The sequence below is a fragment of the Streptomyces sp. NPDC107654 genome (genome assembly GCF_055639035.1).
In genome coordinates this window covers 1-56,330 of sequence record NZ_JBVKBI010000030.1, presented here as the reverse complement: position 1 = coordinate 56,330, position 56,330 = coordinate 1, and the positions used below count along the sequence as shown (strand labels likewise).

The 56,330-nt window shown below is 72.3% G+C and carries 55 protein-coding genes and 1 pseudogene (1 of these 56 running past the window's edge); 44 read left to right on the top strand and 12 right to left on the bottom strand.

The genetic code is table 11. From position 1 onward, the window contains the following. A protein-coding gene (locus tag ACZ7N4_RS34540; RefSeq protein WP_471366827.1) for a recombinase family protein crosses the window boundary here: on the top strand, positions 1-418 show its 3' portion. Its footprint begins 551 nt before the window's first position; 418 of the gene's 969 nt are visible here — the last part of the coding sequence; its start codon lies beyond the left edge, outside the window; the stop codon is at positions 416-418. 63 nt (positions 419-481) lie between these two features. Here ACZ7N4_RS34540 and ACZ7N4_RS34535 read toward each other — a convergent pair whose 3' ends face one another. Continuing rightward, positions 482-15,934, bottom strand: a complete 15,453-nt coding sequence (locus ACZ7N4_RS34535; RefSeq protein WP_471366825.1) for a hypothetical protein — start codon at positions 15,932-15,934, stop codon at positions 482-484. A gap of 424 nt (positions 15,935-16,358) precedes the next feature. Between ACZ7N4_RS34535 and ACZ7N4_RS34530 the strand changes: the two genes are divergently transcribed. The 9 genes from ACZ7N4_RS34530 (at position 16,359) to ACZ7N4_RS34490 (ending at position 23,994) form a co-directional block, all read left to right on the top strand. Next, the gene (locus ACZ7N4_RS34530; protein WP_471366822.1) at positions 16,359-17,399 is read left to right on the top strand and encodes a hypothetical protein; all 1,041 of its coding nucleotides are present in this window, start codon (positions 16,359-16,361) and stop codon (positions 17,397-17,399) included. Then, positions 17,399-17,602 carry a hypothetical protein gene (locus ACZ7N4_RS34525; protein WP_471366820.1) on the top strand — a complete coding sequence of 68 codons (204 nt, stop codon included), beginning with the start codon at positions 17,399-17,401 and terminating at the stop codon, positions 17,600-17,602. Before ACZ7N4_RS34530 ends, ACZ7N4_RS34525 begins: the two co-directional genes overlap by 1 nt. 199 nt (positions 17,603-17,801) lie before the next feature. Further along, entirely contained in the window at positions 17,802-18,350 is a 549-nt protein-coding gene (locus ACZ7N4_RS34520) for a hypothetical protein (protein WP_471366817.1), read from the top strand. Continuing rightward, positions 18,347-19,876: a 3'-5' exonuclease gene (locus ACZ7N4_RS34515; protein WP_471366814.1), complete on the top strand. Its 1,530-nt coding sequence runs from the start codon at positions 18,347-18,349 to the stop codon at positions 19,874-19,876. The genes ACZ7N4_RS34520 and ACZ7N4_RS34515 overlap by 4 nt, the downstream gene beginning before the upstream one ends. Before the next feature lie 238 nt (positions 19,877-20,114). Then, positions 20,115-20,927, top strand: coding sequence for a ParA family protein (locus ACZ7N4_RS34510; RefSeq protein ID WP_471366809.1), 813 nt, complete (start codon positions 20,115-20,117; stop codon positions 20,925-20,927). After that, positions 20,924-21,421, top strand: coding sequence for a hypothetical protein (locus ACZ7N4_RS34505; protein WP_471366805.1), 498 nt, complete (start codon positions 20,924-20,926; stop codon positions 21,419-21,421). The genes ACZ7N4_RS34510 and ACZ7N4_RS34505 overlap by 4 nt, the downstream gene beginning before the upstream one ends. A gap of 136 nt (positions 21,422-21,557) precedes the next feature. Continuing rightward, on the top strand, positions 21,558-21,941 hold the full coding sequence (locus ACZ7N4_RS34500) for a hypothetical protein (RefSeq protein WP_471366803.1): 384 nt from the start codon (positions 21,558-21,560) through the stop codon (positions 21,939-21,941). Further along, positions 21,941-23,173: a hypothetical protein gene (locus ACZ7N4_RS34495; protein ID WP_471366799.1), complete on the top strand. Its 1,233-nt coding sequence runs from the start codon at positions 21,941-21,943 to the stop codon at positions 23,171-23,173. Before ACZ7N4_RS34500 ends, ACZ7N4_RS34495 begins: the two co-directional genes overlap by 1 nt. A gap of 416 nt (positions 23,174-23,589) precedes the next feature. Beyond that, positions 23,590-23,994: a hypothetical protein gene (locus ACZ7N4_RS34490; RefSeq protein ID WP_471366796.1), complete on the top strand. Its 405-nt coding sequence runs from the start codon at positions 23,590-23,592 to the stop codon at positions 23,992-23,994. 115 nt (positions 23,995-24,109) lie between these two features. On the opposite strand, the gene ACZ7N4_RS34485 is transcribed toward ACZ7N4_RS34490, so the two are convergent. Beyond that, complete coding sequence (locus ACZ7N4_RS34485; RefSeq protein ID WP_471366793.1) at positions 24,110-24,514, bottom strand: restriction endonuclease; 405 nt, start codon at positions 24,512-24,514, stop codon at positions 24,110-24,112. Then, the gene (locus ACZ7N4_RS34480) at positions 24,511-24,975 is read right to left on the bottom strand and encodes a hypothetical protein (protein ID WP_471366791.1); all 465 of its coding nucleotides are present in this window, start codon (positions 24,973-24,975) and stop codon (positions 24,511-24,513) included. Before ACZ7N4_RS34480 ends, ACZ7N4_RS34485 begins: the two co-directional genes overlap by 4 nt. A 78-nt stretch (positions 24,976-25,053) precedes the next feature. Here ACZ7N4_RS34480 and ACZ7N4_RS34475 point away from each other — a divergent pair, with 78 nt between their 5' ends. Together ACZ7N4_RS34475 and ACZ7N4_RS34470 are read left to right on the top strand one after the other, a co-directional pair. Continuing rightward, entirely contained in the window at positions 25,054-26,292 is a 1,239-nt protein-coding gene (locus tag ACZ7N4_RS34475; RefSeq protein WP_471366788.1) for a helix-turn-helix domain-containing protein, read from the top strand. 2 nt (positions 26,293-26,294) lie between these two features. Beyond that, positions 26,295-26,831: a flavoprotein gene (locus ACZ7N4_RS34470; protein ID WP_471366905.1), complete on the top strand. Its 537-nt coding sequence runs from the start codon at positions 26,295-26,297 to the stop codon at positions 26,829-26,831. Between the two features lie 111 nt (positions 26,832-26,942). Here the strand turns inward: ACZ7N4_RS34470 and ACZ7N4_RS34465 are convergent, their stop codons facing one another. The 5 genes from ACZ7N4_RS34465 to ACZ7N4_RS34445 form a co-directional block, all read right to left on the bottom strand. Further along, positions 26,943-27,260, bottom strand: a complete 318-nt coding sequence (locus tag ACZ7N4_RS34465; RefSeq protein ID WP_471366785.1) for a hypothetical protein — start codon at positions 27,258-27,260, stop codon at positions 26,943-26,945. A 71-nt stretch (positions 27,261-27,331) separates the two neighbouring features. Then, positions 27,332-27,814 (bottom strand): transcriptional regulator, encoded by a 483-nt coding sequence (locus tag ACZ7N4_RS34460; RefSeq protein ID WP_471366782.1) that lies wholly within the window; start codon positions 27,812-27,814, stop codon positions 27,332-27,334. Positions 27,815-27,914: 100 nt separating this feature from the next. After that, positions 27,915-28,379 carry a hypothetical protein gene (locus ACZ7N4_RS34455; protein ID WP_471366779.1) on the bottom strand — a complete coding sequence of 155 codons (465 nt, stop codon included), beginning with the start codon at positions 28,377-28,379 and terminating at the stop codon, positions 27,915-27,917. Positions 28,380-28,436: 57 nt separating this feature from the next. Continuing rightward, positions 28,437-28,931, bottom strand: a complete 495-nt coding sequence (locus ACZ7N4_RS34450) for a hypothetical protein (protein WP_471366776.1) — start codon at positions 28,929-28,931, stop codon at positions 28,437-28,439. Positions 28,932-28,959: 28 nt separating this feature from the next. After that, positions 28,960-29,436, bottom strand: a complete 477-nt coding sequence (locus ACZ7N4_RS34445) for a hypothetical protein (protein ID WP_471366773.1) — start codon at positions 29,434-29,436, stop codon at positions 28,960-28,962. Positions 29,437-30,895: 1,459 nt separating this feature from the next. Between ACZ7N4_RS34445 and ACZ7N4_RS34440 the strand changes: the two genes are divergently transcribed. The 3 genes from ACZ7N4_RS34440 to ACZ7N4_RS34430 are packed head-to-tail and all read left to right on the top strand — an operon-like array spanning position 30,896 to position 31,844. Continuing rightward, a complete protein-coding gene (locus ACZ7N4_RS34440; protein WP_471366770.1) occupies positions 30,896-31,270 on the top strand; it encodes a hypothetical protein in 375 nt (124 codons plus the stop codon). Positions 31,271-31,322: 52 nt separating this feature from the next. Continuing rightward, on the top strand, positions 31,323-31,619 hold the full coding sequence (locus ACZ7N4_RS34435; protein WP_471366767.1) for a DUF6372 family protein: 297 nt from the start codon (positions 31,323-31,325) through the stop codon (positions 31,617-31,619). 36 nt (positions 31,620-31,655) lie between these two features. Beyond that, on the top strand, positions 31,656-31,844 hold the full coding sequence (locus ACZ7N4_RS34430; protein ID WP_471366764.1) for a hypothetical protein: 189 nt from the start codon (positions 31,656-31,658) through the stop codon (positions 31,842-31,844). A 317-nt stretch (positions 31,845-32,161) separates the two neighbouring features. Here ACZ7N4_RS34430 and ACZ7N4_RS34425 read toward each other — a convergent pair whose 3' ends face one another. From ACZ7N4_RS34425 to ACZ7N4_RS34410, 4 genes are all read right to left on the bottom strand, one after another. Continuing rightward, positions 32,162-33,574: a hypothetical protein gene (locus ACZ7N4_RS34425; protein ID WP_471366760.1), complete on the bottom strand. Its 1,413-nt coding sequence runs from the start codon at positions 33,572-33,574 to the stop codon at positions 32,162-32,164. A gap of 443 nt (positions 33,575-34,017) precedes the next feature. Next, entirely contained in the window at positions 34,018-34,338 is a 321-nt protein-coding gene (locus ACZ7N4_RS34420; RefSeq protein WP_471366756.1) for a hypothetical protein, read from the bottom strand. Between the two features lie 55 nt (positions 34,339-34,393). Further along, complete coding sequence (locus ACZ7N4_RS34415) at positions 34,394-34,954, bottom strand: UTRA domain-containing protein (RefSeq protein ID WP_471366753.1); 561 nt, start codon at positions 34,952-34,954, stop codon at positions 34,394-34,396. Positions 34,955-35,018: 64 nt separating this feature from the next. Beyond that, positions 35,019-35,813 (bottom strand): GntR family transcriptional regulator, encoded by a 795-nt coding sequence (locus ACZ7N4_RS34410; protein WP_471366750.1) that lies wholly within the window; start codon positions 35,811-35,813, stop codon positions 35,019-35,021. Between the two features lie 350 nt (positions 35,814-36,163). On the opposite strand from ACZ7N4_RS34410, the gene ACZ7N4_RS34405 reads away from it, so the two are divergent. From ACZ7N4_RS34405 to ACZ7N4_RS34265, 29 genes and pseudogenes are all read left to right on the top strand, one after another. Then, positions 36,164-36,451, top strand: coding sequence for a hypothetical protein (locus tag ACZ7N4_RS34405; RefSeq protein ID WP_471366747.1), 288 nt, complete (start codon positions 36,164-36,166; stop codon positions 36,449-36,451). After that, complete coding sequence (locus tag ACZ7N4_RS34400; RefSeq protein WP_189766178.1) at positions 36,448-36,711, top strand: hypothetical protein; 264 nt, start codon at positions 36,448-36,450, stop codon at positions 36,709-36,711. The genes ACZ7N4_RS34405 and ACZ7N4_RS34400 overlap by 4 nt, the downstream gene beginning before the upstream one ends. Beyond that, complete coding sequence (locus tag ACZ7N4_RS34395; RefSeq protein ID WP_471366745.1) at positions 36,708-36,893, top strand: hypothetical protein; 186 nt, start codon at positions 36,708-36,710, stop codon at positions 36,891-36,893. The genes ACZ7N4_RS34400 and ACZ7N4_RS34395 overlap by 4 nt, the downstream gene beginning before the upstream one ends. Next, positions 36,893-38,338, top strand: a complete 1,446-nt coding sequence (locus tag ACZ7N4_RS34390) for a DUF2637 domain-containing protein (protein ID WP_471366742.1) — start codon at positions 36,893-36,895, stop codon at positions 38,336-38,338. Before ACZ7N4_RS34395 ends, ACZ7N4_RS34390 begins: the two co-directional genes overlap by 1 nt. 168 nt (positions 38,339-38,506) lie before the next feature. Further along, complete coding sequence (locus tag ACZ7N4_RS34385; protein WP_471366739.1) at positions 38,507-40,894, top strand: hypothetical protein; 2,388 nt, start codon at positions 38,507-38,509, stop codon at positions 40,892-40,894. 205 nt (positions 40,895-41,099) lie between these two features. Next, entirely contained in the window at positions 41,100-41,921 is an 822-nt protein-coding gene (locus tag ACZ7N4_RS34380; protein ID WP_471366736.1) for a hypothetical protein, read from the top strand. 120 nt (positions 41,922-42,041) lie between these two features. Continuing rightward, the gene (locus tag ACZ7N4_RS34375) at positions 42,042-42,431 is read left to right on the top strand and encodes a hypothetical protein (RefSeq protein WP_471366733.1); all 390 of its coding nucleotides are present in this window, start codon (positions 42,042-42,044) and stop codon (positions 42,429-42,431) included. Positions 42,432-42,554: 123 nt separating this feature from the next. Next, a complete protein-coding gene (locus ACZ7N4_RS34370; RefSeq protein WP_471366730.1) occupies positions 42,555-43,106 on the top strand; it encodes a hypothetical protein in 552 nt (183 codons plus the stop codon). A gap of 120 nt (positions 43,107-43,226) precedes the next feature. After that, positions 43,227-43,499, top strand: coding sequence for a hypothetical protein (locus ACZ7N4_RS34365; RefSeq protein WP_471366728.1), 273 nt, complete (start codon positions 43,227-43,229; stop codon positions 43,497-43,499). Between the two features lie 20 nt (positions 43,500-43,519). Beyond that, positions 43,520-44,167 carry a hypothetical protein gene (locus ACZ7N4_RS34360; protein WP_471366726.1) on the top strand — a complete coding sequence of 216 codons (648 nt, stop codon included), beginning with the start codon at positions 43,520-43,522 and terminating at the stop codon, positions 44,165-44,167. 29 nt (positions 44,168-44,196) lie between these two features. Then, the gene (locus ACZ7N4_RS34355; RefSeq protein WP_471366723.1) at positions 44,197-44,499 is read left to right on the top strand and encodes a hypothetical protein; all 303 of its coding nucleotides are present in this window, start codon (positions 44,197-44,199) and stop codon (positions 44,497-44,499) included. A gap of 117 nt (positions 44,500-44,616) precedes the next feature. After that, on the top strand, positions 44,617-45,231 hold the full coding sequence (locus tag ACZ7N4_RS34350) for a DUF6919 domain-containing protein (protein ID WP_471366719.1): 615 nt from the start codon (positions 44,617-44,619) through the stop codon (positions 45,229-45,231). Between the two features lie 5 nt (positions 45,232-45,236). Next, entirely contained in the window at positions 45,237-45,758 is a 522-nt protein-coding gene (locus ACZ7N4_RS34345) for a hypothetical protein (protein ID WP_471366716.1), read from the top strand. A 95-nt stretch (positions 45,759-45,853) separates the two neighbouring features. Continuing rightward, positions 45,854-46,075 (top strand): hypothetical protein, encoded by a 222-nt coding sequence (locus ACZ7N4_RS34340; RefSeq protein WP_471366713.1) that lies wholly within the window; start codon positions 45,854-45,856, stop codon positions 46,073-46,075. Between the two features lie 91 nt (positions 46,076-46,166). Further along, a complete protein-coding gene (locus ACZ7N4_RS34335) occupies positions 46,167-46,469 on the top strand; it encodes a WhiB family transcriptional regulator (RefSeq protein WP_471366710.1) in 303 nt (100 codons plus the stop codon). Beyond that, positions 46,466-47,092, top strand: coding sequence for a GGDEF domain-containing protein (locus tag ACZ7N4_RS34330; protein WP_471366706.1), 627 nt, complete (start codon positions 46,466-46,468; stop codon positions 47,090-47,092). The genes ACZ7N4_RS34335 and ACZ7N4_RS34330 overlap by 4 nt, the downstream gene beginning before the upstream one ends. After that, positions 47,089-47,760 (top strand): Lsr2 family DNA-binding protein, encoded by a 672-nt coding sequence (locus tag ACZ7N4_RS34325; RefSeq protein ID WP_471366703.1) that lies wholly within the window; start codon positions 47,089-47,091, stop codon positions 47,758-47,760. The genes ACZ7N4_RS34330 and ACZ7N4_RS34325 overlap by 4 nt, the downstream gene beginning before the upstream one ends. 109 nt (positions 47,761-47,869) lie before the next feature. After that, positions 47,870-48,748 carry an AAA family ATPase gene (locus ACZ7N4_RS34320; RefSeq protein WP_471366700.1) on the top strand — a complete coding sequence of 293 codons (879 nt, stop codon included), beginning with the start codon at positions 47,870-47,872 and terminating at the stop codon, positions 48,746-48,748. Then, the gene (locus tag ACZ7N4_RS34315; RefSeq protein WP_471366697.1) at positions 48,745-49,170 is read left to right on the top strand and encodes a hypothetical protein; all 426 of its coding nucleotides are present in this window, start codon (positions 48,745-48,747) and stop codon (positions 49,168-49,170) included. Before ACZ7N4_RS34320 ends, ACZ7N4_RS34315 begins: the two co-directional genes overlap by 4 nt. 22 nt (positions 49,171-49,192) lie before the next feature. After that, positions 49,193-49,381, top strand: a complete 189-nt coding sequence (locus tag ACZ7N4_RS34310) for a hypothetical protein (RefSeq protein ID WP_471366694.1) — start codon at positions 49,193-49,195, stop codon at positions 49,379-49,381. Positions 49,382-49,507: 126 nt separating this feature from the next. Continuing rightward, the gene (locus ACZ7N4_RS34305) at positions 49,508-50,266 is read left to right on the top strand and encodes a hypothetical protein (RefSeq protein ID WP_471366690.1); all 759 of its coding nucleotides are present in this window, start codon (positions 49,508-49,510) and stop codon (positions 50,264-50,266) included. Between the two features lie 22 nt (positions 50,267-50,288). Continuing rightward, the gene (locus tag ACZ7N4_RS34300; protein ID WP_471366687.1) at positions 50,289-50,864 is read left to right on the top strand and encodes a hypothetical protein; all 576 of its coding nucleotides are present in this window, start codon (positions 50,289-50,291) and stop codon (positions 50,862-50,864) included. A gap of 69 nt (positions 50,865-50,933) precedes the next feature. Further along, a complete protein-coding gene (locus ACZ7N4_RS34295) occupies positions 50,934-51,206 on the top strand; it encodes a hypothetical protein (RefSeq protein ID WP_471366684.1) in 273 nt (90 codons plus the stop codon). Positions 51,207-51,275: 69 nt separating this feature from the next. Beyond that, positions 51,276-51,449, top strand: a pseudogene (locus ACZ7N4_RS34290) (DUF6247 family protein); the annotation flags it as partial. A 166-nt stretch (positions 51,450-51,615) separates the two neighbouring features. After that, positions 51,616-51,828: a hypothetical protein gene (locus ACZ7N4_RS34285; protein ID WP_471366909.1), complete on the top strand. Its 213-nt coding sequence runs from the start codon at positions 51,616-51,618 to the stop codon at positions 51,826-51,828. A gap of 229 nt (positions 51,829-52,057) precedes the next feature. Beyond that, complete coding sequence (locus ACZ7N4_RS34280; RefSeq protein WP_471366681.1) at positions 52,058-52,696, top strand: sigma-70 family RNA polymerase sigma factor; 639 nt, start codon at positions 52,058-52,060, stop codon at positions 52,694-52,696. 197 nt (positions 52,697-52,893) lie between these two features. Continuing rightward, positions 52,894-53,085 (top strand): hypothetical protein, encoded by a 192-nt coding sequence (locus tag ACZ7N4_RS34275; protein WP_471366678.1) that lies wholly within the window; start codon positions 52,894-52,896, stop codon positions 53,083-53,085. 624 nt (positions 53,086-53,709) lie between these two features. Further along, on the top strand, positions 53,710-55,320 hold the full coding sequence (locus ACZ7N4_RS34270) for a DUF2637 domain-containing protein (RefSeq protein WP_471366674.1): 1,611 nt from the start codon (positions 53,710-53,712) through the stop codon (positions 55,318-55,320). 609 nt (positions 55,321-55,929) lie between these two features. Continuing rightward, positions 55,930-56,330, top strand: a 401-nt coding sequence (locus tag ACZ7N4_RS34265) for a hypothetical protein (RefSeq protein WP_471366671.1), incomplete at its 3' end; no start/stop codon positions are given.

Below are 56,330 nucleotides of genomic sequence, written 5' to 3'. Positions count from 1 at the left end.
CAAGACGATCCGCCGTGCGCTGGACGCGGCAGGGGCGCGTGGCGTGCCCGAGGACCTCGGGGAGCTGCTGGGGGAGCTGGACGGCGAGGAGAGCCCGGAGCTGGAGGCCCCCGCGGCCGCGGACCCGGTCGTGAGCATCGACGTGCCCGGCCTGCTCGCCGAGCACCTGCAAGACGCGGACGACGTCGCGCTCCGGGACGCGCTGAGCGGCGGCCGGACCATCCGCCGGGGTCAGGGCTACTCGCTGCGGGTGGCCGCACCGCTCGGTGTCCACCGGGCGGCCCTGGAGGCGTGCGCCGCACTCGCCGCCGACGGGGCGTCCCCGGCTGGGCGCAAGGCCTACCGGGTGTACGCCGAACGCGTCGAAGCCGCCCCAGCAGCACGGGGGATGACCGCTGGGACGGCCCTGTCAGCGTAGGCGCTGACCGGCAGTACCAGGGCCCGGACCGCCGACTCGGCAGTCCGGGCCCTCGTTCGTGTCCTACCGCTGGGACGGCTTGGGGTTCTGCTGCTGCGGGTCGGTACCGCCACGGCGCAGGTGCCCCGCCTGCTCCGCAGAGCCGCCCGCCTTCTGCTTCCCGGAGCCGCCCGGCTTCTTCACCGTGCCGCGCGTAGTCGACTTGCCCCGCGCGGCCGCCGTGGAGACGCGCGCACCGCGCCCGTCTCTGGCGCCGGGGAGAGGCCGGGACAACGCAGCCCCGAGCTTCCGCATCTCCGGGATGCCCACCGTGGTGGCCGCGGAGCCCCGCGTCGCCGGCGGTGTCCCGCCGCGACCGCCACCGGGGGAGCTGTAGGCGGAGGCGGCATCGGCGACGTCCCGCAGCGCATCGGCGGCCGCAGCGTCCGTCCCCTTCTCCTCGCCCCGGCGCCGGAGCCGGTCGGCCCCCGCCTGCGCCCACCCGGCGATCTTCTCGCAGGCGTTGATCGAGACCTTGCGGAAGAACTCGCCGACGCGGTTGTCCCCCAGCAGGCGCTCGAAGTGCTCCCCGGCCCGCTCCCGCATGACGCGGAACAGGTGACCGACCGCACCGCGCACAGTCTGGATCTTCTGCCACTCCGGGAGGTCCTGGAGCGCGGTGCTGTGCGTATCGGCCTGCTGGAGTGCGGAGTTGACGTCCGAGGCCTGCTGCGGGACGGGCGCGGCCGCCGCCCCTTCCGTGGTGCTCTCCGCCGGGGCCGCAGGGGTGGACGGTTCCGCCGGCGCGGGCGGGGCGACCGCTTCAGCGAACGCCCGCTGCAACGTGGCGAGGTCGGCGTCGAGGTCGGCGACCAGGTCCTGGGCCGTGCCGTTCACCGCAGGCACGTGCTCGTCCCAGGCGTCCAGCACCGCCTGGAACTCGGTACGGACGTCCATCGGCCCGGCCGGAGGCGTCGTCGCCGCGGTGTCCCCGGGCGAGGCCTCCGGGCCGGTCCACAGCGGCAGCTCACCGGGCTCCGGCGCGGCAGGCTCCGGCTGATCGGCGGCCCGCAGAGCGTCTTCCAGTGCTTGGCGAACGGCGTCGACGGCGTCCTCGGGAGCCGGGCCGCCGTCCTCGGAAGCGGCACCCTTCTCCGCGTTCTCCGAAGCCTGTGCATCCGCTGTCGTCCCTGCTGGGGCCGCTGGTACTTCCTCACGGGCCGTGTCCGTGCTCTGTGAGTCCGGGACTTCGGAACTCTGGGACTCTGTGCCTTCCTGCCGGGGCCTGGTGTCCGTCGCCGCGGCGGTCCCCTCGTCGACGTCGGTCGACCGGTGCTCGTCCTCCTCGCCCCGCGCGTCGAGGGCCGCTTGCTGGTTCTCCGCGTCCAGCTGCTGCCACTCGCGGTAGGCCGCGGCGGCCGCCTCGTCGCGAGGCGGGCGCCCGGCCCGGTAGTCGGCGAGATAGCTCTCGTTGAGCGCGACGGCGGCCGCGGCCTCTTCGGCCCGGGCGGCCTCCCGCTCTGCCTGCATCGCGGTGAGCGTGGCCTGCACCTGGTCCTGCATGCGCCGGGCGTCGTACAGCAGATGGGCCAGCGGGAAGGCCAGCTGACGGCGCTCGGGGTTCCCGGGGTCGTTCGGCAGCACACCGCCCCAGGCGTTGACGGCCCCCTGGACGGCGTCGAGGTGCTGCGTCATCTGCTGCGATCCGTGGGCGTCGGAGACCGCGGCCGCCAGGCCGTCGAGGCGGCCGACCAGCGCCTGGAAGTGCTCGTTCTGCCCGAGGTCGGGGTGGGCCCGGGCGGCCGCGCTGGCCACCGCGTCGCGGTGCCGTACGGCCGCGTCGCGCAGGTCGGCCCGCAGCACGTCCACCCGCTGCCGGGTCTCGTCGCCGACGGCCGCCCCGGGCGCCGGACCGTACGGGGCGCCGGTGAACGCGGAGTGCATGACCGCCGCTTGGGCCGCGGCGTCCTGCGGTGCGTCGACCAGGTACGTGACGTCATTGGGCAGCCGTTCGGCGGCCAGTCGCGCGAACCACCCGCCCTCGGGGCCCGGGTGGAGCGTGGCGATGACGAGGTCGCCCCGCAGCACGTCTCCGGAGTCGACCGGCTGACCGTCCAGCCCGGACAGGCGCAGCCGATAGCCCGGGTCCCCGGCGAGGGCGACGGTGTCGACGTAGCGCTGGGGTGCGGGCGGCTCCTCGGTGATCTGCTCGTCCGGCGCCGGCGCGTCGGTGTGCGGGGTCGGCGGGGTGGTCATGGTCGGTTCCTCCGAAGCGTCTCGCGCCGTCTCGTCACCGGGGGCGGCCTCGCTGGCCGGGATCGGCTCCGGGGCCGGGTCCGGCTGCGGCGGTGCGGCCGCCGTGCCGGGCTCCGGTGTCTGCTGATCGCCATCCGTCGGCTGGGGGCGGTCCTGCTCGAGGAACGACGCTTCGCGCCGTGCCTCGTGCATCCCCTCATCCGGGACCGCGGCTGCGGGTTCCTGGGGGTCCGGCGCGCGATCCGGCTCCGGATCGCTGTCCGCCGCGGTGTTCTCCGGGGTGTCGGTGGCGGCCGGCGGCTCCGGGGCTTCCTCCGGCTCCGGCTCCGGCTCGTCGTCGGTGACGCCGTCCGGCGGGGCCGCCGTGGTCTGCGCGGCCGCAGGCGGCTCCGCAGGACCGGTGTCGGCGGCCGGTTCGCCGGGGCCCGGTGCGGTGGTGTCCTCCGGGGTCCCCGGCTCGTCGTCGACGGCCACGGGGGCCTGTTCGGCAGGCGCCGTATCGGCGGCCGCCTCCTCTGCGGGGTCCGTGGAGAGGGCGGCCAGCTCCGCCTCGAAGGCCTCCACCGTCGCCTGCGAACGGGAGGCCAGCAGGGTGGCGGCCGCCCGCACCTCCCTCAGCGGACCGCGCAGGTCCTCGTCGACCACGGGCTCCAGGGCGCCGCTCCAGACCGCGACCGTGTGGACCTGACGCACCAGGTCGTCCGGCGAGCCCGCCGGGCCGTCGCGCAGGGACTGCTCGGCGTCCCGGTACGCCGCCGCCAGCTGCGCGACGGGGTTGGTCGGGTTCCCCATGCCGTCGGGGCGCTGCTGCCGGTCGGCCTCGTAGTAGCGCTGGACCGTGGGCAGGGCGTCCCACCGTGCGAACGCCTCGCCCAGGCGGCCGATGTCCGCCTGCGCCTCCTCGTCGGTGTCGTACGGCCCGGCGGGGTTGAGTGGCGGCACGTCCACGTCCAGGAGCACCACGTCCAGCTCCGGCAGTTCAGCGCCGGCCGGTGCCTCAGCCGCCGCCGACGTCTCCTGGCGGTGCGCCAGGGCCATTGCCTCGCCGGTGGGGAGGCGGTCGGCGTACCCGGCGACGTCGGCGCGCTCGGTCCAGCTGCACACACACCACGCCTCAACCCACTCCTGGGTCGGGCCGCCGAGGGTGACGGCCGTCGCGTGCTGCACCCCGTCAGCGACTGCCGTGGCGTGGAGGCGGAGGCGATCGAGCATCGGCGCCCATGCGGACATGTAGCTGTCGACGGCGGTGCAGGACGCGATCAGGGTCCCCGCCTGGTCCTCGATCAGGAGCGGCGCCAGGTCACCGGAGGCGGTGCGGCCTTGCCACTCCCGGCGGACCGTGTACGGGGCGCCGGTCTCGGCGGTGATCGTCCACGAGCCATCAGGGTGGTACTGGATCGCCTCCGACTCCCCGACTTCCGGCAGCAGCCACAGTCCGGCGTCGTAGTGCATGCGGCGGGCGACGCTGAACCCGGCGGCGACGTCCCCGCCAGCGCTGGCCGCATGTTCGGCGACGGCCGCCAGGGCCGCGCTCTCGCCCTCGCCGGAACCGATGCTGATCACGTCCCACCGGCCCGACGGCTCGACACCGTGCCACCAGGCTTGCCACATGATTCCCCGGGCGCCCCTGCCCTGGGCGTCGTGGGAGATGTGGTACTCGCCGACGGTCAGCCCGGGGCCGGTGACGGTGAACTGGTACGAGGACGGTTCCCCGTTTAGGACCCGCGGGCTGACGGTCAGCGCATCGACGTCGGCGGCCTGGGGCGCCGCCCCCTCAGCAGGCTCCGGCGCTGCGTCGCTACCCGCCGTCCCCCAGCCGGCGAGCCCGAGGATTGCGGCGGCCGTGCGGTCGGTCTCGTCCGCCGCTTCCGTCGGGGTCGCGCCGCGCCGGGCGACCAGCGCGGTCCGGTCCTGGCGGCCGGCGAACGCCTCATCCGCCGCGCGCTTCTGTGCCGTCGCGTTCCCGCCCGCAGCCTTCACCGCCGCTCGCGCTTCACGCATGGCCCGGTCGTCACCGGCTTCGCACGCCTCGGTGAGAATCTGGCTCGTCAGAGCCTGAGCGGGCCACGGGGCGGCCTCTCCGGCATCCAGAGCGGTCGACAGCATCTGCCCGGCAAGCTCCGCGGCCCGGTCGGGCCACTGCTTCCAGTGCAGGTCGACCACCTTCGGATCACCCTTGGCCAGGGCGCCCACCAGGCTCTCCACGTCGCGGTAGCCGAAGAGTCCGTCCTCGTCGCTCAGGAGCCGGTGAGACAGGCACCGCGCGCACACGGTGTAGCAGCCAAGCTCACTGCCCTGGTCATCGTCGACGGCGACCGTGTACCGGGCCCCCGACCTCTTGGCGCTGCACTTGCCGACGTACGGCGCCGACGCGTCGCAGTACGCGTCCGGCGTGTCGGCCATGTCGTCCGTGAGCTGGGCCACGACGCGTAGCCGCGCGGTCGGAATGGCGTCCTGGGCCGAGTTCCAGACCTTCCACTCGGCGACGTACTGCCGATTGTCCGGGCCCTTACGGGACCAGTCCTCACCGGTGTGACCCTGCGCGCCGTCCGGGTCGGTCAGGTGCTCCCAACCCCACCGGCACGACGCGATAAGGCCGACGCGGCCGAACCGCCGGATCAGGAACACACCCTCTTCAAGCTCAACGCGGTCCGTGGTCGTCTCGAACTGCGGGGGCTGCTCCGTCAGGTGCCCGTACCGGGCCCACAGGGACGCGAACCGGGTACGGGTCGCGGTGTCCTCACGGACGCGCGCCAGCACGGCCTCAAGGGGCCGATCCTCCAGATTCGCATTCCACCAGTACGAGCCGTCAGCGTCGTGTCCGGCCTCCCACTGGTCCTCATCAGGACGGGCGTACGTCACCGGGCGGAGCCGGAACTCATGCCCGGCCGCCGTTGTCAGAATCCAGCCCGCCGCCGGTTCGCGCCGGTCGGTGAACGACACGGGGGCGATCGTCTCGCCCTCAATGAGCGCCGCCTGAAGCTGTGCCCCTCGCCCGTCCTCGGTCATCGTCGACTGGGCAGGCAGTTCCTCAGCGGGAACGGCCTCGCTGCCCGTGGCCGTCTCCGGCTCCGCCGGGCCCTCTGCCGGATCGCCGAACAACCCGAGCTGTTCCACCTCGCCTCTGCCCTGGGATGCCACGCCCTCCCCTTCCTGGGTGCGGTCGGTCGGCTGATCCGGTGCGCGCTGTACCTCGGGCGGGGTGGGCTCGTCGACGGTGCTCGTGTTCTCCGCCGGCGGCGCGGCGGCCGCCCGCTCGATCAGGTGGGCGACATCCGCGTGCAGCCGCTGGGCTTGGAAGTCGAGGTGCTGACGCAGCCGGTGCAGGGGCAGGCCGACGTACCGGTTGAGCATGTCGTCGTCGGTGGCGGCGAACAGCGCGGCCGCGGCGGTGCCCGCGGCCTCCATCGCCGCGGCCTTGGCCCGGTAGGCGTCCACGCCCCTCGCGGTCGCGTCGATCGCCCCGATCGCCCTGCTGAGTGCCTGGATCTCGTCCTGGGGGCCAGCGCCGTCCGGCCAGACGCGCGAGGTGACCTCCGCGACGGCGGCGTGCAGGTCGTAGGTCCGCTGAGTCTCCAACGCGAGCTGGTCGTGGCTGCCGTGGCGGCCGAACACCGCGGCGACGTCCTGCGGTGCCCGACGCTCGCGCGGCACGACCTGGACCTCATCCGTGAGGTTCAGGGCGAAGCCGTTGGCGGTGCCCGTGGCCACGTCGCGGGTGGAGAACCCCATGACGCTGCCCCGGCGGTTGTTGTCCGCGAACCGCAGTTCGGTGACGGACTCGCCCCGCGTGCCGCCGTCGGCGATGAGATCGCCCAGGCGGACCTGCGCCACGGTGCGGGTCTCCGGGCGCAGGTCGTCACGGTGTTCGGCCGGGATGAGCTGCGCTCGCGCAGGCAGTTGCCGGATGAAGACGCTCTCTGGTGCGGTCACCTCCCTCCCGGTCTGGTCGAGGATCACGGCATCGAGCAGCGTGGTGTTCTGGCGGTAGTCGCGGTACCCGGGGTAGACGGTGCCGGTGACGGTGGCCGTTTCCGGCACGGGCAGCCCCCAGGCCTCCCCGTCCCATTCGATGTTCCTGCCGTTCACGACAACCGTGATCCGGTTGCCGCCCTGGAGCGCCTCGCGGGTGACCTCGTGCGGGTCCTGCGACGCCGCGGCGGCCGCCGTCTCCTGCGCGGCGGGTTCTTCCGGCTGCTCGGTGTGCTGCTCGACATCGGCCGCGGGTTCGGTGACCACGCGGGTCCCCCAGATCTGGTGGGCGCGGGCGAGTCTGCCGACTTCGGACCTCTCCACGTCGAAGGTGGACACGACGTGCTCGAAGCACAGAGGGTCGCTGTCGCCGACGCGGTAGAGCGGCTGAGGCTCAGCGTCGGCCGCGTGCAGGTTGGACCCCCCGCACCTTCCGTCGGCCGCCAGGGCGAAGTTGTAGTCACGGCCGTGCGCGCGGAGAGGCTTGGCGGCGTCCTCGCGGGCCTCCCGGACCACGCGCTCGCAGATCTCGACCGCCCCGCCCCGGCTTTCCGCACCGCCGAACGTCCGGACCGCTTCGCCGTCGATCTCGATGCGAGGAGTGAAGATCTGGACGCCGCTGAAGTTGTGGCGGGTCACCCCGACCACGAACGGCACGCCGTCCGCGAGGACGTCGAAGACCAGCTCCGGCCCGCGCGGCGTGATCTCGCCGACCGTGACCGGGATGGGCTCACGCACCACGGCCAGGCCCTCGCGCGGCACATAGTCGGCGTACGACGTGAGGGGCTGGGAGGGGACGGAGTCCACGGGGGGCAGGTTCTCGAACGGCACCTGTTCCGCGGGCCCGTCGACGGGCCGCAGGTCCGCAGCGGCGCCGTTGAGGGCGTAGGTGTAGCCGGTGGCCTTCTTCCCGCTCCGGCTGAGGACGTGGTACTCGCCGGTGACGCCGGTCCGGTCGGTGCTGACGTACCAGGTGTCCTTGCCCGGGCCGGGCGACATCACCTGTCCGGTCACCTGCGGGCCGTTGGGCCCGTCCCGCCAGGTCACCCACGAGCCGATGTCGTACTCCGCGGGGATCAGGCCCGGGGCGTCCTCCTGCCGGGTCAGACGCAGGGAGGGCAGCGGCCGCAACGGTTCCATGCCGCTGGCCGTCTTGTAGGTCTGGCGCCACCGGTTCAGCTGGTCCGCCTGCTCCGCGGGCGTCTGGGTTGACTGTTCGTTCTTGGTTTCGACGACGGCAGCGAACTCGCTGCGACGCCGCTGGTAGCCGTCCACGGCCTCCTGATGGAACCCGGCGTCGGCAGGGACCACGTGCAGGGTGAACGTCAGCCGCCCGTCGGTACTGGTCAGGCGCTCTCGCCCGTCGTCCGTCGCGGCCGTGCCTGCACCGGTCGTGTCCGGCCCGCCGGCGACCGCTTCGGGCTGGACCTCTTCCACGGTCATCTGTCCGTCCGCCAGTTCCTCGGTGCCGTCGCCGCCCGGCTCCGGCTCCTGGGCCTGACTCTCGGTGTGCTCGTCGGAGGCGTCGGCGGGCTCGGCAGCCGCGGCATCGTCAGCGCCGTCCTCGGGGGCAGGGGCGGGCTCGTCCGCAGGGATCGGGGCGCCCAGCCCGGCCTCCCGGTTCTGCTGGACGATGATCTGTTGCCGCTCCCGCCACTGCTCGAACGCTTCGTCGGTGTCGTTGTCCTCCGTCCAGGTGTTGACGAGCACCACGGGCTCGGGGGCGGGATTCTCCGCGTCGAATGCGGACAGCCTCGCGGCCGCCGCGTCCACGTTGGCCTGGTGGGGTGCCCGCTTCTCCGCGTTCTCTTGGAGGGCCTTCTTGCGGCTGTTCTCGGTGGGGTGCTTCTTCGGGTCGAGCATGGACTCGGTCAGCTCGGGGATCTTGTCCCGCTCGGTGATCGCGCCGACGATCCCGTCGAGCAGCTCGACCCGGCGCCGTGCGTGCTCGATGGCGGGCCCGTAGTTCACCGCTTCCTGCTGGGCCGTCAGCACCGCCACCTCCTTCTCCAGGCCGGGAAGGCGCTCACGGTCCATCAGCTGGTGGTCCTCCGCCTTTTCGAGGGCGGTGGCCAGACGGCCCAGCATGGTGGCACCGATGTTGCCCTTGACCAGGTCCTCCACGGAGCACCGCGATTCGCTGTGCCGCAGCTCGGGGAAGCCGACGTACGCGCGGACCTCGCCGCTGCCGTGGGCGATCTCCGGCTGGACGGCGAAGTCGAGGCCGCCGAAGGTGCCCAGCTTCTTCCACGGGCCGATGCCCTCGCGCTGGTGGGCGCGCACGGCTTCGGTGACGACCTGGCGCAGGACCGGGGCGGCCTCGCTGAACTTCTCGAACTCGCGGCCGCCGATACGGATGCGGAAGGCGTCGCCACGGATCGTCTCGGTGATCTTCGGCAGGGCCTTCTCGCGGGCCGCGATGGCCGCCCGGGTACCGGCGAGTTCGCCTTCCTTGGTGCCCAGCAGTTCCATCTGGCGGACGCGGTCGGCGGCCGCGTTGCGGCGGTCGGCCTCCAGGCCCTGGAGATGGATCTTGGCTTCCATGAACTGCCGCATGTAGGGGTTGCCGCCGATCTCGGCGGCCATCGTGGCGTAGTCCCAGTCGCTCGCGCCGATCTCTTCGACGGTGTCGCCGTCGTCGTCGCCGACGCCAGGCGGACGCTGGATGTCGCGCAGCCCTTCGGCCTTCGAGGTGAGCAGACCGACCTGCCAGGCGTCCATGCTGCCCTTGGTGGCCAGGAAGTAGATGTCCACTTCCTCGTGCTGGTTGCCCGGCCGCAGGGCGCGGGCGTTGCGCTGCATCATCATGGCCGGGGTCCAGTCCTGATCCAGGTGCATCAGGGCGTAGGCCCGGTTCTGCCCGTTGAAGCCCGTACCGAGGACTTCGCTGGAGCCCATCAGGACCGCGATGCCGCCGTTGTTGGCAGCCCGGGTCATCTCGGCTTTCCGCTCCGGGGTCCGGTGCTCCTGCGCGAACTGGACCATGTCCGGGGGGACACCGCGGGCGGCGAGCAGGTCACGCAGTTCGGCGTAGAGGTCGAAGCCGCCCTTGTTGTTGCCGCCGGGGGTGCCGGAGTTGGCGAAGACGAAGAACAGGCCGCCGGGGACCGGGTGCGGGGTGTCGTCGCGGCTGGAGACGGCGTAGGTGTGGTCCTTGTGGGCGTGGTAGCCGGCGGCGATGATGTCGGCCGCCTCCACGAGCTTGTTACCCGCGGGTGCGTTGGTGTCCACCAGCCGGGGGTCGAGGGCGACGGCTCGGCCCTCGCCGGAGACGGCCAGCATGTTGTCCTCGTCGCGGGTGACGTCTCCGGCATGGATCGCCTGCCCCCGCACGACCAGGGACTGGAGCCGGGTCCGCTGGTCGGCGGTCGGCTCCACCAGCACCAGCTTGGGGGCGCCGCCGGCGACCTTCGGCCGCTCGATGCCGACCTCGTCACCGGTCTTGGTGTCGGTGGCCAGCCCCCACATGGTCTTCATCGTGGACTTCGACACGAACCGGCTGAACCGCTCCACGATCGTCAGGCCGCTGCCATCGGGCGCCTGCTCGATGCGCTGGACCCTCTGCCCGAAGGTCTCCGACCACAGGTCTGGGCCGTGGACTCCGAACTGGTCCAGCAGCCACGGCGTCGCCAGCTCAAGGCACGCATACTGCTCGAAGATGGAGTTCTCCACCGGCGTGCCGGTGCCGAGGGTCACGGTGGGGCGGCCGCCGTCGTACTCCGCCATCCGGTGGTGCCAGCTGAGCTTCTGGTGCAGGTCCACCGCGCGGACGCTCGCGCTCTCGCCACCGGCCTCCTTCGAGCGGAAGCCGACGGCGGTGAACCGGTGTGCCTCGTCGATGCAGGCGTAGTCGAACCCGAGGTCGTCCCAGTACACCTCTCCCGGGGTGCGCATCGGGGCATCGTTGCGCCGGATGCGGGACTCCACCGTGGCCAGGCGCTGTTCCAGCTTCATCAGCGCGAAGGCGTTGTGCGGGACACCGCGCTCGCGCTCCAGCTGCTCCTTGAGCGACTCGATCTCGCGGAAGAGGTACAGCTCCTGCTGTTCGGGGCTCATCCGGATCGACTGGAACGCGCCCTCGGTGAAGATCACCAGGTCCGGGCTGTTGGCGCGCAGCCACTCCAGGACCGGGCGCCGGTTGCCGTCTGCGAGGTCGTCGGAGGTGATCAGGTGGATGTCCGCGTTGGGGTAGAGCAGCTTGGCCTCATCGAGCCACTGCCTACCCAGGCCCGGCTGGACGACCGCGAACGGCTTGGCGATCTGCCCGGAGGCCTTGAGGGCCTGCGAGCCCATGACCATCGTGGTGGTCTTCCCCAGGCCCATCTCGTGCGCGAGGATCACGCCCCGCTCGAACTGCATCCGCGCGGCGCCGGCCAGCTGCCACGGGTGCGGAGTCCGCTCGGTGGTGAACCCCTCCAGGGTGGGGGCGAGGCCGTCGTAGCTGCGGACGACATGCCCGTTCATCTGCCGGTTGTAGGCGTCTGTCAGCAGGGTGACCCGCTGGGTGCTCGCGGTGCAGAACTCCTCGAACGCAGAGCGCATCGCGTCGGCCTTGTACCGCATGGCGCGGGTGGCGTCCTCGTCGACGCCGTCGCCGTCGAGCCGGTGGACGACCATCGACGCCCGGCCGAGGAGGGCCTTGGCGATGTGCACCGCCGAGCGCCGCTCGGTGCCCTTCAACGCGTTGATCGCGTCGGGCACCTTCCCTGAGGCCAGCGACCAGCCGTAGCGCTCGTTGTGGCTGACCTGGATGGTCGGGTCGCCGAGGTACTCGCGCAGGAAGCCCTGCACCAGCGGCGCAGGAATCCAGTGGGCGCCGAGCTGGGCGGTGAACTGCCCCAGCCGCTTCGGCGGCGGCTGCACCACTTCCAGGGCGGCAACGTTCACCGCGTACTTCGGATCGGTGGTGGCCGCCTCGCGGGCCCGCTCCAGCTTCTCCCGCACTGCCCCCGACAGGTACGCCCCGGCGTGCTCCAGCTTCTTGGTGACCGGGTTGTCGAAGACCTCGGTGCCCAGCCGCGCGCGGGCCTCGTCTTCGGTGGTGTCCAGCAGTGAGGCGATCAGCGGCAGGTCCACGCGGCCGGTGGCGCCCATCACGGCTGTCAGCGCCGTCTTCGGGTCGTCGGTGGGCTCCAGGTCGCCGCGCCGGGCGCCCGGCCGCCGGGTGAGGACCTCGGAGTTGACCGCCCGGTCATTCGCCTTGTCCCAGTGCTCCAGGCCCAGGACGACGGCGGCGTGCGGATCCTGGCGGAACCAGCCCCAGCCCGTGGGGAGCCGGTCCTCGCCGTCGAGTTCGACGCCGGCCGCGCGGGCGGCGGCCGCCGCTTCCTCGCCCGGCAGCGCCAGCCGGGTCTGCCGGGGGCGCGACAGCGGCCCGTGCTTGGCGGTGTAGGAGGCGTGCAGCCGGGCGAGCTGGTCGCGGACTTCGCGCGCGCGGTCCGGGTCCTGGCCGGTGCGGTCCAGCTCCTGCAGTTCGCCGGCGACGTCGCGCAGCGCCAGCAGCGTCCGCAGCTGTTCGGTGCCCGAGACGCCGTCCGCCGTGATGACCCGGACCGGGTCCGCGCCGTTGACGTGCTGCCAGATCGCTCCGTTGTCGTCGGTGTAGAGGCGGCCGGTGAAGTCGGTGGCGTGCTTGAGCCGGGCGGTCTGGAGGAGCAGGGGCTCGCGGTGGGGCCAGTCCTCGTGATGGACGTAGCCCAGGCCGTCGGCGACCGCCGCGGCGGCGGCGGCCTGCATCCGCTCGCGCAGCAGCCGGGGCGCCTCCCCGGGGTCGCCCTGCACGGTCACCCGGGGCCCGTACGGTCCCGTCTCGGTCGTCAGGCGCCCCAGCACGTGCTCGGGGTGCTCGGTGAAGTAGGCGTTCACGGTCACGGCGTTGCCGCCCAGCTCCCGCTCCGGCGCCTCGATCCAGGCCAGGTCGCGCGGTTCCTCGCCCTCCGCGCGGCGCCGGAACACGAGCACGTCGGCGACGACGTCGGTGTCGGCGGTCTCGCCGAAGGTGCCCTTGGGTAGCCGGTAGGCGGCCGCCAGGTCGCCCCAGCGGGACATGTCGCGGCGGGCGGCGGTGTCCTCACCGTCCAGTGTCCACCGCGAGGTGATCACGGCCATGTAGGCGCCCGGCCGCAGCAGCGCGAGCTGCTTGATGATGAACCCGTTGTGCAGGGAGTGGCCGCCCGCCCGGTAGCGCCGCTCGCCGAACGGGGCCTGCGCGAAGGGGACGTTGCCGATCACCGCGTCGAAGGTGCCGAGGGGGACGTCGGTGTCGGTGAACGACTCCGCCAGCACGTTGGCGTGCGGGTAGATCCGTCCGGCAATCGCCGCGGTGGTCGGGTCCAGCTCGACACCGGTCAGCCGCGCGGCCGGCGGGGCGACTCCGAAGAACGCGCCGGAGCCGCATCCGGCCTCCAGCACCTCCCCGCCGTCGAAGCCGTACGCGGCCAGGCCCTGCCACATCGACTCGGCAACAGCCTGCGGGGTGTAGTGGGCCGACAGCACGGCCCGGGACGCCGCCCGCCACTCGAAGGGGTCCAGCAGGTCCCGCAGCTCCCCGCGCACCCGGGAGTACGACTCCCAGGCGGCGTGGTCCGTCTCGAAGCCGCCCTCCCGGTCCCCACCGGGTCCGTAGATCGGCTCGTCCGGGTCCGGCTCGTCGAGGAAGACGGTCGGCACCGAACCCCACCCCGACCAGCGGGCCAGGGTGCGCGCCTCGCCGATGGTGGTGCCGCGGTTCTCGCGCTCCAGTGTCCGCAGCACCTTGATGGCTGCAAGGTTTGCCTCAGCCCGGGCCAGCGGTCCGCGCGGCAGATCCGCCGGATCGGGGCGGAACCGCCGGGTCGCTACAGGTTCTCCAGCTCCCTGCGGATCGACGCCAGCTCCACCGCTTCCGGACTCAGCGGCGCCGCCTGGTCCTCCGCGTCCTCCGGCGGCGGCAGCATCTCGCGCAGGACCTGCTCCCGCGCCGTCGCCGAGATCTGCGCCATCTGCCCGACCCGGGCCTGGTACTCCGTCTCCGGCTCCAGCGCTTCCTCCAGGTCCTCCTCCGCCGCGGCGATTGCCTCGCTCATCTGCGTCCCCAGCGTCCGGAAGTACCGCTCCGGGTCCTCCATCGCCGCCAGCTCCCGGGGCCGGAACTCCTCCCAGTGCCGCCGCAGCAGCGTCGCGTACTGGCTGTTCGCCGCCATCGCTCTCGCCTCCCTCTCGTTCGTCGACGGTACCGGCCAGCGCAGCCATCTGCGCCGCCAGCCGTCCCTGATCCACACCGCGCCGCTCCACGTCGCCGCCGGCGGCGCGTACCTGCTCGATCACCGCGTTGATGCCGATGAGCGCGGCGCCCATCGCCGGGATGCGCCGCTTGGCCGCCTCCCGCTCCCGCTTGGGCAGCTGCTCGTTGAGGGACTGCTCGCGCAGGTCCTCCGTGGTCCGCTCCGCGATCCGCGCCAGCTCCCCGAGGAGGCCCTCCTCGAAGTAGAACGGGTAAGCCCTCATGACCTGGTTCGTGAGGGGGTTGAGCACCTTCGTCTGCGTCGGCAGCTGGTAGGGGGTGAGCAGGTCGAGCACCCGGTCGTATTCGCGGGACAGCTCCGAAGGCCTGCGACGCAGCCACGACACCAGCGGATCGTAGGAACTGCTCGGCAGGTCCACCTCCCGCGTGTTGCCCCAGGTGCGCCGGGGCAGCGTCTCCGGGTCCTGGTCGTAGCGCCGCACCAGCGCGGCCATCGCCGCAGGCCCGGAGTCGAAGTCCCCAAGGCTGCTGCGCTCGTCCCAGCCAGCCAGGGCCCGGAACTTCTTCCCGTGGCGCTCCACGTAGCCGTAGGCGCAGGAACGCTCCGAGCCGTCGATCAGTACCTGCCGCTTGCCGCCGATGCTGTCGCCCATGACCGCGCGGGCGGCGTCCGGGTTCTGCTCCAGGCCCCGCTGGTGCCACTCGTCGTCCACGGCCCGCAGGCGCTTCGCCCGGGCGTCCTTGACCGCCTCGCTGTAGGAGTAGGCGGACTGCTCGTTGCGGGCCGCCAGGTGCGAGCCCAGGTCGGCGCTCTCGGCGATCAGTTCCTCCAGCGTCATCTCGCCGACCGGCGTGCGCTCGCTGTAGGACCGCGCCCGTCGGGCGACCCGTTCGTCCTGGAGGCTCTTGCGGTAGGCGGTGACCTGGTCGTTCAACTCGTTGCCGCCGGGCAGGCGGGTCCACACCGGCCCGATCCGCTCGTAGGCGCTCTCCAGCGCCTCATCGTCCAAGTCGGCCGCCGCCGGGCCCGCCATGAGGGCCCGGGCGGTGCGGCCGTTCTGCTCGGCGGTCACCGCATCGCGCCGCCGCTCCAGCGCCCGGTACTTCTCGTCGGAGGAGTGGAACGACGTCTTGTGGATCGTCTTCTTCCACCACTCACTCTCGGCGGCCAGGTCCTCGTTGCTCAGCTCCGTGACCGGCGCCGCCGCCGCCTCCCGCTCCACCAGCCGCCTGCCGATCTCCTGGCGCAGGCGCTGGTACTCGGCCTCCGTCACGGGGGATTCGGCACTGCTGTAGCGGTACGTGCGGCGGGCCGTTGCGGCCGCGTCCTCCGCCGCCAGCAGTTCCTCGTCGGAGAGAACGGTCAGGTCCTCCGGCTCGGGCTCGGGCTCCGACTCCGGGACGGGCTCCGGGACGGGCGGCGCGGCCGCCGGCGGGGCCTGCTGCGCCGGGACAGCGGCAGCGGCCGCCGCAGCGACTGGTGTCGGCGAGGTGGGCAGATCCTCCAGCGTCTGGCCGGGGCCCAGCACGACGATGTTGCGGTCCTGCCGGGCGAAGGCCTTCAGCACCGCGGCGAGGTTGCGGTCACGGGTGCCCGGGTTCCACTTCCGGCCCGTCGCCCGCGCCTGCCGCTGCCCCGACCAGTACAGGTTTCCGGCCTTCACCGCCCGCACGTCGTCATCGTCGTACTTGTCGGTGCCGTACACCGCGGCGACGCCGTCTTCCTCCCATCGCACCCACACCCGGTCACGGGCGCCCGGGTCGGCCACCGCCCGGTGATGACGCGCGGCCAGCTCCGCGAACGTCGTCAGCCGTCCGTCTCCGATCCCGTCGGCGACCAGCCGCGTGTCACCGACCCGGCCCGCGATGGCACTGCCGTACCCGCTGGCACGGCGTGCGGAGGCGATCTCGGCGCCGTCCGGACCGAACACGGTGACCGCGCCGCCCTTGATCAGGGCGTGATAGCCCGTCACCGCCGCTACCGGCTCCGCCCCTTCGGGAAGCGGCAGCGGGCCAGGTGAGGCGGCCGGAGCTGTCTCGGGCGCGGTGCCCGCTTCGGTGTCCGCCGTCGCGACTTCATCCCCCATGCGCTTCTCCCCGTGCCACGAACTCCCGTGGCACGTCAGCAAGCACACGCCACGTTCTCCCCACCGGACCCTACCGACCAAGGTCAAAAACCTCGATCCAGATACGCCGGGGCCAGTTCGGTGAATGCGGGTGATTCCGAGCACCGTCTTCGGCCGCGCCTTGGCCGAATTCACCGTTCTTTGTCAGTGGCGGTGGGTATCGTTTTTCGAGCAAGGCCACGCACAGGCCCAAGCCAGCCTCAGCCCATGACTGGGAGCGATCTGAGGCGAAGGTGCCAGGACCAAGAAGGTCCCAGCGCATCAGTGCGACGAGAGCGCCACCGGTCCGTCCCGACGGATCTTCCGTATGCCCGCGCAGCTCACCACGTTCTTGCTCGCGTGCATCGGGTCATGGGTAACCGCTGCACGCCGACGAGGAGAACTCGTGGTCAAGAAGCACGGGAAGAAGCAGCGCGCCAAGAAGAAGGCGCAGCGCACCGGAGCCGCGTACAGCTCCGCGGCCGCCGGCACCACCCACACGCACACCCCGCTCCCCGACCTGAGCGCCCTGCCGCTCGTGCCGCACGGCAGCTGGAGGGTCCTGGATCTCGACCTCGCCGCCCGGCTGGTCGCCGCCTGCCGGGCCGGATGCCAGCCGTGCCAGCAGAGGCTGATCCCGAAGGTCGTGAAGGAGAACCGGGCGACGCTCGCCGCGCTCGCCGGAGCCGTCTACGGCGCGGTCCCCACCGTCGGGTTCGCCGCCTCCGACACGACCCGGCAGTGGGCCCCCCTGGCCCGTACGGCCATGCAGGCCGGGAGCGGTGACGAGGCGTTCGCCGCCGTCGATGCGATGGACGAGGCCGCTGCGGCCGCGCTCCTAGACGACGCGCTCGATCACTGGGCGATGGGGGACGGTCCGGTTCTGGCGGAAGCCGTCCGGAAGGTCGCCGAGGGCGCGGCACGGCGCGGGACCACCGACCCGATGGACGCCTTCCGGGCGGCCGGGATCGACGTCTTCACCCTGGACGACCTGGACCTGGGTGATGTCGACGCCTACCACCTCGCGGAGAACTACGGGGTGTTCGTCGGGCAGACGACGACCCCCGACGGGCAGCCCCTGCCGATGCTCACGCTGTACCCGGAGAGCGAGGGCGCCGGGATCGAGGACCTGGAGGCCCGCACCGACTGGGACCACTGGGGGTTGCACGGCATGCCGGACGTGGACCCGTCCTGGCGACTGCGCGCCACCATCGCCGACCGCTCCCTGAGCGGACTGGTCCACGTCGACGACGACGGCCAGGACGACATCGAGCTGTGGCGGGCGGCGCAGACCGTGAGCCTGCCCGCGGACTGGTGGGCGCTGCTCGACCGGGCCCAGCACGTCCTGGTCGTCGGCCCCGTCAAGGAAGCCGACCACCAGGCCCTCCAGGCTGCCGGCGACGCGGGCGAGCTGCTCGCCGTCATCGCACGAGTGAGCTTCCACTGATGGCCCGCCGTGAGCGCCGCCCCCGCCAGCACCTGCCCGGGATCGCCGACCTCCGCATCGCAGCCGACGAGGCCACCACTGCCCTGGTCGTCGAAGCCCTGCGCCGGGAGTTCACCATCACCGACCCCGAGCCGTACGACAGCGGATACAGCTACCTCCGACTCGACACCGGCAACACCGCGGCGGACCCGGACGACGACTGACCCGCCTCATCTCCGGTCGGAAAACAGGAACCTGCCCAGGCCAGGGACACACAGCCCCGGTGCCGTCCGGCGCGCACGCACCCGCACCACGGGAGCGCTGACCGCGCCGGGCGGTGCCGGGGGAGCGGGGGCCTGGGGGGCGGCGAAGCCCCCCAGCAGCCACCGGCCCCGGCCCCGGGCGCATCGAGGAGACCCGCAGATGCACCAGGAAGTGAAACCCCCCGAGTCCCCACCCGAAGCCAGCGCCGACGGTGTGGTCTGGCTCCGGCCCGAGTACCAGGGCCGTCACGGCGAGCTGGTCACCCTGGCCGACGGCGCCCGGCTCGTCGGCGTCAGCAAGTCCGCGATCTCGAACTGGCAGAAGCGCCACGCGAACTTCCCCCGGCTCGTGCTCCTCACCGGCTCGTTGCACAAGCGGACCAAGTGGGTCGTCGCGACGGAGCTGGTCGACTTCGCCCGCCTCCAGCGCGCGAGGAAGCCCAAGACCGGCCGCAAGAGCCCGCAGCGTCCCGGCGCGCAGATCGCCGCCGAGAAGACGGCGCACTACGAGGAGGTGGTACGGACCCTCACCGAGCGAGAGAAGCGCCAGGCCCAGGCCCTGGCCCGCACCCGGGCCGCCAAGCGTGCGGCCGGCGAAAGGCTCGCCGAGGCCCGCGCCCGGCTCGCCGCCGAGATCGACGCCGTCGCCCGACTCGGCACCCAGAAAGACCACCGCACCACGACCGCCGAGAAGGAGCACCGCCCGTGACGGAGACCATGCAGGACACGACGACCGAGAACGCCACGACCGAGGCCACCCCGGTGATCCCGCAGCAGGAACCGCCCCTGCCCGAGGCCTTGGGCGCCCGACGTATCGCGGGCCTGCTCGCCGACCACACCGGCGAGCCGGTCACCGCCGCCGACGTCGACGAGCTGGTCACCCAGGAGCACCTGGAGGCGGTCGACCACTACAAGGGCTGGCCGATGTACTCCACGGCGGCCGCGCTCGCCCTCGATGTCGACCTGGTGCGGTCGATCGTCGCCGACCGCCTGGCGTGGGAGGCGGCGAGCCTGCCCCGGGACGCGGCGGCCGACCGGATCGGCTGGCACTGGAGCGACCTGGTGCGGATGGGGGAGGAAGGTCGTATCACCACCGGCCGCGGCGGCCGGTACCTGATCGCCGACCTGGACACGATGGCCGTCGAGGCCGACGGCGAGCAGTACGTCACCGCCCAGGCCGCCGCCACCGACGTGCTGGAGATCCGGGCGAGCGACTGGAAGTACGTCGAGGCCGCCGGGTGGGTCCGCCCGGCCCACGTCTACGAGAAGGAGGTCGGCCGCTACCGCACGGTCACCGTCTCGCTCTACCGGCTCGGTGACGTCCGCGCCCTGCTGGAGCTGCCCGGCGTCGACTGGGAGGCGGTCCGCGGCCTGCCGAAGGGAACGCCGTCCCCGCTGCGCGAGTACGCCAGGCTCGCGCCGACCCGGGCCGCCGCCGTCCGAGGCTTCGCCCAGGGCCTCGCCGACCGGCACGGCGTGACCGTCTGGGCCTGGCACTCGCCGTACACCGACCGCTGGGAGCTGGACTGGGAACGGATCGAGGACCTGCCCACCGAGGCCACGGTGCGGCGGGAGCTGGCCGACGACCCCGAGGCGGGCGCCTACGCGGGCGAGATCGAGCTGCGCCCGGCGTGGGGCGAGATCACCCGGGAGGCGCGAGACCTGCTGAAGCCGGGCCGCGCGGTCGTGCTCGACACCGAGACCACCGACCTGTACGGCCGCACCGTCGAGATCGCCGTGATCGACGCGGCCACCGGCAAGAAGCTGATGGACACCCTGGTCGACCCGGGCGCCCCGATCAGTGACGGAGCCCGATGGGTGCACGGCATCACGGACGAGATGGTCGCCGGGAAGAGGCCGTTCGAGAGGGTGCTCCCCCGGCTCCGCAAGGTCACCAAGGGCCGGACGATCCTCGCCTACAACTCCGAGTTCGACCGATCCGTGGTCCTCAAAGACGTCGAGCGGGCCGGGAAGAAGCCGATGCACCTGGAGCCCCAGGACAACTGGTACTGCCTGATGAACGCATACGCCGACTGGCTCGGCTCCCGCCGGTGGCTCCGGCTCGGTGGCAGTCACCGCGCCGCCGGCGACTGCGAATCCGCCCGGCAGGTGCTGATCGAGATCTCGAAGGGGCGGGGCACCGAGTTCACCCCGACCCCGCCCGCTCCGGGCGACCCGGTCAGCGGCCCGCCCGCCGGTACGGTCCTCGCGGCCACCGCCATGCCGCACACCTGACCTCCACGCGTCCGCCTGACCTGCGGACGCTTCACCTCGAATCACAGACTGCCGGAGTTCCAGACTCCGGCAGTCTGCGTTTGAGGGGGTGGGCGTGCCCGGGCGGGCGAACGTCCGGCCGGGCGGCGACGTCGGCGGTTGCGCTACGAGAAGACGCCGGGTCACTGCCAGACTGCCGAAGTCACAGACTCCGGGGATGCCGGAGTCACAGAGTCACGGACCGAGAAAGGAGAGGCCCATGCCGCAGCGCAGGAACAAGCGTGTCGCCGCCGGCAGCAATAAGGGCGGCGTCGGCAAGACCGGCTGGGTGGAGATGGTCGCGGCCGCGCTCGCCGAGATGAACCAAAGGGTCTTGGTGGTCGACGTCGACCCGCAGGCGAATCTCTCGCGCAGGATGGGGCGCCCCTACCGCAAGGAACAGCCGATTGTCACGATCTCCGAGGTCGTGAAGGCCAACGAGGCCGGGTGCGCCGTCGACGCGATCATCCCCTGCGGGTGGGACGGCATCTATGCCGAACGGATCGACATCATCCCGAGCCGGTTCGACCTGGACAACCGCATCTCCGAGGCCGCCGTGATGGGCGCGCGCCAGCGCCTGGCCCGCGCCCTTGACGGCGTCGATGACGACTACGACTTCACGCTGTTCGACTGCCAGCCCTCCCTCGGGCACCTCACCCAGCTCGCCCTGGCGGCCGCCGACTACGCCGTCGCCCTGGTCGAGCCGGAGTACGACGGCGTCGACGGCGCGGTCCGCTTCCGGGACTTCATCCACGACGAGATCAACCGCATGGAGATGGGCAACCTGGACCTCCGGTTCGCGGCCGCCATCCCCTCGCTCGTCGACGGCCGCCTCGCCGCGCACACCCACCACCTCGGAACGCTCCCGGGCATCTTCGGTGAGGAGATGGTCTGGGAGCCGATCCCGCTGCGGTCCGTGGTGAAGGACGCCGCCGACGAGGCCCAGCCGCTCTCTGCCCAGGGCAGCCGCGCAACCGAGATGCGCGAGGTCTACAAGGCCTCCGCAGAACGCATGATCAAGGAGTTCGTGTGACACCGCCGAGGACCCGGTCCGTGGTCTCCCCCGACTCCGGCATAGGGGCAGGGCGCAAGCCGCTGACGCCCTCCGTCGAGCCCATCCTCGGTGAGGGTGAGCAGGGTGCCCAGTCCCGGACCGCCGGGTCGCCGGAGCCGCACCGCTCCGGCGACCCGAAGTGGACGACGCTGGAGCGCAAGGAGGCCCGACTGCGGTCCGATCAGCTCACGGACCTTGCCGACCTCCGGCGCCACCTGGGAGCCCACCGCCGGGACCGCTCGGAGATCATCACCGACAACACCTTGATCCGTGTGGCCGTCGACCTGCTGTTGCAGGGGCACGCCAACCGGCTCCACGGCGACACGGAGGAGGCTCTGTTGGCCTCCGTGCTGCCACGGCGCCGGGCTGTCGCCGCGGCGGAGGAACCCGCCCCGGAGAAGGCCGAGGAGGCCAGCACAAGGAGGGCCCGACGATCCGGCGGTGCGAAGGCCGAGCGGAGCCAGACTTCGTAAGTCCGGTACTCCCGGAGTCTGTAATCCGGCCAACGGGCGCGGTTCTCGCCAACCGCGCCCGTTCCGTTGTCTCGACACAACGGAGCGGCGCTAGGATGCCGCCGTTCGTTGTTCCGGCACAACGGAAGGAATCCGGGTGGACAACGTCGACATGATGGCCGAGCAGATCGCCGATCTGATCCGGCAGGCGAACACCGGCGAGACGACCCCGACCGAGCGCGTGCAGCTGCTCGCGCAGGCGGTCGGCCTCGCGGTCGACCCGCTGCGCCAGCTCGAACTGCTGATGCTCGTCGCCGACACGGCGGGCCGGGCCGCGCACGATGCCGCCGGCCGCGCCCTGCGCGGCGAGGGCCGACCGGAAGGCAAAGCCGCGACCTGGACCGAGATCGGCAGCGCGGCCGACCTGTCGAAGGACACCGCCTTCCGGCAGTTCCACGGCGGCGACGCCCTCTCGTGGTCCCCGGCGGCACGCGGCGTCCGCCAGGCCGTACGGCGGCCCGCATCCGGGGAGGCCCGCTGATGCCCGTCGACCAGGGCCTCACGGGGCCAGAGCTGCTGCGCGCGGCCGCCGCCGAGGTCTGCTCGTGGGAGGAGGAGATCTCCGAAGCCCGCGGCCGCCAGGTGCGTTGGGTGGCGGGCGAGTACGGCCGGGCCCTCGCCCACGCCGACCACCCGCTCGACAGCGAGGCCGAAGCACGCACCCTGTTCCGCCGGGCCGCCGTCGACGCCTACCTGGACCTCGCCGCCCGCGGCGAGCTGCGGGCCCGCGCGGCGGACAAGAAGAGGGCGAGCACCGACAACTCGCGGCAGACCCGCATCGAGGTCCTGGCGCTGCTCGCGAAGGCGGCCGGGGTGTACGCCGACCTGCCGCCGCAGCCCGACCCCGCCCGCAAGCAGCCCGTGCCCAAGCGGGCCCGCTCCCTGCTGCGGACCTCCCTGGAGGAGATCGCCGACCGGGGCGAGGCCCTGCCCGGGCAGGTCCGGATGCTCGCCCTGGGTGCGACCGCCGTCGACACCGGGGCCCGCTCGGGGGAGCTGTGCGCGTGCCGGATCGAGGACCTCGCCCCCTCACTCGACAAGGTCCGGATCGTGCGCAGGCCGCAGGGATGGAGCGAGTCGGAGGCCTACGTCGAGCTGATCGACCTGTCCGGGCTCTCCCGGACCGCGCTGCGCCGGTGGCTCGTCGAGCGGCACGCGCTGCTGGAGCGGGTCCAGGGCACCACCACGGCGCTGTGGGTGGGGCTGCGCGCCAACCACCGCGGCGAGTACACGGTCCCGCCCGGCACGCCCCTGGAGCCGCGCGGGCTGTACCGGGCCTGGACCCGGGCCGTCGACCAGACCAACGCACAGATGGCCGGCGAGCCCTCGTGGGTGCCGCTGCCCACCCGCATGGAACAGCTGCGCCGCGGGGTCAGCCCGAAGGCCTCCCCGGCCCCCCGCCAGCCGGACGCCGAACAGGCCGTCGTCCTCCTGGACGACGTCGCCGAGTGCGGACGCGCCCTCGCTGAGTCGCGCCGCTCCGGCGAACCGGACACCGACGCCGAACTCGAAGCGCGCCTTGCCTGCCGCAAGGCCGTACGGGCGGCGTGGGCCGAAGGGATCGAGCACGCGATGCAGCTCTCCGCGCTCACCGAGGCGGGCCTGACGGAGACCGCCGACCTGGCGGCCGCTGGATGGGAGCCTGCACTGCTCGCCGCGATCGAGCGTGCGATGGGATGGGGGCGGCCTTCCAAGGCCAAGGAAGCCGTCTGACCTGCGCCCGCATTACGTGAGTCCCGGAGTCACAGACTCCGGGACTCACGTCGTTTCTCCGGACGTCTGCCCGGCTGTCGGCGCCGGGTGCCATCATGGCCGCGTGCCCGGGCAACCGGGCTGTGCTCCCCGCGTCAACGGGGATGACCCGCCGGTCAGTCGAGCCGTACCGCTCGCCGGACCGTTGTCCCCGCCGTAGCGGGGGTGGCTCCGCATCAGCGGAGAACTTGCCCAGGGTGCGGTGTGCCCGGGGCCGTCCTGCCCACCCTCGTCCCCGGGAGCCCCTTGTGTCGTCCCTTCCACGCCCTCGCTGCCGCGCCTGCGGGTGCTGGCGCGCGTACGACGTCGCCACCTGCTGCGGTTGCCTCTACCTCGCCCGTCGCGCCCTGGAGCGCAGCGAGGGCCGCCGCTGCGTCATGTGCAGCGATCTCCTGCCCGACAGCCACGGCTACAGCCGTTGCGACCGGTGCCATGCAGTGCGGGCCAAAGCGGACTTCGAATACCGCCGGCGGTGTGCCGCCGAGCGTTTCCCGGCGACCGTGCGCAGGCTGTTGCTGGTGCGCCTCGCCGACGGCGAGACCCTGAGTCGGCTGTGCCGTGCGCTGGAGATCACGACCCAGAGGGTCCACGGCTTCAAGGTCTTCGACCCTCAATGGGCCGAAGATCTCGACGCCGCATTGATGGCGGGGCGGGACCCGGACCTGGACCACGGCACCTTCAACGCCTACCGCCACGGCGGGTGCCGGTGCCCGGAGTGCCGCGAGTGCAAGATCACGCATGACAGTTGGCAGTGGCGGCGTTCGCCAGCGTCGGCGAAGTGACGGCGAATCCGGCCAAGGCCTTATGGAGAAGCCCCCGGCGACGCTCGGTGCAGGAGCAGCCGCCGGGGGCTTCGTGCGTCGCCCGGGCCCACGGGGGGAGGCGCCGGGAGACGGCTCAGGGGGCCGCGGCCGCCGACTTGTCGGCCGGTGCGGCGGCTTCGAGCCGGTCCAGCCGCTCGTACAGCGCGCGGATCAGCCGGGCCCGGTTGTGCACCCGGGCCAGGCTCGTGCACGGCTGCGACAGGCGGCCGTCGGCCTCTTGCAGGATCAGCTCAGCGAACAGGCGGCGGCCGTCGTCCTCGGGCAGCCGGTCCGCGCAGAGGCGCACCGCGTCGGCGACCACCCGCGCCGCGCCGGCGAGCAGGTGGCCGATCGCCGCGACGTCGGCGGCCGGGACGTCCAGCGGGGAGGACCACGCCAGCGCCGTGCGCACCACCTGCTCGTGCACGGTGCGGTCGGGCGGCAGTTCCGCCGTGAGACGCCCCTCCGGGTCGTACAGGATGTGGTGGGTGCCGGTCATGTGGTGGCCGCCTCCTGCTGGTCGCGGGCCAGGGCTCGCAGATGGTGGGTGAGTCGGTCGGGGCGGATCAGCAGCGGAGCGCTCTCGCGCGGCGGGCTGACCCAGTGCGCCACCGGGCTGCCGTGCTGGCCGGCGGGCATCAAGAGCTGGAAGCCGTCGCCGAGGACGCGCACGCCGGGCAGACCGGCGGCCGCCCCGCCGGTGCCCGGCGGCACCAGGACGTACAGCTGGTCGCGCAGGTGGTCGGCGAGCACCGGATAGCCCCGGCGCGGGCCCACCCGCATGGCGACCAGCGCGTCCAGGCCGCGCGATATCGGGGAGATGGCCACCGCGTCCCAGGTCCGGCCGCACGCCACCCATTGGGTGCGGTCGTCCCCGCGCACCCACTGCGCACGGAGCCGTTCGGAAGGCTGTGCGAGCCGGTGCCACGTCGGGCTGGAGGTCTTGGCGGACTGGGCCATATCTGGACCGTACGGGCGGTATACACGAGGTGACCCACGCGAAGTGCGTGGGTCGTCGACTCCGGCTCGGAGCACCTTATGGACCGCATCCAGTTCGGCCGCCGCGTCGCCCACTGGCGAGGCCGCCGCCGCTTATCCCAGCAGGAACTCGCCAACCTGATGCGGCGCTCCCTGCGCTGGGTCGAGGACCTGGAGGGCGGCCGCCGCCAGGCCGACCCGAACCTGTCGGTGGTCACCGAGATCGCCGCCCGGCTGAACGTCACGGTGGACCGGCTGCTGTACGACCCGGTCGTGCTGTGCCCGGCCGACTCCGAGATTGAGGCGGTGCGCGCCGTTCTGCAGCGCCACGACATCATCACCGGCCGCACCGACGCCGCCGACGTCGAACCGGTCCCCGTCGCCGCCCTGCGCAGCGCGCTGGTCTATGCCCGCACTGGGTTCCAGGCCGGTCATTTCGCGCGGCTCGGCACGCAGATCCCCGCCCTCCTGGTCGACGCGACCCGGGCCGCCGAGCGCCACCGCGGCGAGGACCAGCAGGAGGCGTTCCGGCTGCTGTCGCTGTCCCTGGAGCTGACCGAGGCGGCCGCCATCAAGTGGGGCGACACCGAGTTGGCGGTCGTGGCCGGGCACCGCGCGGTCGCGGCCGCCGAACGCTCCGAGGACCCCGTCATCATGGCCAGCGCCGCCCGGCACCTCGCGGACGCGATGACCAGCCACGGCCAGGCCGAGGCGGCGGTGGCGTTCGCCACCGCGGCCGCCGAACGCCTGCGCCCGGAGCTGCTGCGCCGCGGATCGCTCGGGCTGAGCGTGCTGGGGATGCTGTTCCTCAAGGCGGCCCTCGCGCAGGCCGCCGTCGCCGAGGCCGACGACCGCAGCCCCGAGGCCGCGGCCCGGGCGGTGCCGGTGTTCCTGGACGAGGCCGACGAGTACGCCGCCCAGCTCGGGGTGGACGGCAACGAGCTGTGGACGTCGTTCGGGGCGACGAACTGCGGGCTGTACCGGGTCGCCGCCCACGTCCAGCTCTGCGCCGGCGCGGACGCCGTGGCGGTCGCCAAGGACATCCCGGCCGCCGGGCTGGAGGCCCTGCCCCGCGAGCGGCGCGCACACCTGCTGACCGACCGGGCCCGGGGCGAGACACAGGCCGGGATGCGCGAGGAGGCCGTCGCCACGCTGCTGGAGGCCGAAGCGCTCGCCCCCGAGGAGGTCGTGTGCCGTCCCCGCACCAAAGCCCTCGTCGAGGACCTGCGGCTGTTGGGCGCGGGCAGCGCCGAGGGGCGCTTGCGCAGCCTCGCCGAGCGCTGTGGACTTCCCCGGTGACCATGAACCGCACCCTGTACGTCATCGCCTGCGCCGCGCCTCCAGCCCGCCGCCTGTCCGTACCGATCAAGGCCGCCCAGCAGGCCGGATGGGACGTCTGCCTGATCCTCACGCCCTCCGCCCACCGGTGGCTCAGCGAGGACGCCGACGGCGAGATCGAGGCCCTGGAGCAGCTGACCGGCCACCCCGTCCGTCACCAGTACAAGCTCCCCAGCCAGCCCGACGTGCTGCCGCCGCCGGACGCGATGCTCGTCGCCCCGCTCACCAACAACACCCTGGCGAAGTGGGCGACCGCGGTCTCCGACACCCTTGCGCTCGGGCTGATCACCGAGGGCATCGCGCTCGTGCCGATCGTCGCCCTGCCGCACTTCAACGACGCCCAGGCCGCGCACCCGGCCGTCGCCCGGCACGTCGAGTTCCTGCGCGAGGCGGGCGTCACCGTGCTGCTCGGTGAGGGCGGATTCACCCCGCACAAGCCCAAGCACGGCAACTTGGACGCCTATCCGTGGCAGGCCGCGATCGACGCCCTTCCGGCCTGACCAGCGCGACCACGCCCGGAGTCCGTGAGTACCGGACTCCCGCAATGCCGAAGTGCGGCAGTCCCAGAGTCTGTGACTCCGGCACTGCCGCACTCCCGCGCCGACCCGGCGTCAGTCGAGGTCGAAGTCGTCCTCGGGCGGGTGTGGGCTGACGTGCCCGCAGTAGTGGCAGACCGCCCCGTCCGCGCGGTCCACGGTGGAACCGCAGCAGCGGGGGCACTCCCCCCGCTCCAGAACCGGCCCCGTGCCGCGCACGCAGCCGGGGCACGCGTGGCCGGCGGCGTCGTCGCGGACCCAGCCCGCCGCCTCCAACGCGGTCTCGATCGGCCGTTCTTCGGGAAGGTCGTCGGGTTCGAGGTAGATGGCCAGGCAGCCCGGCCGGTCACAGGTTGCAGCGTCGCGGATCATCGGGTCCCTTCGGTCGAGCACGGCCGGGCTGTCCGGCCCTGCGCACCGCTGTGCCCGGGCGGGCGGCCCGGGCACAGCGGCACGCGGGGCCGTCAGACGGCGGCGATCAGCAGGGCCGCGACGAACAGCCACAGGATGTGCCAGCTCTGATCGAGCGCATAGGCCCCGGTCCCGAGCGTGGGCGCGTACTCGCCCTTCGCGGTCACCGGGTGCCCGGCGTGGGCGGGGGTGCCCAGCGAGTAGAACTCCGCCTTCCCGCACCGGTCGGCGAGCCCCTTGAGCGTGGTGCGCCGGTCGGCCCAGTAGTGCGTGACCGCGTCGATCCCCAGGCCGAGGATCAGGCCCAGGGCGGTGACCGGCAGGTTCAGCACGAGGACGGCCGGGACCAGGACGAGCCCCTTGGTGATGGTCAGGCCCAGGACGTGACGTCCGCAGGCGAGGCGCCCGGTCCAGCCGGGCAGGCCCTTGGTGGCGGCCTGGCAGCTGGACTGCACCCAGTGGTCGCCGACGCTGTGCGCGACGTACAGCGTGACGAACACGGCGGCGAAGACGGCGGCGGTGTCGAGCTGGTTCATGATGGGGGTTCTCCTGTCCCTGATGGATGGGTGAGCCCCGGGGGACGGGCCGCTCTTGCTGGCCGGCGGACCGGCCCGCCCTCCCGGGTGCGCGACGTGGCTACTGGCCGTCGCGGTCGTCCTGCGCGGCCTCGCCGCCGCGCTCCGGGCCGCCGCTGACGGCCCACTTCTCGAAGAGGCCCGGCTCGGAGTTGCGCAGGACGTCACGGCGGTACTGCGCGGTGCTGCGCGCCACGTCCATCGCCAGAGCCAGGTCGCCGACGCTGCCGCCGCTGGCGGCGTGAGCGCGGATCAGGGCGTCGCGGATGCCCTCCAGGCGCGGCAGGAGCCGGTGGTCCACGTCGTTGATCATCGTGTGCCAGCTGTTCGCCGAGACGGTCTGCGCCGGGTCGGCGGTCCGCAGCGTGGCCAGGGCCCACAGCGCGCTGTGGAACCAGTCGGCCAGCGTGCCGACCTCCATGCCGAGCTTCTGCGACTGCTCGGGGGTCAGGCTGATGACGATGTCACCGCCGCCGAGCCGGGATTCCTTGGCCGGGACGAAGGCGATCGGGTCCTTGGCGTTCATCGGGTGAGTGCTCCCTCGGTGTCGTGCGATGGGCGGGTGTGGAGGACGGGCGGCCGGTCACTGCCAGCCGGGCAGCGCCGGGTGGTCGGCGGAGACGGGGGTCGGGGCGTCGGGGTCGAACACGGGCGTGCCGCCCATGTGGACCACAGCGCGCTGCTGGCCGAGCAGGGCGTTGAAGCGGTTGAGCAGGTGACGCGCCACCTGGGCGATCTCCGGGCTTCCGCCGTAGGTCTGGATGTCCCAGATCGCGTGCTCCAGCGACAGGAAGTCCGCCTTCTGGATCGGGATGCGCACCTTCTCCGGGTCGGACTCGGTGACCGAGGCGGCCCCGGCGCTGCGGTACAGGTTGCCGATCACGTCCTGAAGGTGGCTGCGGTAACCGATGTCCGGGCGCCGGGCAGCCACGCGTTCGGCGGCGTGCAGCATGACCCGCTCGTACGCCGCCAGTTCGGCGAGGCTCATCGGGACGTACTCCACGCGCGGGAAGGGGGCGGGGGCCGGGACGGGGGCCGGGCGGGCGGCGCTCTTGGCGCGGGACTTGCCGAACAGCATGGTGCTCTCCCTCACTGGCCGGGGCGGGTCAGACCGTCTGCATGTAGCGGGCGGCGGCGTCCACGAACTCGTCGTGGGCGGTCAGGGCCGCGACGCGGGCCGCGTTGAGGGTGTCGGCGTCGGTGTCCTGGTGGCGCATGCCGAACGTGGCGTCGACCATGCGGTCCGCCGCGGCGCGCACGGCCGAGTCGGTGATGAGGATGCGCAGCCCGACCAGGGGCGCGGTCACCGCGGCGCGGGTGTCGTGCGAGCGGACGCGCAGTTCCTCGTAGCGGTCGAGGTCGCCCTTGCACTTCGCGTCGCCGCGGCGCCACATCATGCTGCGGTGGGCGCTGATGGCCTCCGCGAGCGCGGTGACGGCGTTCAGGTGCTCCTTGCGCAGTTCGCGCCGGCGGGCCCCGGCCTCGCCGCGGTCGGTGGCCCGCTGCTGGAAGTGGCCAGTGACCACGGAGCCGAGCAGGGTGCCGAGGACGGCGATCACGGCGGTTAAGAGAGCGACAGTCACGGTTTCTCCTCCGGTCTGCTGTACGGGACTTCGTACACCTAGAACTGTACGGACTTCCGTACACCCTCACAAGAAGGCACCCCCAAGATTCTTTACGCCGGACACCGCACAGCCCCTCTGAGCTGCATATTTATGCGCGAAATTACAGGTCCGAGAGTCCGTGAGTACGGCACTCCGTGACTTCCGGAGTCTGGGACTGGCCGGTGCGCGGTCCGCCGGCGGGACGGGTCGGCGGACCGCGCGGGGGAGGGGAGGGGCGCACCGGCCGGACGGAACCCCCCGTCCCCCTCGCCACAGAAGACCCCCGAGAACGCCCCTGACGGGGGTCAGGGGCGCCGTTCCCGGCATGGAGGCCCGGGAGTGCCGATCAAGCCCTGAGAGCCGCACAGGACCGCTCAGGGACGCGCCGCCCCCCTCTTCTGGTTGCCGCCCGTAGGGCGTCCGCTGTCCCATCGGTGGAGTCGGGGGCGCCCGTGGCGCCCCCGGCGGAGCCGATTGGGCTGCGTTGAGTCGCCCCGGAGGGGCGTCCTATTTATGGGTTGACCTGCACGTACGCACCCAGGCCAGCCACCCACGGCGCGGGCCCGTCATCACCTCAGCCACGACGATGCCGTCACCCGGGCACCGGCGTTCACCCCAACGGGTGACGGGCCCGCGCCCCCCTCCTCTAACCCCTAACAGGCCCAGGCGCCCAAGAGCGGCGGTGCGCCGTCGCTCCGCTTGTCATGAGCCTGCGGCTTTCGCCGTGGTTGCGGTCTTGACCTGCGCTTTCTACGTCGGGGGGTCCCCTCCGGCAACGGCGGTGAGGGTGCCATGAGCCCCTGTACCGGGGGAGAGAGGTCCTGGAGACGGCGGGCGCATCGGCCTGTTAGGGGGACGAGGGGGGCGGATGCCCACCGAGGCCCGCTCGGTGACGAGCTGGTCTGCGGCCACCGGCCGCCGGGTGGATCTCTTCGGGGGAGGAGCGAACTGGGTTCGGCGCCGTGGCGCCGTCGGCCGCGGCGAAGCCGCCTCACGCACGCTCGCGCGCTACTACCGGTACCTAGCCCTCCGGGCGTCACCAGCGGCGCACGCGCCGCAAGGCGCTTTTGTGTTCTCTCTCGTCTTCTACAACCCCAGTCTTCTAAAGGGACTCCCGCCTTCCCCGGGTCCCGGGAAAACCTGTAGTCGGGTCTGACCTGGGAAAACGAACCGTTTACGCAGGTCAGACCCGACAACCGAAAAACCGGGTGTCGGGTCTGACCTGGGAAAACGCTTCGATTAGGGGTCCAGGGGCCGGTTCAGGCGGTGGTGGACGCGGCGCAGGCAGACGTCGCCGCGGGCCCCTGGGGAAGGTGCCGCGCGAGGGTGCGGTGGCGCCGGCGGAAGGGGCGTGCTCGGGGCGAGAGGGCGTCGAGGCGTGCGGCATGATCAAGCGTGCGCAATGCGCACACCCCGCCCCGCCGGAAGGAGAACCACGGTGGCCGTCACCGTCACCCAGCCCAGCGAGTGCCGAGCCGAGATCCGCTGGACGCGCCACGACGACCGGCACGGGCACCTCGTGCGCACGGTCGACTCCGGCGAACTCGCACACGCTCTGCAGGCCCTGGGCGACGAGTACGGCGCCGGGTACGACCCCAATGAACCCGTCGAGCAGGCCCTCGCGGCCGCCGCCCACACGACCAGCCTCGCGCGGCTCCTGGAGGCCCGCGCCGCGGTGCTGGTCGTCCACCTCCGCGACGACCACAAGCTGTCCTGGCGCACGATCGCAAAGGCCGTCCACGGCGACCCGGAAAAGCAGTCCACCGTGCGCCGCCAGTACGACGCGGGCCACCGGCGCATCGTCGGCGAGTGAACCCGTGCGCAACGCGCACACCGTGCCCGGCAGGGCCGCTACGGTCTCGGTCATGGCCGGCGAACCCGAACGCGAACCCGCGTCCCCCGTGCTCTACCTGACCAAGACGTGGCTGTTCACCTGGGAGCAGCACCGGCCCGGCGGATGCCGCTGCGTGTGCGCGCTCTACCACCGAGGCTCAGGCACCTGCACCGCGGCCGCCGAGCCCGGGCGCCTGCTGCGCGTGGTCACACCCGGGGTCGAGCCGCACGGCAGCCCGGCCGACATCACCGACCCCCTGCCGCTGTGCACCCCCTGCTACACCGCTCTCGCCCCGCTCAGCACGCCACCCGCCGCGGCCGCCGAGTAGGTCCGCGACCCTGCCCGGGCCTGCCAGGATGAGGCCGTGAGCACCACCCGCCGCCCCCTGGGCACCGGCCCCCAGCCCAGCCAGCTCCCGCCGGACACCACCGTCCCGCGACCAGGCACCGCCGCCGACCGGGCCGCCGACCAGCCGCCGCCCGCCGTCGACCGCCAGCAGACCTCGCCCGGCATACGGCGCCCCCTGGGACCCGGGCCCGCCCCGACCGGCTGACGAAGTGCCGGACTCCCGGAGTCGCGGACTGCCGGAGTGAGGGACCCCCGCCGGCGGGGCGCGGGCGGAAGGCCGGGCCGGAAGACGCGCCCGGCCGTGGCGGCCCGCCCCGCCGCCGCGTGGACGGTCCTGCTCGAGGAACGACGCTCCGCGCCGTGCCTCGTGCATCCCCTCACCGCCGTGCCAGGTGTGCGCAATGCGCACGGACAGAGGTACAGACTCCGGTAGTCCGGTAGTCCCGTACTCACAAACTCCCAGAGTCCGGACATGCCGAAGGGCCGTGCCCCGGGGCGGAGCACGGCCGTTCCGGCCAGTCGTCAGGCGGTCTGCGAGTAGGCGAGCAGCTCCGGGTTCTCCCGCGCGATCTGCTCCTGGATGCGGCGCCGCTCCTCCGCGTCGAGCCGCTTCCTCTCCTCCTCCGCCTCGCGCCTCTCCCGCTCCTCCGCGGCCGCCCGCTCGCGGTCGTCATGCTCGCGGTAGGCGTCCTCCACCAGCTCGACCCACCGCTCGCGCGCCAGTTCCTCGCGCTGGGCCTCTGCCCGCGCCATGTCCTCGCGCAGCCGCGCCGCCGCCGCTTCCGCCTCCTGCGCCTCCTTGCGGCACGGACCGCACAGGCCGTCCTCGGGAGCCTCCGTGCCCGTCTTACCGAGCGTCTTGCACTCGCGGCACTTCCACCGCCGCGGCGCCGGGGCGCCGCCGCCCTGGTCCTCGCCGGACTCCCCGCGCTGCGCGGGCACGGGCCGCTTCCGGTCCTCCTTGCGCTGCTCGCACGTCCGGCACTTCACCCCGGTGTCCAGGACCACGCCGTCCTCGCACATCGGGTCCGGGCAGTCCGTCGAGGGGCGCACCAGCGCGACGGCGACGCCGATCGCCGAGCCGATGCCCTTGCCGCCCGGCATCGCAGCTTCCTCGTAGCCGTGCGTCCACCACCGGCGCTTCACCCGCTCGACCAGCACCTCCGGCGACCGCGCGCTCAAGGCCTCCAGGATCGCGTCCCGCAGGACCGGCGGCCGGTACGACGGCAGCTGCAACTCCTGGGGGAACGCCGCCTCCACCTGCTTCACCGCGGCCGCTTCCTGCTGCGTCAGCCGCCTGCCCGGCTCCCGCTTCTTCGCCGACTTCTTCGGAGCGGGCGCCTTCCGTGGCGGCGGCGCGGCCGCGGCCGGTGCCGCCGGCGCGGCGGCACCGCTCCCCTGGTCCTCGCCGCCGTCACGACGGCGGCCGCGGCCCCGGCTGCTCTCCCCCGCCGACTGCCCCGGCACCTCGTAGTCGAGCTTGCGGCGCTCCGGGTTGGCCTTCTTCCGCTTGGCCTCCACCTTCGCCCGGTGCTTCGCCGCCCGCTCCTGCGCGGACTTCGTCGGCGGCTCCAGCTTCACGGTCCGCACGCCCGGCTCCCGCGCGATGCTGGCCAGCAGCTCCTTGACCTCGTCGTCCGTGGCGGGTGTGTCGTACACCACAACCTCGGTCGACCACTGGTTGTCCCCGGCCCACTGGATCTTGACCTTGATGACGTACCGCGCGACCTGGAGCATCCCCCAGGCCCCGGCCAGGCCGTCCCGGCCGTAGCCGTACTTCTCCGCGATCTCCGCCAACGTGATCTCGTAGCCGTCCCGGTGGCGCAGGACCACGGTCAGCAGGCCCAGGCCCTCCAGGTCGAAGCTGAGCGCGTCGTCGACGGTCTCATTGGGGACGGCGGCGAACCGTGGCGGCCGTCCTGAACGCTTCCTCAACGCGCACCCCCTCTCGGGGTGGCGGAGTCCGTCTCCGGCACGGTGTCCGTGCCGGGCGGTCGAACGGTGGTGCGCATGGTGCTGGGGTCTCCCCTGGTATCGGGGAGCCGTACGACGGTGGGTTCATCACCAGATAGGTGACGCGGCGCACGTGTGGCTGTTTGGTGCGGCCGGGTCTGGCTATTCTGATATCGGTACCCGGGCCCCTGTGGTCTGGTGCCCGGCGTTACCGCCGACGTACGACTCGTGAGCTGGGTAGTAGCAAGCGAGTCGACTCAAGACGGCCGTTCCCTCGTGGCAAAGGGGCGGCCGTCGCGGCGTTTACGGCCTGGTCTAAGAAGTCATGGCCCCTATCTTCCCTTCTGATCTAGTTGCTCCAACGGCGGACACACCCTGTGAGTTGCGTCCGTCACCGTTGGTAGGACCGGCATAGCTCGCAAAAGTCACAAAGCGGTCTCGGCGACCCCCCGCGCCTGCACGAGGTAGGCCAGGGCGGTTCCGAGCCTTTCGTACGTTGCCGACTCGTCGTCAACCCATTTGATCCCTGCCAGCTCCAGCGCGGCGCGGTTCAGCTGGGTGGTCACTGCTGCGGACGAGGCAAGGAGGGCGTGTTCCTCCAGGGCCTCCACCACAGCGGACAACGTGGCGTTCTGCGGCAGCGGTCCCGGCCCGCCCCCTTCGGTGTAGGTGGGGAGCCAGCCGCCCTCGCCGAGGGCGTCCCTCAGCTCGGCGAGGATCTCGGTGCTCGTGAGTCGTGCGGTCATACGGGAGTCCTTAAGGGCGATGGGCCCCCGCCGGCGGCGGGGGCCCATCTCGTGGTCAGGCCAGGGGAACGGCGTACCGCAGCTTCCATCCGCGCCCCAGGGTGTGACGAGTGACCTCAACGACCCGGCCGTCCTCGGTCGTGCCGACGTGCGTGATCGAGAGCACCAGTTCGCCCGGCTCCAAGCCGAAGGCTTCGGCCTCCGCTTCGGTGGAAGGCCGCAGCTCGACGTCCTCGGTGGCCTCGTCTCCCTGGTCGAACCCAGCCTCGCGCATCCGGCTGATGATGCCGCCGACGCCGGTGTCGACCTGCTCGACGCCTGCGGCCTGCGCGACGTCGACCGGGATGAAGGTGTCCGCCAGCTGGATCAGCTTGTCACCGTCGTACATCCGGCGGGCCCGGACGACGACCTCCCCCCGCTCCCCCAGGAGTTCGGCGACATCGGCCGGGGCGGTCGTGCGCGACACCGTGACGTCGCTGCGGGGGGAGCCACCCCCGCGGCGCAGCTCACCCTCGTACGCGCCGTGCGCGCCGTTCTCTTCCCGCTGAGCCGTGCGGTAGCGGCTACGGGCGTCTCGGGTGATCAGGCCGTCAGCGCCGATCGTGTTGCTTGCCATGTGGACTCTGCTCCCTGCTATCGGTGTCGTGTGCTCTGGTTGCGCTGCGACGAGTGCAGCCGGTCTAGGCGCCGATCTTCCACTCGTACGAGAGGCGCCACTTCGTCCGGGGCATGACGTGGAGTCCAACCTCCACGATCCGCCCGTCCTCCGTCAGGCCCTGGTGGGTGATCTCCAGGACCGCCTGATCGGTTGGGATGCCGAGGGCGTTCGCCTCCTCGGGGGAGGCGGGGCGCACCTCGATCTCTTCGCGCAACCGGACTTGCGCGTACCCGGCATCCGCGAGTCTGCTCTTGCTCCCGCCGGCGCCGGTGTTCTGCTGCTCCAGCTGCGGGCACGCATCTGCCACATCGGGGGGGAACCATGAGGTGGCGAGCTGGATGACCTCGGTGACCTCGGTGTCCTCCGCCACGCCGACCGGCATGACGCGCTCCCGCTTCAAGGCCTTCGTCGCGTGGTGCAACTCCAGCAGGGCCGCCACTCGCTTCGGCGGCCGCTCGCGAGCGATCACTGTCGGCAGGGGCTGGTAGATCAAGCCCAGGCGGCGAATCTCTGCGTCGAACGCGCCGACCGCTCCCCCCTCTGATCGTGCGCTGGGGAGGTACCTGCCGGTGCCGTCGCGGAGGATCTTGCCAAGCAGGAGGCTGACGTACGTGCCCTTCCCGCGCCGCGAGAAGACGAGTCCCTGCGCCTGTAGGACCCCGTAGACCTCGCGTGCGGTCTGGTAGGCGATGCCTTCAGCCGCTTGCAGTTCGGGGACGCTCGGCAGCAGTGACCCGGGCGGGTAGATGCCCCGCTCGATCTTGCCCTGGATGCTCGCGGCAATCCGCTGCACCTTCGGGGGCTCCTTCTTGGTCACGGCTGTCTGGCCCTCGCTTTCCGTGTGGTTCTAGATCGACGCTGCCCAGCATGACATGTCTAGTTGTCTTCCGGAAGTCGAGACACTGCCAATTCGTCTTTTCGAACAGAAACAGCAGGTCAAAGCGTGTGCGACATGCCGGGTAACTAGACAGGTTGACAGCCGCCAAGTCCAGTGGGTTAATCGAAGCGCCCCGCCACTTAACTAGTCATCTGAGTGGGAGGAGGGGCGAGAAACCCGTGTGCCTCGTTCCTGGGGCACCGCCATGTCAAAAACGGGCCCCCCGGCCGCCTGGAAGCCAAGCCGGAGAGCCCGTCGCAAGGGCCGAACGAGTAGAGAGGCACGACCCTATGAGGACCATCGTCGCAGGCCGCATCGTCGGCAGCGAGAGCGAGTACATCGAGGCCGCGATGGGTTTCGGTATCGACTTCGCCGCCCTCCGCGCCGCGTCCCCCGAGCTGCGGTCCGACTTCCTGGAGTTCCTGGTGGACACCAGCGACCCGGACAGCGAGATCGACCGCGAGAACATCAAGCACCTGCGCCGTGTGCTGGGCGTCCGCCCGCCGGCGAACGTGGTGCCGCTCCCGCGTCGCGGCACCACCGCCCTGAGCGCCGCGAAGGGTGGTCGGGCCGCATGAACTTCACGACCTCCAACCCCCGCCTGACCCTCCTGTTCTCCCTGCTGCCCGTGATGCTGGGCCGGGTGCGGCTGTTCGCCGCGCTGGCCGGCGGCGCCTGGCTGTTCGGGATCGAGCTGGACGTCATGGCCCGCATCGGCCTGGTGCTGATCGCGCTCGTGGTCATCGCCCTGGACGCCGTCCTCACCCCGCAGAGCGCCCTCACCTCCCCCGCCTTCCGCACGGTGGCGGGCGGCTACCGCGACAAGGAGGCGGCGTGAAGACCACGACCACCACGGCGGACGACCGCACGGCCGAGGCCGCCCCGCAGACCGCTGACCTGACGGACTGGACCGGCGCCGACTTCGACTCGTGGCAGGTCCTCACCTCCCTGAACGTCTCCGACCCGATCACCCGCGTCACCCGGGCCCGCCAGGGCCAGGGCCAGGAAAGGACCCGCTGATGGAGACGACGACCTACGAGGGCCGCCGTCAGATGGACAAGGTCGCGGCGCGCGCGGCGGCCACCGAGGCCGAGGCCACGGGACGCCGGACCAACGCCCTGGCGGACATCGAGATCTCCGAGGCCCGCGACAAGGCCGCCGAGCGCAAGGACCTGCGCAAGCAGGCGGCGAAGACGAAGAAGCTGGAGGAGAAGGCCAAGCGGCGCGAGAAGCGGGCCGCGGCCCGCAAGGCCCGCAACGAGCGCATGGCGGCCGCGATCGGCCAGCCAATGCCGTGGGTGATGACCGTGGTGATCACCTCCATCGCGTTCGCGTTCCCCGGCCAGTTCTCGGCAGTGGTCGACCTCGGTGTGGTCTGGGTCCTGGCGCTGCTGGTGCCGGTCTTCATCGAGGGCGCGACCTGGGCGATGGCGTGGCTGCGCAAGTGGGCGGTCGAGAACGACAAGCCCGCGAAGCTGTACTCGGTGATGACGTGGACGTTCGCGACCATCGCGGCCGCGCTCAACGCCTGGCACCACGCGGACAAGCCCGAACTCGCGGTCGTCTTCGCGGCCAGCTCCCTGTTCGGCGTCGGGGTGTTCGAGATCTACCTCCACTCCCAGATGCACCGCGTCGGCGGCCGCAGCGCGGAGGAGATCCGGATCGCGCTGCTGCGGCGGATCAAGCACCCGCGCGTCGTGCGGCGGGCCGCGTGGCTGCGCACGGCGACGATGCCGCCCCTGTCGGAGGCGGAGGCGTGGGACCGGGCCTGGCGCCAGGTGCACGGCGCCGAGCCGGGCGTGACCAAGGGCATCCTCAAGCGCTTCGGCAAGCGCGCGGGCAAGGTCGCCGGTCTCGTCGAGAAGCACGACGAGCTGAGGCCCACGGCGTCGCTCGCGATGTTCGACGCGCCCGCCGAGCCGGTGCGCGAGGTGGCCGCCGGCGAGGGCTGGATGATCGACCCCGCGGCCATCGGGAAGATCCTCGCGGACCCCGCGAACGCGCTCCGCGCGGACCGCGCGAAGGCATCCGCCGCGAAGATCGAAAAGGGCGCCGAGGTCTCCGCTGGAGAGGCCTCACAGGGCCCGCGCGCGCCCCGCACGCGCACAACGAACGAGCAGGTCAAGCCCAACAACCCCCCCTCCGCGCGAGGCCGTCAGAAGGGCGCTGACGAGGGCGCCGCGAAGCAGGGTCGCGCGGTCCGCACGCTCGCCGCGGAGACCGCCCGCGCGGCCACCCCGGAGCAGGCCGAGGCCGAGAAGAAGGCGGCCCGCGACTGGGTCCTCGCGCGGCTCCGCGCGGAGCAGGAGACGAGCTGGAAGGACGTCCAGCGGTACTTCGAGAAGGAGGTGCCGGAGCAGCGGCTGCGGGTGCTGCGCGGGGAGACCTGGTGCCGTGCGCGGATCAAGGAAGCCGAGCGTGAGCACAAGGGCGACCCGGTCCTTCACCTGGCCGCGACAAGCTGACCTGCGCGCCTCAATCCAGAGTCTGTAAGTCCGTAACTCCGGGACTCACGGACTGACAGAGTCCCGGAGTTCCAGACCAACGAATGCGCGAGACGGGGCCGGTCCCTCACCGACCAAGACGATGGCCGTCCCCGTCTCGCACCACCCCCAGAAGGAGGCGAGACCAGCATGACCGAGACCGACGAGCGGACCGTGAAGACCGGCCGCGACGAGGCTGTGGCGAAGGTGATCCGACTGCCCTTCGTCGAGGACTTCGCCGAGGGCGAGCCCGAGGTCTCCGGCACCACGGTTCCCGAGCCCGCCCCGCCGGCGGCCCGCGTCGACATGACCAAGCCCGCCGCCCCCGCGGCCGCTCCGGTCGAGGGCAAGGTGATCCCGGCCCGCGAGTGGGAGCTGGGGGAGGACGCGGAGGGTGACGCGCCGTGGATTCACCCGTCGCTCCGCACCCCGGAGGGCCGCACCGCCCGGCGCGCGTACGTCCAGCGCCAGGCCCGGCGCCGGGTCCGCCGGTGGGCGTCGCGGCAGTGGACGCCGCGCGGCATCGTCCCCACCACGATCCGCGGCGGGGCGCGCGTGCACCGCTGGGTGCGCGGGGTTGAGGGCCAGAACGCCGACGCGGCCAAGCGCCGTGCCGAGATGCTCGCCCGGGAGGCGGAGCGGGCGGCCCGCCGGGCCCAGTTCGCGCTGCTCTCGCGGGACGCGAAGAAGAAGGCGGCCGACGTCGCGCAGCAGGAGTCGTCGATGGCCCTGGTCCAGGCGACCGCGGCGGTCTCCACGGCCCGCAGCAAGTTCCTCCAGCGGGCGGCGGCCGCGTACCTGCCGATGGCGGGGATCGACGTCGCGGGGTTCGTGTTCATGGACGGCCTGATCGGGTTGAGCGCCGGGCTGCTCGCCAACCTCGCGGTGCTGGCCCGGGTCGGCCGCCGTCCGGACATGTCGCCGGAGGAGCTGGAGGAGCTGGAGCGCACCGAGGCCGGTCTGCCGGACCGCTTCGAGATGGGCATGACGCCGCGGGCCTTCGAGGCGATGCTGCACGAGGCGCTGACGAAGGAGATCGGCGTTGCCGTCCACTCCTTGCAGATCCGCCCGCGCAACTGGGGCTTCGAGATCGTGGTCGTGCTCAAGAATCAGACGCCGGAGAAGCTGTCCGCGAACCTGGATCTGTTGGAGGCGTGCCTGCCGGGCGTGCGGACGAATTCCGCGCTGTTGCAGCAGTCGGCCCAGGCCCGCAATGAATGCGTGCTGCGTATTCCGGGTGACGACCCGTGGAAGGCCGTTCCGGAATTGCCGTACCGGGCGCCGAAGTCGGTCACCACCCACGAATTGCACAAGGCGCAGTTCGGTGCCGACATGTCCGGCCGTCCCCTGGCCCTTCCGGGCAAGCGGACCAGCGCCGCGTACATCGGCAAGTCCCGCTCGGGGAAGTCGACGATGCTGCGGGCCCGCCTGGACGCGCTCACCGCGACCAGTGACCGGATCATCGTCGGCATCGACCTGGGTTCGTACGGATCGGGATTCGGCCCCTACCGCAAGTGCATGTCGGCGGTCGCCCGGACGCCGAAGGAGGCCCGCGTTGTTCTCGAATGGGCCCTCGCGGTGGGAATGGGTCGGCCGAAGCTGTTTGACCGGCTCGGAATGGGTCTGAATTGGGAAGCCAGCCCGGAGCGCCCCGGAATTACCGTCGTTATCGACGAATTCCCGGCCCTGGTGATGGCGGCCAAGAGCGAGACCTTCCCCGAGCCCGAGGAGGGCGAGGAGAAGCCGCTCCGGCTTGATGAGCTGGTCAAGCAGATCAACCTCACCTCGCTGAAGTCCGACGTGGGCGTGGAGATCGCCTCGCAGGGCGTCACCCGCGACCGGGTGGGCGCGAACATGTGGCTGGCCGAACTCCCGGTCCAGGTGATGTGCGCGTGCGACAAGGACGACATCGTGCAGATCGCCGGCGGCGGCGCGATGGCCCAGGGATGGCGGCCGGACCGGCTGCTGCCCGCGATGGGCGACGCCGTCAACGACGCCTCCGTGGCGTACGTGATGGCGGGCGGCGACTACTGCGAGCCGATCCCGTACCGGGCCTGCATCACCAGCGACGACGAGGCCGACCGCCGGGCCACCGAGCGGGCCGCGGCCGGGATGTGCGAGCTGGACGCCGCGTCGAAGGCCTTCGCCCCCGGCGTCGTCCTGCCCAACCCGGGCGGCGGCGACCCGTGGGACGGCGACGAGGACGAGGACCAGGAGGAGAAGCTGCCGGTCCTCCTCCAGGTGATCCGCTCGATCTACCGGTCCCTCGGTGACCCGAGCGGCCTGACCGAGGACGAGCTGTTCGACGCTCTGCACGGGGTCCAGCCCGAGACGTGGGACCTGGAGAAGTTCGCCACCGGCGACGGACCGCAGATGACCAAGGGCGCCGTCCTGGCCCTGGTGCTCGACAAGGTGCTGGCCCCGCGGGGCCAGAAGTGGGCCAAGGAGTCCTACCGGCCCAAGGGCGCCAAGAGCACGGTCAAGGGCTACCGCCTGCGCGACCTCAAGGGGCTCGTCGGCGAGGCCGACGGGAGCTGATCCGCTTCCGGAACACCCGGAAACATGCAGGTCAGCGAGGGGGAACCGGCCCGGAACAGGGCCGGAACCCCCGCTTCGGGCCGGAACATGTTCCCCCTCCCCGGCCCCTGTTCCGGGCCTGTTCCAAGGCCCTGACCTGCACGTTTCCCCTAGTTCCGCCTCTGTTACGTCCGGAAGATCACAAATGTTCCCCCGAGGAGATCCGATGCCGCTCAGCCCGTGGCGGGCCCTCAGCCCCGACAACGGTGATCACTACCTGGCTTTCGAGCGCCCCTTCCGCTACGTCGTCGAGGACCCCGAGCACACGTGGCGCCGGGTGTGGATTCCGACCGTGATCGCCTGCCCCGTGTGCGAAGCCGACACCGGGCTCCGGCTGGCCTACAAGAGCGGCGTGGACGCCGTGGTGGAGGCCGCCTGCCCGGTCGGGCACACCTGGGTCGAGACCCGCGTGGACGTCTCCCAGTGGATGGCGTACTGCCGCTTCCGCGCCGGGAGCCAGGAGTACGACTGGCTGTGGCTGATCGAGGCCGGATTCGGCGAGGAGCCGCCCCCGCCGATCGACTACGCCAAGGAGCTGCGCACCGCCGCGGTCGAGATCGCCAAGTACGGGAAGCGCAAGGCGAAGGCCAAGGCCCGCCGGAAGATCCGCAAGGTCAAGAAGCAGGTCGGCAAGCGGGTCCGCAACGAGGCGATGCGCCCGGTGGCCGCCGTCCTGCGCACGGCCTGGGCGATGCAGGCCGGAGGCGTCGAGCCGGTCAAGGCCTCCCGCCGGCGCCCGGCGCCGAAGCCCCCGAAGACGCCGCCGGTCTCCGCCTACCGCAAGGCGTACGGCATCCAGGCCCCCGAGAAGGGACCGAAGTGCCTGGTCTGCGACGACAGCGGCCAGATCACCGCCCCCGGGATCTCGGTCCCCTGCACGGAGTGCGCCGGACCGGCCGCCGCCGCCCTGGAGGCCGCCGAGCGCCGCGCGGAGCGCGCCCGCCAGGGCAAGGACGAGCGCCGCCCCACCAGCACCACCAGCAAGTAGCCCCGGCGCCCCCGCTGGTTCCGGACTCCGTGACTCCCGCACTTCGGGACTCACAGAGTCCGGGGCCCGGCGGGAGCGCCCGGTCACCCGGCCGGACCCGACCCGACGAAGGAGCCACCCGTGAACGTCCCCTCCAAGCTCACCGCCCTGGCCGCCCGTCTCATGGGCAAGACGTGGGCGCACGAGAGCACCGAGCAGCTCGCGGCCGCGCTCGACCGGCAGATCGAGGAGCTGACCGAGGAGCGCATGCCCGAGCACCTGGCCGGCGCCGCCCGCCTCAGCAGCGCGGCCGCCTACCAGCCCGGCCTGATCGACCTGCGCGGCGACGCCTACGACATCGCCGTCTACCTGGACGCGCTGACCACCACCGCCGTGGCGCTCGGCGACTCCGACCTCGCCGACGCCCTGGTCGAGGCGGGCGAGTTCGCACACGAACTCGTCGCCCGCCTCGCGGCCGCCGCCCACGCCACGATCCCCGCCCCCGCCGTCCCGGTCGCCAACGCGGCCTGACCAGCGGAAACAAAAAGACGCCTACAAATAGTGGGCACACAGTAGATAGGCCTACAAAAAGTAGGCATTCTGAGAGTGCGGCACCGACCAGGAGCCGCACCCGACGGGAAGGAATCCCCGCTCATGACCGCGATCCAGCACCTCAACTCCAGCGACCTCCGCGGCCGCGCCCTCCGGGCCCTGCGCCTCACCGTCCGCGTCCTGCGCCTGGTGGGCGACCACGCCGGGAGCGTCGGCGTCGGCGTCGTCGCCGCCGGTGTCCTCGCCTGGATGGTCAACGACGTCGTCGAGTTCACCAGCGTCCTCAACATCACCTCCAACAGGGCGATCCTGCTGATCCTGGCCGCGTGGGGGACCGCCCGGCTGATCGAGGCGGCCGCGTACGACGTCGCCGACTGGATCGACCCGGACAGCCGTGACGGCGACGACCTGTGGGACGTCACCACGGCGCTGCGGGCCAACGCCGAGGACATCACCAACGGCGCGGACTACGACGACATCCGGCTCGCGCTCCAGACCAGCGAGGTCCTGCCCGCCCTGCACGGGCTGACCGTGCAGCTGCGCAGCGCGTACGCCCAGGACGGCGAGATGGAGGAGGCGTCCGCGCTCAGCGACACCGCCGCCCTGGTCCGCGCCGCCGCCGAGTCGCTGGGACACCGCGACCTCAGCGAGTGACTTCGCCCCGGGGCGGCCGCCATCCCGGCCAAGGTCAGTCGGCCGCCCCGGGCTCCGAACCCGCTCCAGACCGGAGCAGGAGGAGAACCCATCCTCCCCCATCCCGAAGGAGCCCCCGACATGCCCAAGCCCGAGACCGACAAGGCCCGGCGCGTGCAGCAGGTCCAGCAGCGCCTGGCGGCCGCGAAGGCCACCCGCGACCAGCGCAAGGCCGACGCCGAGTTCGACTTCTGGGCCGACGTCGCCGCCGCGATCGACAGCGGCGAGGTCAAGCAGACCGAGGCCTGCGACGCCATCGGCTTCAAGCGCGAGTACGTGCGCCGCCAGCTGATCGAGCACCGCGCCCAGGCCGCGGCCCGGGCCACGACCGACACCCCCGACTCCACCGACTGACCCGCCCGCGAGGAGCCCCGATGTCCAAGCAGCCCCCGGCCCCCGGCCAGATGCCCGCGCCGAAGAGTCCCGCCGAGTTCCTGAGCGAGCACCGCGCCTACGCGGGCACCACCGTGGCCGCCGGCACGCTGCTGACCCTGGCCCGGATCTGGAACGCCCAGGGCGCCGAGCACAGCGTCGGCGCCGCCGGGCTGATGCTGGCCTTCGGGGCCGCCTCCGGCTACTTCGCCGTCAAGAACGACGAGGAGACCGCCAGCGCGGTGTTCTCGTCGATGGCGCTGACCTTCGGCGCCCTGTCGGTCGCCGTCTACTCCGACCCGATCGCCCCGGCGCTGATCATCTGGATCGTCGCCGTCATCGTATCCAGCGTCCTGATCGCCCGCTCCCGCCGCGACGACCGCCGGGTGGCCACCGCGCACGCCAACGAGATGGCCGCGCTCAAGGTGGACCGTTCCGCGGACATCACCATCGCGGAGATCAACGCCAACTCCCGGATCGAGGTGGCCCGCCAGCAGTCCGCGGCGGCCGCCGCGATGGAGGAGGCCATCGCCCACCGCGCCGCGCTCGCCGACGGCCCGCTCGACCCGATCGGCATGCTCCGCGCCTCCGGCCAGCTCCCGCCCCTGCACGTCGTCAAGAACACCGACGACGAGCGCCGCACCGCCTGACCTGCCGATTCGTAAAGGAGATCCCATCCATGTTCGGAAAGAAGCACCAGCAGCGCGTGCGGCACCAGCGCCTCTTGGGTCTGGCGTCCATCCTGGTCAGCCCCTTCGAGCAGCCCGCCGCCCCCACCGACCTCGTGGCCCTGGCCTTCGGCCGGTACGGGATGGAGGTCACCGAGGAGGAGGCGGCTCGCTACCTGGACGCCGCCCTGGTCAGCCGGGGCGAGCGCTTGCCCCGCCCGGCCGCCGCCGGCGAGCTTCCCGAGCCGGATGCCGAGGCGGAGGCGGCCCCGGCCGCCGAGGACACCGACGCCGAGGCCGCGCTCACCAGCTGACCGGTAGCCCTTGGGTCGCGTCCCGGCACGCGGCCCTTGGAGATCCGGCCAGCACCACCGCGCACCCACTCGTCCGTTCAACGTCTGGAGAACCCCGTGAAGATCCGACTGCCTTGGATGAGCCGTCTCGACCGGAACCGCTGGAAGTCGGCGCAGGACCTCGGTCAGCTCGGAGGGCTCATGGCCCTCTGGCTGGAGGGACACGTCGCCAGCTGGCCCGGCTACCAGCCCAACTGGGGGCCCGACGAGGAGACCCGCGAGCTGATCCCGACGCTCGCGGCCGCCAACCGCGCCGGGTACGTCACCATCGCCTCCCAGCCCGGCGTCGACCCCGTGGAGGGGTTCGACGGCCAGATCTGGCAGCAGAGGGCCGCCGTCGAGGGCTTCGTCCGCAACTACGACCTGCTGCGTGCCCTGGTCGACGCTGCCGAGAAGGCGGGCCTGGAGTACGAGGTCGCCGACAGGCTGGACACCGGCGAGCGGGGCATCGTCGTCACCCTGCGCGGCGGGAAGCCCTACACCGGTTTCGGCGGCTACATCGACGACGCCAACCTTCGGCACACCATCTGGCGGGGGATCGGCCGCGGCGCCCTGGACGACGTCTTCCGCGCCGTACGGGTCACCCTCGTCGCCCCCGAGTACGGGGCCGCCGCCGGGGCCCGGGTGTGGGAGGTCGTGGAGTCGGTCACCGCCCAGATGGCCGCCGCCGGCGCGCGCGCCGAGGAGGGCTGAACGCCGTGGTCACCGCTGCGTTGTGGGTCGCCTTGGGCGCGGTCCTGCTGAGCCTGTTGCAGGCGGCCGTGCGCACGCTCCGGGTGCCCCCGGCGTGCAGCTGGTGCACCCGGGCCTCCGGTCACGAGGTCACCGGCCACACCGCCGAGCAGTGCCGGGGACCCCGGCTTGCCGAACAGCAGCGCGCCGACCTCGCCGCCGCCCACCAGCGGGACCTGGACCGGCGCGACCGGCAGCTCGCCGAGCACGCTGACCGGCGTACGGCGGAGCGCCAGCGCACCGCCGCGAAGCTCAGGATCGAGCGGATCGGCAGCGTCACCACCCGCAGCCGCGAGATCCACGTCACCGGGTGGGCCTTCAGCACCTACCCGTACGGCGTCCAGGCCCCGGCCGGCGCCGGACAGGCCTACGCCTACCAGGGCCGCCCCGAGCAGACCAGCGGCTGGACCGTCGAGGAGCTGCACGCCATGACCCACGGCGGTGCGTGCGACTGCGACGTCGCCCGCCTCGCCAAGACCCTGCGCTGACGGCTGCCCGCGCCGCCCGGCCCGGGGGAGCGGGGCGGCAAGGGGAGCCGGGACAGCCCCGGTATCCGGAACAGAGCAAGAAGGAGGTGAACCTCATGGCGCATTGGGCGGTTGAGATCCCGACCCGCACCCCGGGCGAGCAGTCCCGGACCGGCGTCCAGTGGTTCACGTACCCGGCGTCGCGCTTCCCCGGCCGCGGCGACGTGGTCGAGAAGGTCCGCGAGGACGTCGCCACCGAGGACGCGGTCCGGCACCGCTGCGGTGCCGTCGCCGACGTCGACGCCATAAAGGTCATCTGGCACGACGACCTGCTGTAGATCCGCCCCGGGGCGGGCGGCACCCACGACCAAGCAGGTCGCCCGCCCCGGGCCACCCGAACCCCCAGAAGAGGAAAGGGCAGTGCCCATCATGACCCAGAAGACAGACGGAAAGCCGCCTCCGGTCATCGCGATTCCGCTGGCCGACCCGTCGGTGCCCTACCCGGAGATGACCGGTGACGAGCCGTGCCGCCAGGACCCGGATTTCTGGTTCCCCGAGCAGGGCGTCAACGCCGGTCCCCCCAAGGCCTTCTGCCACACGTGCCCCGTCCTGGCCGACTGCCGGGCTTGGGCCCTGGCCAACCCGCACCTGGCCGGTGAGGGCATCTGGGGCGGCATGAGCCGCACCGAGCGCAACGCCGTGCGCCGCAACGCGATGAGGCGGGCGGCATGACGAACGCGGTGGACATCACCCAGGCCCTCGCCGTCCTCGCCCTGGCAGCCGGTTGGGCGCTGCACGCCAGCCGCCTCCACCGGCGTCTGGACCGCTCCCGCCACGACCCGCTGACCGGGCTGTGGACCCGTGACGGCTGGACGCGCCGGGCCGAGCGGATCATCCGCCGCCGCCCCCGCGCCGCGGTCCTCCTTGCAGACCTGGACGGCTTCAAGCCCGTCAATGACGTGCACGGTCACGCGGTCGGCGACGCCGTCCTCGCGGCCGCGGGGGAGCGGCTGACGGCCTGGTGCGGCGCCCACGGAGTCGCCGGGCGGCTCGGGGGAGACGAGTTCGTGGCCGTCGTCGAGGACGACGCCCGCCTGGACGACCGGCTCGCCGACCTCGCGGAGCTGCTGCGCCAGCCCGTCGAGCACCAGGGCGTGCGGCTGAGCGTCGGCGCCTCCATCGGCGCCGCCCGGCTCGCCGCTCTGTCCGAGCCGACCCTGTCGGCCGCGCTCAAGGCCGCCGACCAGGCCATGTACCGGGTCAAGGGCCGCACTCGTCGCGGCCGCCGCCTGCTGCTGGCCCCGGCGTTCGCCGTCCTGCGCGGCCTCCCGCAGCGCCTGCGCCTCGCGGCATGACGATCGCCGCCCTCCGGCGCCTCCTGGACGAGGTGCGGCCGGACGTCGTCCGGCCGCCCGCCCCCCAGCTTCCGCCCCGTCGAATCCACCCCCGCAGCAAGGAGAACACCCAGGTGAACGCCTACGACGCCGTGGTCCGGTCCATGCACCGGGACGGCTACAGCACCGACAAGATCTCCGCCGAGCTGAACGTCTCCGAGGAAGAGGTCACCGCCATCATCACCGCCGCCGAGCAGGAGTCCGGACAGCCCGCCCCGGCCCCGGCGCCCGCGCCGATCACCGAGGCCATGCCCGAGGTCGCCGCCCTGCTGAAGTGGGCCGCCGCCCACGACGACGCCAAGGTCCGCACCGACGGCGAGCAGGCCGCCGCCGTCCTCGCCGCGCTCAGCGAGCGCCGCACCGTCGACGCCGAGCTGGAGAAGATCTCCAGCGAGGAGAACCAGCTGGAGGAACGCCTCGCCGCCCTGCGCGCCCGCAAGAACACGCTCCAGCCCGAGCCCGCCGGCGCCAAGCGCAAGCGGCCGGAGCGGGACTACGAGCCCAGCGTCGTCCGGGCGTGGGCCCGCGAGCACGGCTACGACGTGCCGGACCGGGCGCGCATCCCGAAGAAGGTCCTGGACGCCTGGCGCCAGCGCGAGGACGCGCCGCGGCTGGCCGCCGTCAGCTGACCGCCCCGCACCCACCGCACGACCCCCGGGGCGCGGCCGCCATCCCGGCCAGGAGCACACCGGCCGCCCCCGGGGCCCTCCGAACCCAAGACCCAGGAGAGACCCCGACATGAACCCGATCCCCGAACCGTCCGTCATCGTGATGATCGGCGCGAGCGGCTCCGGCAAGTCCACCCTCGCCCGCACCTGGCCCGCCGACTACCGGCTGGGACTCGACTCCTACAGGTGGACCGTCTCCGGCGACGCGGGCGACCAGGAGGCCACCGCCGACGCGGTGTTCCTGCTGACCTCCGTCCTGGAACGGCGCCTCGCCCGCGGCCTGACGTGCGTCGTCGACGCCACCCACACCGGGATCGAGGTCAGGAAGAGGGCTATCGAGACCGCCCACGCCCACGGGATGCCCGCGGCCGCCGTGGTGATGACCGCGCCGCTCCCGCAGTGCCTGGACCGCAACTCCCGCCGCCCGGCCAACCGGCGCGTCCCCGACGAGGAAGTACGCCGCCAGCACCAGCAGATCAGCCTCGCCCGCCCCGGCCTGCACGCCGAGGGGTTCGACCACGTGGTCACCGACACCCGGCTGATGCGGATGCGGCTGCTGCTCCAGCGCGCCGTCGACCGCGTCCACGCCGAGCACCAGGTCGACGGCGATCACACCGAACGCGCCCGCCGGGTCCTGGCCCGCCGGTTCTTCGGCGAGGACCTGGCGGAGACCTTCCACTGGACGCACCTGCGCCCCGGCCACGACCCGATCGGCGCCCTCGCGGTCGGCGGCGACGAGATCGTCGTTGCCTACCGCACCTGGTTCCCCGACCCGATGGACTGGGGGTTCGAGGCTCAGGTGCCTTGCCTGGGCGGCTGCTCCGGCCCGGCCTGGGTGCCGGTGCGCAGCCCGATGGACCTGCTCGCCGTCTACGACGACGACTTCCCCGAGGACGTCGTGCGGTGCGACCGCTGCGCCGCCGGCGCCACCACCCGGGAGGCGGTGTGAGCACCGCCGTGAACCCCGACACCGGTGACGGGTTCGACGCCCCCACCCCGTCCGAGGCCTACGCCCACGCCCCGGCCCTGCGCCGCGAGATGCATGACGTCATGGAGCTGGGCGCCGTCCGCGACGGCCGCCGCGACGGCGTGGTCACCGGCCCGCCCGCGCCCCACGCCGCGGCGGCCGACCGCGTCTTCCTGCTGCGCCGGGCCGCCCTCATGGACCGCATGGCCGTCGACGACGCCGGGCCCGGGGCCCGGGGCGCCGCCGCCCGGGCCGCGTTCGAGCTGGCCCAGTTCGACCGCCAGCACCCCCAGATGACCGCCGGGCCGCACGGGCCCTACTCGATCGAGTTCGACCCCAGCCAGCGCCCGTACGTCCGCCAGGAGTACGCCGCCTGGACCGCCGCCGGCCAGCCCGGCGCCTGACCCGCCACGAAAGGACCACGACATGTTCCAGGCCGGAGACACAGTGCGGATCGTCGCCTGCGAGGACGACCCCCGGGCCGTCGGCAAGACCGGGCGGATCGTCGACGAGGTGGCCCCCGGGCCGCTCACCGGCGGCCGGTGGACCGTCAACCGGATCGGCCTGCTGATCGGCCCGGTCCTCTGCCACGGCCACGAGCTGAAGAAGGTCTAGCGCCGAGGGGCGAGCCCAAGTAGCCCCGCCCGGGCGGGAAGTGCCCGATCCCGCCCCCACTGCCGCACCACACGACAGCATGAGCCCGGGGCCGTCGGCCCCGGGCTCCGCCACGAAGGGACGTACATGAGCGACGACAGGGTGGACGAACTCCGCGGGATTCTCCGCGCCAACCGGCCGGAGAAGCCCGACGACCTCAGCACGGACATCCGCGCAGCGGTGGACCGGCAGGCATCCGTACTCCGCGCGAACCGGGAGCCGGCCAGCGCTCTTGCGGCCGAGCTGACAGGAAGTGAGACAGCCATGCAGACCGCCGGCACTGCCGAGGGGCCCGCCTACACCAGCGAGGCGTACGCGGCCGTAGAGAAGGCCGCCACGTCCCTCCGCTGCCTGTACGCGCCGAGCGTGCTCCAACAGGCCGCCGCCCTGCTGACCGACCTGTGGGCGGCCGGCGGGCGGCACGGTGTCGAACGCAAGGAGTGGGACTGGGCGGTGAACCTGCCCTCCGGCGCGCTTGAGGTCATCGCCAGCCGCTATACCCACGCCCCCGACCCCGAGCGCACCGGCGACCAGGTCGTCGCCCTGCGCCGCGACCTGGTCGAGGCCCTGACCTCCGCCGAGACCGGCCTGAGCGTGCAGGACGGTCCACGGCTGAACATGGTGGTCGTCGAGCGCCTTCCCCAGACGCCCCGCGGCGGCTACCACGGCGACGCCAACCTGGTCGTCGGCATCTACCCCAACGGCGGCTGGGACCTCAGCATGAACGCCGACGGCGCCACGGTCGTCTCCATCGCCGCCCCCGCCACCAGGGCCGGGGCCGCCGAGGTCGCCGCCCTCGTGCGGGCCGTCGCCCGCGGCGAACTCGGCAACCCCTTCCGCAGCTGACCCTCACCGCCCAAGGAGCACCATGTCCGACTGGACCCCGACCACCCTCGCCCGCGTCGACCGCGACTACGACCGCCGCAACTCCGGCCAAGGCGGCAGCCGCTTCGGTTCGTACGTCCGTGCCCGCGAGAGCCAGCTCGACGAGGACGAGCGCACCGACCGCGCCGACTTCACCGCGTGGGCGTGGCACATCGCCACCCCGCCGGTGATGTCGCCCGGCTACGTCGAGATCCGCCCCGACCTGTCGATCACGTTCGACCGCGACGAGAACGGCGACCCGGTCGTGAAGGTCGTCGTGCCGCTGCCCCACCGGGCGCTCGCCCCCGAGCACCGCCCCGGCTACGAGGTGGGCGACTGGGAGGAGGCCCCGTACGGCCGCGGCGAGACGTACCGCCAGCTGTGGGCGCCCGCGCACATCAAGCGGACGGCCGTCCTGGCGTCCGCCACGATGCTCGTGCCCGCCAAGGACTGGGACCTGTTCGTCCCCTCCGGCGGCGCCGCGCAGCTGGTGGACGACGCACAACTCGCCGTGGAGACCGCCGCCCGGCTCATCAACGAGTACGTCGGGCCGCAGGTCGCCGACCTGCTTGGGGACTAGGCCGACCCGACCGAGGCGGGCGCCGGGGCCGCGGGCATCGGCCCCGGCGCCCGCCAGGGAGGAAAGCACATGCGCGAGACCACCACCACCCGCCGCCCGGCGACCGTCGCCGTGGCGGCGCCCGGCGTTCTGCACGCCGCCCTCGCCGCCTGCCACCCCGAACCGCTGCCCGCCTGGCTCACCAGGGCCCAGCCCCGTTGCGGCACCGGCCGCAGCGGCACGCTGCACCTGGACGAGGCGGTCGCCCAGGAACTGGAGGACCGCGCGGCAACGGCCCTGTGGGAGTGCCAGCAGGCCGACGGCGAGGGCGAGCCGTTCACCACCCTGTTCGCCGAGGCCTAGCGCCGCCGTTCTCGACTCCCTCTCCGCCGCCCGCCACACTCGAATGCAGACACCGGAAGGACCTGCGTGATGACCGCTCAGCCCGTTCACCAGCCCGCACCGCCGCCGGCCCCAGCGGCTGCCGCGCAGCTGCGCGAGCGCATCAGCCGGCACCAGCGCGCCGCGCAGTGGCTGCCCGCCTTCGAGCGGGACTGGGGGCACGCCCTGGAGACAGCCCGGCAGACCTTTGACCTGACCCCGCTGCACGAGACGATCCGGGAGTGGAGGGGCCGCCTGGATACCGCCCCGGCGGCGCCGCGTGGCTCGCGGGCGGCATGGACACCTCCGACGGCGTCCGCCTGGAGGACGTCATCGGGCCCCGCGGGTGACCCCGGCCTGGCCCGCACGGCTGTCCCCGAATGCCTCCGCCGTGCTCGCCCAGCTCCAGCCGGAGGTGCAGGAGATGGTGCGCGACGTGCTCGACATCGCCTCCCGTCAGCCGTGGGGATGGCCGCAGTGGGACCCCACGGACCCCGAGGGGCCGGGCCTGCGCCGGGCCGACGTCGGCCCGCTGACCGTCGTCTATTACATCAACGAGCCCCGTACATACCTGTACGTGCTTGACATCGTTTGGGCTGGATGACGGCCCTGCTCGTCTGCCCCGGCACAGGCCCCCGTTCGCACAGAGCGGGGGCCTGTTGCATCTCTCCGCGCCCACCACACCCGGCCTCAGGCTCACAGCTGGTCGGTGATCTGGGCTCCGCGTGATTTCGGCAATCGGCTCTCACACTTCCCTCGGTCGGCGGCTGCTTCTCTGTGGCGGTCCGCGCTCACGCCTGTGAGCAGACCGCAACTGTTCCTCGTTCGATTCGATGACGATGCACGAGAGGCCGGGAATGAGCGGAAGCGACGAGAAGAGGAGGCAGGTCCCGCATCAGCGTGGCCTGGCCCACGGGGCCGTTCACCCCGAGGAGCTGAGCCCCGAGGCGCAGCGCCAGTGGGAGGCATTCCTCAAGATGACGCCCTCCGTGCGGAAGCAGGCGTTCAGCATCACCGGAGCGCAGAAGGCCCACCTGGACGACATCCAGTCCAAGGTGTCACTCGCGTTCTACCAGCGGCTGAAGTCAGGGCCGCTTGACGGCAGCATTTCTCCGTATTTGTGGAAGATCACGCGGCATGAGTCCGTCGCGCACATGCAGGAACTGGCTCGCCGTGCGGAGGACTTCGTCGGCGACGACACCTCTCGTCTGGAGGACCCCAAGGCCCACATCAGCAGCAATATGACCAGCACGGTCGAGCTTGCGCAAGCAATGAAGGTTCTTCGTACCGAGCTGAGCGACTTCCAGCTGAAGGTCTTCGTCCTGGTCGAGGCGTATGGGTTGAAGGCCCCATGGATCGCCAAGGCGCTCGGAACCACCAATGCCTCCGTGCGCGACGCCCTGCGTCACGCACGGCGCAAGCTCCGCTCCGAAAGCGTCGGTCTTCAGCTCGGCGTGCTGATCGAGGAGTAGCCGCCTCCACGCTTCGCGGGCCTCACCGCAACGACGACGGTGCGGCCCGCGAGTCCAGGTGGCGGCTGCTCCCGGCTTCCGGATTCAGCCGGTGACCAGCCGTGATTCAACGTGAAGGAGGTGCCTCTAAAACGACCGAGCCGATATTGCCCAGCATTACCCGGAACTATTCTGATCGTCACAAAGGATGATGCAACATGTTGAGTTTCCTTGACCGTCTCAGGTACGCGGTCATCACGACCGTCCTGGCGACGGTCGCCTGGGGGCGGCGGCTGATCGAGACCTTCCTGCTGGCCTTGCCCGGCCGCCCGGCCGCCCGGCCGGTCAGTCCCACAGGGGGTTCAGTGCGCGGGCTGAGCCGCCGAGAAATCTCCGTGGCTGGCGACTAAGGGTGCACTACCGGTCGCCAGACGGGACGTTCGGAAACATCGGCGGCAGCGTCTCCCGCCATGTCGGCGTGGCCGGAGACGCTGCCCGCTGCCCTTGGTGACGTCCGTAGTTGCCTCGGAGAGACGGGCCGGAACTCCTCTCACAGAGGAGTTCCGGCCCGCCTGCTTTCCAGTACCGATGCACCAGATGCGCGGAGCCCGCCGCCCCAGGGTGTCGAACCCAGGCGCGGGCCGGCACTCCCGAAGGACCACCCGTGAACGCCATGCACAGCGACGACGACCGAGGCGAGGACTCTCCATACCTGCTGGTCCTCAGCACATCCTTCGACGACTTGATGGTGCAGGCTGAGCGTGAACTCGGCCTGCACCGACGCAGGGTGCGCAGCGTGCGTCGCCGAGCCCGCCGGCAGCTCCGCCGCGATCTCCCCCTCTGGACGCGAACGGCCCGCCTCGTCAGTAGGGCTGTCCGTGCGGGCCTCGCCCTCACAGGCGCCATCTACGGAACCGCAGCCCCGGTCCTGATGCTCAAGGGAGATCCCGACGCGGCCAGGAACGCACTCGCTGTGGCAGCTGCCGCGTGCGGAGCGGCCACCGCGGTGCGAACTCGCCACTGAGGACACCCAGGTGAGGTTTCGTCCGGTTTCAACGCCCTCGCCGTATTTCGGCGAGGGCGTTCTCTGCGCCTCGACGCCGCAGATGCATCAATCGCATTGCCCTCGGCGTACCGTGCTGATCGCCATTGCCCACGAGAACGAGGAGAGTCCCGCCGTGACCACGCACGCGGTGACCGGCGCTGAGCGACGACCGCCGATACCCGCCAGCCGCACCACCGTCGACGGTGACGCCCTGGTGCCCATCCGTGGAGGGCTGCTCGCCTCCGCCGTCCTCGTCGCTCTCCTCGCCGTGGCACTCGCGGTCATCGGCTTCACCGGCTCCTACCGCTCCGTGCGCGACCTCGCGCTCGACTGGGGATGGGGCTGGTTCGCCTACGTCTTCCCATTCGGTATCGACGTCGGCATCATCGGCCTGATCGCCGCCGACTTGTTCCTGTGCGCGATCCGCACCCCCGCCCCGATCCTGCGCTGGTTCGCGTGGGTGCTGACCGTGGCCACGGTCGTCTTCAACGCTTCCAGCGGCTGGCCGGCGGACGGCTCCGCCGGGTGGATGGACTACGTCGAGGCCTCCGCGCACGCCACGATGCCCGGATTGGTCGTGGTCATCACCGAGGCCTTGCGCCGGGCCATCGCCCGCCGGGCCCGCATCGCCGACGGCCGCGAGTTCGAGCCGCTCGGCATCGCCCGCTGGGTCCTCGCCCCCATCGCGACCTTCGGCGTGTGGCGGCGGATGCGATTGTGGGATGTCTACACCCGTGCTGCCGCGCTGGACCTGGAGCGGGACCGGCTCACCCTGCGCGACGAGATGCGTGAACGGTACGGCAAGGACTGGAAGAAGAAGGCGCGCCCGGCCGAGATGCGGGCCATGCGCGACGCGAGCCGGGGCCTGCCGATCCCCGCGCACCTGATCGCGAACGCCGCCCCGGCTGCCGCGAACGCCGCCTCCACGAACACCGCGAACGCCGACGCGCCCGCCCGTGAGCACCCTGCACTCACCGAGGACGGCGCGAACGCCGCGAACACTGCTGTTCACGGTGGCGGAGCGAAGCCCGCGAACGACATGCTGACCAGCCAGGCCACCACGAACGGTGCCCCCATCGACATGGAGGCACCGCGAACACCGTGGGGGCCAGCGAGTGAACGCCTGCCGTTCGCGGCCGCCGAACAGGCACCCCAGACGAGCGCTGACCTGCGCGATTCGCGCCGTGAACGGTCCGCGGTACCTGCGACCGCATCCTCGCGAACAGTCGTCAGGAGCACCGTGTCCATCCCGCACAGCCCGGCCGAGGCCGCCGCTGACGACGGCCGCGAACTGGTGAGCGCGAACGCCGCAGCGGTCACCGTGAACGCCTCCGCGTACGCGGTCGAGCCGACAGCGAACAGCGTGAACGGCTACCGCGAACGCGCCGACGTCATCACAGCGGGGACGGGGCACGAACGGCTTCGCGGGCGGTACACCGAGGACCGTGCCGGGCGCCGGCGCCTCGCGGAGGACTTCCTGAGGGCGAGGGAGACCGAACAACCGCCACCTTCCCAGGCGAGGTTCGCTGCTGCGGTCGGCGTCGCACCCGCCACGCTGTCCAAGGCGCTGAAGGAGTGGCGCGAGGACCGGCAAGGCTGACCAGCGCTCTTGTGTCGAAACAACAAGCGCTCATCCTGTCCCGCCGGGCCTTTGTGACCCCCATGGTGCGGTCAGGCGGTCCCGCCGGCGCCACGGAACTGTCGTGGCTTGTGGCCCGACGGCACCGTTGAAGTGGGGGCGGCATCTCGCCGGGGTTTACGTGACCAGCCGCCGCCCGACTGCGGCTCTCGCGGTTGTGCGCGTAACAAGGGCCGGCGGGAAGGGAGGGGTGCCCGGCCGGGTCCTGAGTACCGTCCGCCGGGCCGGACTTGAACCGAGCGCCGTACTGCCGCCGTCGCGGACGCGCCAGCGTGAGCAGACCGCGCCGTCCGGCCGTGGCCGAGGGGGAGCGGCTGCTGCCGCGATGTGGCCGAGGCCGTCGAGCTGGTCAGCCCTGCCCGCATCGTCGTGGCCGAGCGTCCGGCTGCGGACCGGGAGGGGCGTGGGAAATCCATGGAAAAAGCCCCTGACCTGCAAATTCCCGGAGCGAGAGAGTTGACTCGCACCTCAAAACTTGATTGAATTAGCAGTGTCGAAAGGGGCGGGAATCCCCGGGAGACACCGGGCCTCCGGGCCCACACCGAAGAACCTCAACGAAACGGAGAGATCATGACCGACCGTGCACCCGACAACTCCCCGGTCTTCATTGACGGCGACGCACCGGCCAACCCGGCGAACGTCGCCGAGCAGGCCCGACCGGCGTGGGAGCTGTACCAGAAGGCCGTTGACGCCACCGCCATCGCGGACCTGATCACGGACCTGCTGCACCTCGCCGACGTGGAGCGGCCGGGTGGCGGCGAGCGGGCCATTCAGCTGGCCGTGTCCGAGTACCTGGACGACCGGGCGCGGTACCTGCAGTACCTGGCCGAGGCCGCCGCGCCGAAGGTCCCGATGTACCTGGGCCAGTACCGGCCCGCGGGCCAGGACTGGATCACCATCGTGGAAGGCGACGAGACGGCCGAGCCGATCGACGTCGCGGGCTGCCTGCGGACCCAGATGCAGCGGGCCGA

Bases quoted from the DNA above. Each gene is read 5' to 3' on its own strand.
- ACZ7N4_RS34535 (WP_471366825.1), bottom strand. From the start codon at position 15,934: ATGGGGGATGAAGTCGCGACGGCGGACACCGAAGCGGGCACCGCGCCC.
- ACZ7N4_RS34525 (WP_471366820.1), top strand. From the start codon at position 17,399: ATGGCCCGCCGTGAGCGCCGCCCCCGCCAGCACCTGCCCGGGATCGCC.
- ACZ7N4_RS34520 (WP_471366817.1), top strand. From the start codon at position 17,802: ATGCACCAGGAAGTGAAACCCCCCGAGTCCCCACCCGAAGCCAGCGCC.
- ACZ7N4_RS34510 (WP_471366809.1), top strand. From the start codon at position 20,115: ATGCCGCAGCGCAGGAACAAGCGTGTCGCCGCCGGCAGCAATAAGGGC.
- ACZ7N4_RS34495 (WP_471366799.1), top strand. From the start codon at position 21,941: ATGCCCGTCGACCAGGGCCTCACGGGGCCAGAGCTGCTGCGCGCGGCC.
- ACZ7N4_RS34490 (WP_471366796.1), top strand. From the start codon at position 23,590: ATGTGCAGCGATCTCCTGCCCGACAGCCACGGCTACAGCCGTTGCGAC.
- ACZ7N4_RS34485 (WP_471366793.1), bottom strand. From the start codon at position 24,514: ATGACCGGCACCCACCACATCCTGTACGACCCGGAGGGGCGTCTCACG.
- ACZ7N4_RS34480 (WP_471366791.1), bottom strand. From the start codon at position 24,975: ATGGCCCAGTCCGCCAAGACCTCCAGCCCGACGTGGCACCGGCTCGCA.
- ACZ7N4_RS34475 (WP_471366788.1), top strand. From the start codon at position 25,054: ATGGACCGCATCCAGTTCGGCCGCCGCGTCGCCCACTGGCGAGGCCGC.
- ACZ7N4_RS34470 (WP_471366905.1), top strand. From the start codon at position 26,295: ATGAACCGCACCCTGTACGTCATCGCCTGCGCCGCGCCTCCAGCCCGC.
- ACZ7N4_RS34460 (WP_471366782.1), bottom strand. From the start codon at position 27,814: ATGAACCAGCTCGACACCGCCGCCGTCTTCGCCGCCGTGTTCGTCACG.
- ACZ7N4_RS34455 (WP_471366779.1), bottom strand. From the start codon at position 28,379: ATGAACGCCAAGGACCCGATCGCCTTCGTCCCGGCCAAGGAATCCCGG.
- ACZ7N4_RS34450 (WP_471366776.1), bottom strand. From the start codon at position 28,931: ATGCTGTTCGGCAAGTCCCGCGCCAAGAGCGCCGCCCGCCCGGCCCCC.
- ACZ7N4_RS34435 (WP_471366767.1), top strand. From the start codon at position 31,323: ATGGCCGGCGAACCCGAACGCGAACCCGCGTCCCCCGTGCTCTACCTG.
- ACZ7N4_RS34420 (WP_471366756.1), bottom strand. From the start codon at position 34,338: ATGACCGCACGACTCACGAGCACCGAGATCCTCGCCGAGCTGAGGGAC.
- ACZ7N4_RS34415 (WP_471366753.1), bottom strand. From the start codon at position 34,954: ATGGCAAGCAACACGATCGGCGCTGACGGCCTGATCACCCGAGACGCC.
- ACZ7N4_RS34405 (WP_471366747.1), top strand. From the start codon at position 36,164: ATGAGGACCATCGTCGCAGGCCGCATCGTCGGCAGCGAGAGCGAGTAC.
- ACZ7N4_RS34400 (WP_189766178.1), top strand. From the start codon at position 36,448: ATGAACTTCACGACCTCCAACCCCCGCCTGACCCTCCTGTTCTCCCTG.
- ACZ7N4_RS34390 (WP_471366742.1), top strand. From the start codon at position 36,893: ATGGAGACGACGACCTACGAGGGCCGCCGTCAGATGGACAAGGTCGCG.
- ACZ7N4_RS34385 (WP_471366739.1), top strand. From the start codon at position 38,507: ATGACCGAGACCGACGAGCGGACCGTGAAGACCGGCCGCGACGAGGCT.
- ACZ7N4_RS34380 (WP_471366736.1), top strand. From the start codon at position 41,100: ATGCCGCTCAGCCCGTGGCGGGCCCTCAGCCCCGACAACGGTGATCAC.
- ACZ7N4_RS34370 (WP_471366730.1), top strand. From the start codon at position 42,555: ATGACCGCGATCCAGCACCTCAACTCCAGCGACCTCCGCGGCCGCGCC.
- ACZ7N4_RS34365 (WP_471366728.1), top strand. From the start codon at position 43,227: ATGCCCAAGCCCGAGACCGACAAGGCCCGGCGCGTGCAGCAGGTCCAG.
- ACZ7N4_RS34360 (WP_471366726.1), top strand. From the start codon at position 43,520: ATGTCCAAGCAGCCCCCGGCCCCCGGCCAGATGCCCGCGCCGAAGAGT.
- ACZ7N4_RS34355 (WP_471366723.1), top strand. From the start codon at position 44,197: ATGTTCGGAAAGAAGCACCAGCAGCGCGTGCGGCACCAGCGCCTCTTG.
- ACZ7N4_RS34350 (WP_471366719.1), top strand. From the start codon at position 44,617: ATGAGCCGTCTCGACCGGAACCGCTGGAAGTCGGCGCAGGACCTCGGT.
- ACZ7N4_RS34340 (WP_471366713.1), top strand. From the start codon at position 45,854: ATGGCGCATTGGGCGGTTGAGATCCCGACCCGCACCCCGGGCGAGCAG.
- ACZ7N4_RS34335 (WP_471366710.1), top strand. From the start codon at position 46,167: ATGACCCAGAAGACAGACGGAAAGCCGCCTCCGGTCATCGCGATTCCG.
- ACZ7N4_RS34330 (WP_471366706.1), top strand. From the start codon at position 46,466: ATGACGAACGCGGTGGACATCACCCAGGCCCTCGCCGTCCTCGCCCTG.
- ACZ7N4_RS34325 (WP_471366703.1), top strand. From the start codon at position 47,089: ATGACGATCGCCGCCCTCCGGCGCCTCCTGGACGAGGTGCGGCCGGAC.
- ACZ7N4_RS34320 (WP_471366700.1), top strand. From the start codon at position 47,870: ATGAACCCGATCCCCGAACCGTCCGTCATCGTGATGATCGGCGCGAGC.
- ACZ7N4_RS34310 (WP_471366694.1), top strand. From the start codon at position 49,193: ATGTTCCAGGCCGGAGACACAGTGCGGATCGTCGCCTGCGAGGACGAC.
- ACZ7N4_RS34305 (WP_471366690.1), top strand. From the start codon at position 49,508: ATGAGCGACGACAGGGTGGACGAACTCCGCGGGATTCTCCGCGCCAAC.
- ACZ7N4_RS34300 (WP_471366687.1), top strand. From the start codon at position 50,289: ATGTCCGACTGGACCCCGACCACCCTCGCCCGCGTCGACCGCGACTAC.
- ACZ7N4_RS34295 (WP_471366684.1), top strand. From the start codon at position 50,934: ATGCGCGAGACCACCACCACCCGCCGCCCGGCGACCGTCGCCGTGGCG.
- ACZ7N4_RS34280 (WP_471366681.1), top strand. From the start codon at position 52,058: ATGACGATGCACGAGAGGCCGGGAATGAGCGGAAGCGACGAGAAGAGG.
- ACZ7N4_RS34275 (WP_471366678.1), top strand. From the start codon at position 52,894: ATGTTGAGTTTCCTTGACCGTCTCAGGTACGCGGTCATCACGACCGTC.